Raw genomic sequence first — 57,671 nt, forward strand, 5'->3', positions numbered from 1 at the left:
GACGGGCGCACCAGCTTGCCCAGCCGCTTCTGCTCGAGAATGTGAGCGCACCAGCCGGCGGTGCGTCCGCAGGTGAACATCGCCGGCATCATCTTGGCCGGCACCCGGGCGAAGTCCAGCACCACGGCCGCCCAGAACTCGACGTTGGTTTCGATCGCCCGGTCGGGACGCCGCTCCCGCAGCTCGGTGAGTGCCGCCTGCTCCACGGCCAGCGCCACCTCGTAGCGCGGCGCACCCAACCGTTTAGCGGTGGCCCGCAATACCCGTGCCCTCGGATCCTCGGCGCGATAGACCCGGTGCCCGAACCCCATCAACTTTTCCCCGCGGTCCAGGATTTTCTTGACCAGACCGCGGGCGTCACCGGTCCGTTCGACTTCTTCGAGCATGGGCAGCACCCGGGCCGGCGCACCACCGTGCAGCGGGCCGCTCATCGCGCCGATCGCCCCGGACAGCGCCGCTGCCACGTCCGCTCCGGTCGAGGCGATCACCCGCGCGGTGAACGTCGAGGCGTTCATCCCGTGCTCGGCGGCCGACACCCAGTACGCGTCGACGGCCTCGATATGGCGCGGGTCGGGCTCACCCTGCCAACGCGTCATGAAACGTGCTGTGACGGTTGGGCATTCGTCGATGACTCGTTGCGGAACCGCCGGTTGGTAGATGCCGCGAGCCGACTGTGCCACATACGACAGCGCCATCACCGACGCCCGGGCCAGTTGCTCGCGGGCGGTAGCGTCATCGACGTCCAGCAGCGGTTGATAGCCCCAGATGGGCGCCAGCATCGCCAGCCCGGCCTGGACGTCGACGCGCACGTCACCGCTGTGGATCGGCAGCGGGAACGGCTCGGCGGGGGGCAGCCCGTGACCGAATTTGCCATCCACCAGCAAAGCCCACACATCGCCGAAGGTGACCTGCCGGCTCACCAAATCCTCGATGTCGACGCCGCGGTAGCGCAGCGCGCCGCCGTCCTTATCCGGCTCGGCGATCTCGGTGGTAAAAGCCACCACCCCGTCCAGGCCGGCGACAAAGTTCTCAGGGACAACCGTCATACCCGGATTCTCGCACCCCGCTTTTCGGTCGCCGCCACCGGTTGGCGGTAGCGCCGGCCTAGTAGCGTGGGGGTGGTGGCGGGTCCGGAGAGGGAACATCTGGCGGCTATGCGGGTGGAATACGGGGCGGAAAAGGACGGCTGCGGCGATCTGGACGTCGACTGGCTCGATGACGGCTGGCTTGCGTTGTTCCGCCGATGGCTCGACGACGCCGAACGCGCCGGAGTCGCAGAACCCAACGCGATGGTGCTGGCCACCGTGGCATCGGGCCGGCCGGTCACCCGATCGGTGCTCTGCAAAGACGCGGACGAGAGCGGGATCACCTTCTTCACCAGCTATGAGTCGGCGAAGGCGGCCGAGCTGGCGGCGACGCCGTATGCGTCGGCGACGTTCCCGTGGTACCGGCTGGGCCGGCAGTTCCACATCCGCGGGCGGGTCAGCAAGGTCAGTCGGCAGGCCACCGAGGAGTACTGGTCTCGGCGGCCCCGCGGCTCCCAGCTGGGTGCCTGGGCGTCCCATCAGTCCCAGCCCATCGCGTCCCGCCACGCGCTGCTCGAACGTTTGGCTGAGGTCAGCGCGCGTTTTGCGGGCCAAGAACACATCCCGGCGCCGCCGGATTGGGGTGGTTACCGCATCGCGCCCGACGTGGTCGAATTTTGGCAAGGTCGAGAAAATCGGCTGCACAACCGGATTCGTGTCATCGGGGATCGGGTCGAGCGTCTCCAGCCTTGAGCGCGGCGACGATGCGCGCGGCGAAGCGGCGCGGGCAGGAGCCGGGTGCTCGTCGGCGCGGTGGCCGCCCCGGGCGGGCGCTCCGACGCGACAGCGACTACCTTCGACTATGCGCACCTAGTAAGGCCAGCGTTGTCAGCAGTGAAAAGCGCAAAGGGGTTCTTGTGGCCGCAACCGACGACACCGCCACCCTCCGTTATCCCGGAGGCGAGGTGGACCTGCAGATTGTCCACGCCACCGAGGGGGCCGACGGCATTGCGCTGGGCTCACTGCTGGCCACAACCGGGTACACCACGTTCGACGTCGGCTACGTCAATACCGCCTCCACCAAAAGTGCGATCACCTTCATCGACGGCGACGCGGGTATCCTCCGCTACCGCGGCTATCCGATCGAGCAGCTCGCCGAGAAGTCGACCTTCATCGAAGTCAGCTACCTGCTGATCTACGGCGAGTTGCCGACCAGGGAGCAGCTGGCGGCGTTCACCGGCCAAATCCAGCGGCACACCATGCTGCACGAGGACCTCAAGCGCTTCTTCGACGGTTTTCCCCGCAACGCGCATCCGATGCCGGTGTTGTCCAGCGTGGTCAACGCGCTGTCGGCGTATTACCCCGATTCCCTGGACCCGATGGATAACGGTCAGGTCGAGCTGTCCACGATCCGGTTGCTGGCCAAGCTGCCCACGATCGCCGCCTACGCCTACAAGAAGTCGGTCGGACAGCCCTTCCTCTACCCGGACAACACCCTCACACTGGTGGAAAACTTCCTGCGGATGACGTTCGGGCTGCCCGCGGAGCCCTACCAGGTGGACCCCGAGGTCGCCCGGGCGCTGGACATGTTGTTCATCCTGCACGCCGACCATGAGCAGAACTGCTCGACGTCCACGGTGCGCCTCGTCGGGTCGTCGCGGGCCAACCTGTTCACATCGATCTCGGGCGGAATCAACGCGCTGTGGGGCCCGCTGCACGGCGGCGCCAACCAGGCGGTGCTCGAGATGCTCGAGCAGATCCGCGAAAATGGCGGTGACGTCCGCGAATTCGTCCGCAAGGTGAAAAACCGCGAAGCCGGTGTCAAGTTGATGGGCTTCGGCCACCGCGTCTATAAGAACTATGATCCGCGCGCGCGGATCGTCAAGGAGCAGGCGGACAAGATCCTCGCCAAGGTGGGCGGCGATGACGCCTTGCTGCAGATCGCCAAGGATCTGGAGGAAGTGGCGCTGTCCGATGACTATTTCATCGAGCGCAAGCTCTACCCCAACGTGGACTTTTACACCGGGCTGATCTACCGGGCTCTGGGCTTTCCGACCCGGATGTTCACCGTGTTGTTCGCACTGGGGCGACTGCCGGGCTGGATCGCGCACTGGCGGGAGATGCACGACGAGGGTGACAGCAAGATCGGTCGTCCGCGCCAGATCTACGTCGGGCACCGCAAGCGGGATTACGTCACCATCGATGCGCGCTAGCCGGAGGCGGACGGCGGCGCGTCCGCGGGCACCGCGTTAACCCGAAGCGAGCACCGCCATCGCGGCGTTGTGACCACCGACACCGGAGACCACTCCGCCGCGGCGGGCGGCGGAGCCGCACAGCAGGATGCGCTCATGGGCGGTGGCCACCCCCCATTGCCGCGCCGGGGTATCCAGGGGATCGTCGTCATCAGCGAACGGCCAGCGCAACGCGCCGTGAAAGATGTTGCCGCCGCTCATCATCAGCGTGCGGTCCAGATCTGCGGTGGTCATCGTCTCGACGCAGAGCCGGCTCTGCGCATCGGTCATCAACAGATTCTGAATGGGCTCGGCCAGAACGGAGTTCAGCGAGGCAAATACCGACTCGGTGAGCCGGTGGCGCAACAGGCCGGGGTCGCTGTGGCACAACAACGAATGCGGCGTGTGCAGGCCGAACACGCTCAGCGCCTGAGCACCCAGGTCACGCAGTCCGGGTGACAGGATGCTCGGGTCGGTCAGGGAATGGCAGTAGGCCTCGCACGGCAACGGATCCGGTAGCCGCCCGGCCGTCGCCTGCGAATATGCCCTTTGCAGCTGGGTCCAGGTCTCGTTGACGTGGAAGGTCCCCCCGAATGCCTGCTCCGGGGTCACCCCGTTGTCGCGCAACCGGGGCAGCCGCCGCAGCAGCATGTTCACCTTGACCTGTGACCCCTGGGCCAGCGCCGGCCGGGGTTCGCCCAGCAAGCGTGCCAGCACCACCGGGGTGACACCGGCCAGGACGAAGCGACCCCGGATCAGGTGTTCGTGGCCGCCCTGGCGGTAGCGGACCTCGCCATCCGGGTTCACGTCGTAAACGCTTGCCCCGGTTACGATCTCAGCTCCGTGGCCAACGGCCGCGGTCGCCAGGGCCGTCGTCAGCGAACCCATCCCGCCGACCGGGATATCCCATCTCCCGGTGCCGCCGCCGAGCAGGTGATACAGAAAGCAGATGTTCTGCTGCAGGGACCGGTCGTCGAGGCGAGTGAAGGTGCCGATCAGCGCGTCGGTGGCGATCACGCCGCGGACCAGGTCATTGCCCACCGCGGCGGCGATGGCGTGCCCGATCGGCTGCTCGGTCATGGCGTGCCATGCGTCGGCGGCTTCGGGGCCGGCGCCGTCGAGGACGTGCCGGCGGGCCTCGTCCCGGGTGCGCAGCGGCTCGGTCAGCGTCGGCCACAGCCGCTCGGTCACCAGCCGACAACGCCGGTAAAACCCGGCAAACGCGGCCTGATCGGCGCCGGCGCCGATCGCCGGGAACGTTCCGTGGGCATCCGCTGCGATCAGCAGGCCGGTGTTTCCCCGGGTGGCCGGGTCGGGGGTGTAGGACGAATAGCGCCGCCGGGCCAACCGCACGGGAACGCCCAGATCGTCGACGATGCGTGGCGGCAGCAGGCTAACCAGGTACGCATAGCGCGACAACCGGGCGTCGACACCCGGAAACGCCCGCACCGACACGGCGGCCCCACCGACGTGGTCCAGCCGTTCCAGCAGTCGCACCCGCAGACCCGCGCGGGCCAGATAGCCGGCTGCCACCAGGCCGTTGTGCCCACCGCCCACGACGATGGCGTCGTAATCCCGTGCCGGGCGGCCGGCCATTCGACAGCCGGTCGTCAGCCGGTGTAGCCCTCGACCTGGCCCGGCGGACGCACCGTCGCCGCACCGGGGTCGCGACCGGTTTCGCGCAGCGCCCGACGTTGCCGCAGCAAATCCCAGCACTGGTCGAGTTCGATTTCCACCCGGCGCAGCCGCTCCTGCTCCTCGGACCGGGTGATCTGGTGGTGCTGGAGCTGCTCTCGCAGCGCTTTCTCCTCGGCGACCAGGTCACGGATGCGCGTCAGCGTGTCACCGTCGGTCGGATTCGGTTCGTCACCCACCGCTTCAGTGTGCCCGATGAACTCCGCCGGTGCGGCCCCACCGGCAGCCGTGCGATCGTCGGCGTGAACGATTGACCGAGCGGTGGGCCGCCGAGCCGCTCCGGCGGGTGGGCAAAGCTAACACCAGCCCGCGCGTCGACACCGCGGTAGACCGAAGGGATTGCCGTGCTGGAAGGAATCGCTCGACTGGCTATCCGGGCGCCGCTCCTGGTCGTGGTCGCCGGGCTGCTGGTGATGGTCGGTGCCGCGATGTTCGGTTTCCCGGTCATCGGCAGCCTCTCCGCAGGAGGCTTCCAGGATCCGACGTCTGAGTCTGCGCGCGCCGCCGACCTGTTGTCCGCCAAGTTCGGCCGCGGCGACGTGCAGTTGGTTCTGGTGGTGTCCTCTCCGGACGGTGTGCAAGGTCCCGCCGCCCGCGCGGTCGGCACCGGTATCGTCGGGCAACTGAAGCGCTCCCCTTTCGTCGGTGAGGTGATCTCGGCCTGGACCGTCCCCCCGTCGGCTGCCGCCGGACTGGTGAGCAAAAACGGCACGTCGGGTCTCATCATCGCGGGCATCAGGGGCGGGGGAAGCGGGGGCCAGAAGCATGCGCAGGCTTTGGCCGAACGCCTGGTCGGTGACTATGGCGGGGTAAGCGTCAAGGCGGGCGGCGCGATGGCCTACGTGGAAGTCAACCGTCAATCCGAGCATGACCTGCTGCTGTTCGAGGCCTTCGCCATTCCAGTGAGTTTTCTGGCGTTGGTCTGGGTGTTCGGCGGCCTGCTGGCCGCCGCGCTGCCGATCGTGGTGGGCATCATAGCGGTCGTCGGCGCGGTGGCCTTGCTGCGGGTGATCACCTTCGCGGCACAGGTGTCAACGTTCGCGCTGAATCTGACCGTTGCCATGGGGCTGGCGCTGGCCGTCGACTACACCCTGTTGATCGTCAGCAGATTTCGCGATGAGCGGGCCGAGGGCGCCGCATCACCCGACGCGCTGATCACCGCGATGGCTACCGCCGGGCGCACCGTGCTGTTCTCGGGGATGACGGTGGGCTTCTCCATCATGGCGCTGCTGCTCTTTCCGATGTACTTCCTCAAATCGTTTGCCTTCGCCGGGGTCGCCGCGGTGACCGTCACCGTCGCCGCCGCGCTACTGGTGACGCCGGCGTTGATCGTGCTGCTGGGTGACCGGATCGACGCTTTGGACATGCGCCGGGCGGCCCGGCGGTTGCTGGGCCGGGCTGAACCGGCCCCGCGGCCGGTGAACCGGAGTTTCTGGTATCGCTGGACGAAGTTCGCCATGCGGCACGCGGTGCTTCTCGGACTGCCGGTGCTTGCTCTGCTGACGGTGCTTGGCGCCCCGTTCCTTGGCGTGAAGCTGGGCTATCCCGACGACCGGGTGCTTCCGGCCTCCGCGTCGGCCCGCCGGGTGGGCGATGAGCTGCGCCGTGATTTTGCCGCCGACCTGGACGCTGCGGTTATCGCGGTCATCCCCGACGCTGCCGGTATCACCCCCGGCCAACTGGACGGCTACGCGGCGGCGCTGTCACGGGTGCCCGACGTGGCATCGGTGTCCGCGCCCGGCGGAACATACGTCGGCGGCGCCCGCATGGGACCGCCATCCGCGCCCACCGGAATGTCGGGGGGAAGCGCGTTTGTCACGATCAACAGCACGGCGCCGTTGTTCTCGGCGGCGTCCGATACCCAACTCGAGCGACTGCACGCCATCCCCGGGCCCGCCGGGCGGCGGGTGAACTTGACGGGGACAGCGCAGATCAACCGCGACAGCGCCGCGGCGATCAGCAGCCGCTTGCCCACCGTGCTGACCGTGACCGCGGCCATCACGTTTGTGCTGCTGTTCCTGCTGACCGGCAGCGTGGTCATTCCGATCAAGGCGCTCGTTCTCAATGTGCTGTCGCTGACCGCGACGTTCGGCGCGCTGGTATGGGTGTTCCAAGACGGGCACCTGGGTGGGCTGGGCACGACCAAAACCGGGACGTTGGTGGCCAATGTCCCGGTGTTGTTGTTCTGCATTGCCTTCGGGCTGTCGATGGACTACGAGGTTTTCCTGGTGTCCCGCATCCGGGAACACTGGCTGGCGATACCCGCAACCAGGAGGACATCCGCCGACAATGACGAATGCATCGCCTTGGGTTTGGCGCGTGTCGGCAGGGTGGTCACGGCGGCCGCGCTGCTGATGTCGATTTCATTCGCGGCGCTGAGCCTTTCGAGTGTGTCGATCATGCGGATGTTCGGTGTCGGTCTCACCCTTGCGGTGCTGATGGACGCCACGCTGGTGCGTATGCTGCTGGTGCCCGCGTTCATGCATGTGTTGGGCCGGGCCAACTGGTGGGCGCCCAAACCGCCGGCGGCGCTGCGGCGCACCGCAGGCACTCAGGTGTGAAAACCAGGTGTGAAAACACTGACAAGCCTGTCCGCAGCCCGCTCAACGAGATTGGCTGTTCCGCCCGGCAGGTATCGTGAGTTGTCGCGCCGTCACATGTGGTTGGGGTTGCGCCCCGGGCCGGCGAGACTCGAAGACAGGGTGGACAGTATGCGGGTCGTGGTCACCGGCACGCCGGGCGACGTAGCGTCCTGCGTCGTCAGTGAGTTGGCGCGGCGAGGCAACGAGGTGCGCCATGACCGGCACGGCACCGGAGCGCCCCCCGGCCGGCTTGGATGCGATGCGCTGGTCGTCGTGGCCGCGGCCGCCGGGGGGAACCGTGACCGCGTCGCCTCCGCCCGCGCGGAAGCTGCGCCGGCCCGGGCAGTGCTCGACGCGGCGGAACGCGTCGCGGCACCCCGGATCGTGGTGATCTTGCCGTCCCCGGGGCACCCGCCGATCACCGAAGGTCGCCTGTGCGCGTGGGATCTCTTGCGGCGCATCGAGAAATCGGGCGTCAGTTTGCTGGTGGCTCGGACCGCACCCGCTTTGGGTCGCGATACCACCGGCGCGGTTCAGCGACGCTTCGGCGCCCCCATCGTTGTCGGGATGGCGGGGAGCCGAAACACCGTGCAGTTCATCCATCACGACGATCTCGCCCGCTTCGTTGCCGAGGCGGTGGAACACCCCCGGTGGACCGGCCACCTGGATGTCGCTAACGCGGACGCTCTCGAACTGCGTGAGGTGGCCGACATCCTGGGAAAGCCCTATGTCGAACTGGATGCGGCGCGCTGGACCCGTGGTGCGCGCCGGTGGAAAACGTCGCTGTGGGCGCCCGCCGACCCACCGCTGGACACCACCAGGCTTGCTGAACTTGGCTTCGTTCCGGCCTGGACCAGTCGGGACTGTGTGGCCGACTTTCGGCTTGCCAACCGCGCGCATGTGTTCCTCGGCGCCAGAAAGGTGGCTCTGCCGTGGCGGTTTCCATGGACGAGAACACCGCCGCCGCGCCGTGACGGGTGCTCTCGGCACCCGGCCAACGATAGCGGCGGCGGCGGCGAGTTCGACACCACCGTGGATCCACGGTGGCCGGAGTTCACCTGTGCCAATATCGCCGAAGCGTTCCCCGGGCCAATGACCCCGCTGTCGCTGGAACTGGCGATGGAGGCGATGCGTGCCACCGGGGTCCTGGCCGCCCGAATCATGCAGCTGACAGGAGACATCCGTCGGGCAATGACCGAGGAGCATGTGGGGTGTTTCGGGCACAGCATCTACGTCAACCTCACGGTGTCACGCGTTGTCAGCGCGCTGCTTCCGGGTGCCGAGCCAACGGCCTGGCGGGACCTCCTTTTCGGGGCCGCATCCGGTGTCGACGCTGCTGCGCCCCGCAAGGCCAGGGCATGGGATCTCGCCCGCCGGCTACCGAAAATCGGTGTTCTACTTGGCGTCACCGGCCGGGAAACCCGCCGGATGGAGAGTGAGGCACGCGAGCGGCAACGCGACGGCGGGTACTACTCGTGCCGCACCGATGACGAGCTGTATAGCCAATTACGGTGCATGCGTGACGCGGTCGCCAACTCATGGGCGGTGGCCGCGCTCGGGTCGGCGGGAGTTGTACCGATCATGGCGCTCATCGGAAGGCAGGGCGGAACGCGTGTGGCTTCCCGGCTAAAAGCCGGTGCTGACAATTTGGCCAGCGCCGGGCTGATGCGCGGCGCATACCAGTTGGCCGGACATGCTCGCGCCGATCCGGCTATCGCCGCGATCCTGCGGGAAACCGATTCCGGCAAGGCGTTACATTGCTTGCGCCTTAACCACCCGGAGTATGCGGCTCGGGTGGACGCCGTTATCGCCGAGTATGGCCACCGCGGCCCCAACGAAACCGAGCTGTCAAGCCCGGTGTTCGCTGATACACCAGCCCGGCTGCTCGATGTTGTTGCAAAACTGATCGACTTGCCCGAACGACCCGCGACACCGGCACCGTCGATGGCTCCGAAGATGCGGCTTTTGACCCGATTGGGTGCCGAGTTCCAGCGGTCCCGCGAGCGGGCGCGCGATGCCGCCATGCGATACACGCACAACTACCGGCTGATCGTGCGTGAGCTCGGTGCACGGTTAGCGGCCCGGGGCATCATCGAACAGCCCGATGATGTCTTTTATCTGATTCGTGACGAACTCACACATCCGCCGGCCGATATCCGCTCCCGCATTGCCCGGCGTAAAGCCGAACGGACTCGGCTGGAGCGGCTGCGGCCTCCGGTGTATTTTGTGCAACGCTGGCAACCCCGCTGCGACACCACCGCGGAACTAAAACCCGGGCAGTCATTGACGGGAATCCCGGTGTCGGCCGGCTTAGCCCGGGGACGCGTCAGGGTATTGACGGCGGATTCGATCGAGGACCTACAGCCGGGCGAGGTGCTGGTGGCCGAGGCTACCGACACCGGTTGGACACCGTATTTCAGCTATGCCGCGGCGGTGGTGGTCGACATCGGGGCGGAAATGTCGCACGCGGCGGTGGTGGCGCGCGAATTCAGCATCCCCTGTGTTGTGGGATCGATAACGGCCAGCCGGATGCTGCGCACCGGGCAGCTGATCGAGGTCGACGGCTCAACCGGACGGGTTACCCGGATGAGGTAAGACACCAATGGCCCGCAGGATCGCGGTTACTGGCCCAGTTCCTCGTCGAGGATAGCGAAAAGTTCAGTGTCGCTGGCTGATTCGATATCCCGATCATCGGTTTGCGGAGAGCCGTGACCGTCGGGAGCGGTCAACGACGACGCCAGGTTTTCGAGCTGGGCGGCGAGCTGCGAGCGCTGTGCGGGGCTCCAGTCCGATGTAGCGGCAAGTGTCCGCAGATCGTTGATGATGGTGCCGATCTGCGTCAGGCGGGTTTCGCCGCCGCCGGCGGCGCTCCCGATTCTGCTCCGCAGATGCTCGGCGAGGGTGGCGGGTGTGGGGTAGTCGAAGATGAGGGTGGGGGAGAGGGGCAGCCCGGTGGCGGTTTTGAGCCGGTTGCGAAGTTCGATGGCACTAAGCGAGTCGAATCCGAGGTCTTGGAAGGCCCGGGTGGTGTCGATCTCGCCGGGGTCGGGGCGGCCGAGCACCGCGGCGATGTGTGAGCGCACCAGATCCAGCAGCAGCTGGTGTTGCTGGTCGGCGGGCAGGCCGTGCAGGCGCTGGGCCAGTGTGGATTGCGCCGCCGCGGCATCCTGGGCGAGGACCGCCCGGCGGGGCCGGCGGATTAAGTCGTGAAACAGCGGCGGCAGCAGGGCGCTTAGGGAGGGGTCGGCCAAGACGGTGGTGTCCAGGCGGGCGGCCACCACGGCGGGGTGATCTAAAGCCAGCGCGGTGTCGAACAAGTCCACGGCCTGCCCGCTGCTCATCGGGATCAGCCCGCTGCGGCGCATGCGGGCCAGATCGCGCTCGGCGAGGTGCTCGGTTAGCCCGCTGGGCTGCTCCCACAGCCCCCACGCCAGCGCGAGCCCGGCCAGCCCGCCCGCCCGCCGGTGGGTGGCCAGGGCGTCTAAAAACGTGTTGGCCGCCGCGTAGTTGGCCTGACCGGGGGAGCCGATGGTGCCGGCCATCGACGAGCACAACACAAACATCGCCAGATCCCGGTCTCGGGTCAGCTCATGCAGGTGCCAGGCCCCGTCCACCTTGGCGCGTAGCACCCTCTCCAGCCGCTCGGGGGTCAACGAGGTGACCGGTGCGTCATCGAGCACCCCGGCGGCATGGATCACCCCGGTCAGCTTCGGCAGCCCGGCCAGCACCCGCGCCAGCGCATCCCGATCGGCCACATCGCAGGCCACCACCTGCACCCGGGCACCCGCCTCGGTCAGCCGGGCCACCACCTCGGCCGCGCCCGCGGCGCGCTCCCCCCCACGACTGGCCAACACCACATGACGCACCCCGTAGCGGCTGACCACATGCCGCGCCAACACCGCACCCACCAACCCCGTCCCCCCCGTCACCAACACCGTGCCCGAGGCGAGCGGGGCGGGCATCGTCAACACGACCTTGCCGATGTGGCGCGCTTGGCTGACAAACCGGAACGCCTCCGGGGCGCGCCGCACATCCCAGGTGCTCACCGGCGGCAGATGCAGGGTATGGGTGTCGAACAGTCGCATCAGTTCGGCCAGCATCTGTTCGATGCGTGGCGCGCCGGCCTGCGCCAGATCGAACGCCTGGTAACGCACGCCGGGGTGCCGCCCGGCGATCAGCTCTGCGTCACGGATATCGGTCTTGCCCATGTCGACAAAACGGCCGCCGCGCGGCAGCAGCCGCAGCGAGGCATCCACGAAATCACCGGCCAGCGAGTTCAATACCACGTCCACGCCGTGTCCCCGGCTGGTGGCCAGGAATTTCTTCTCGAACTCCAGCGTGCGTGAATCGGCGATGTGGGCGTCGTCGAAACCCATGTTGCGTAACGTGTCCCACTTACCGACGCTGGCGGTGGCGAAAACCTCTGCGCCCCATAAGCGCGCCAGCTGGACCGCCGCCATACCCACCCCACCGGTGGCGGCGTGCACCAGTATCGACTCACCGGGACGGATCGCCGCCAAATCCCGCAACGCGTAATAGGCGGTCAAGAACGCCACGGGCACGCTGGCCGCTTCGGCAAACGACCACCCCGGTGGAATCGGGACGATCGCACGCTGATCGACCACCGCCATCGAGGCGGCCGGGCTGAGCAACCCCATCACCCGATCACCGACCGCCATCCCACTCACCCCCGGGCCCACCTCGACGACCACCCCAGCGCCCTCTGCGCCCAGTACCGCGGGGCCCGGATATATCCCCAACGCCACCAAGACATCGCGGAAGTTGAGCCCGACCGCCTGGACCGCCACCCGCAGCTGCCCTGCCTGCAGCGGGGCGTCGCCTTGTGGGTGGGCCGTTAGCGTCAACTCCTCGAACGTTCCCGCACCGCTGCTGGCTAGCCGCCATGGCGATTCCCCGGCGGGAAGGCGCAACACGGGTTCGGTCGTGGCCGCTGTGAGCCGAGCGGCGTAGGTGGTGCCGGCGCGGATCAGCAGCTGGGGTTCGCCGGTTGCGACCAGGACGTCCGCATCGATGGGGGTGTCGCTGTCGACGAGCACGATCCGGCCCGGATGCTCGGTTTGCGCCGAGCGCACCAGCCCCCAGACCGCGGCCCCGGCCAGGTCGGTGACGTCGTCACCGGCCAGTGCCACCGCCCCGTGGGTGAGCACCACCAGGGTGCCCGGTCGCTCACCGCTCAGCCAGGAGTGCAGCACCTCGAGGGCGCGGTGGGTGGCCGCATACACCGAAGGCAGCAGGCCTTGCCGGCCGGCGGGTTCGGGTTCCCAGAGCACCACCACGTTCTCCGCGCCGGTGTGTTCGCCGACCCCGGGACGGGCGCGCAGGGCCTCCCAGGAGGTGACCGGGGGACGGTCGATGTCCGGGTCGGGCAGCGTGATCGGTGACCAGGTGACTTCCAGAAGCCCCGGGCCGAGGTTGCCGGCGGCCGAGATCGCCGCCTGCAGGTGTTCGGCCGAGACCGGGCGGACCAGCAATGAGCGCACCGAAAGCACGGGTCGGCCGGTGGTGTCGGCCAGTTCGATCGAGACCGCATCTTCGTCGGTGGCGGCGGCGATGCGCACGCGCACCCGCGACGCGCCGGCGGCGTGCAGTGACACCCCCTGCCAGCAGAACGACAATGCGGTTTGCCGAGCGTCACCGATGCTCAATATGCCCGGGTGCAGCGCCGCGTCCAATAGCACAGGGTGAATTCCCATGCCGCCGGCCTGGACACCTTCGGGAATCGCGGCTTCGGCGAAGATTTCCAGACCGCGCCGCCACATCTGCTGCAGCCCCTGAAACGCCGGGCCGTAGTGGTAGCCCTGCTCGGCCAGGCGCTGGTAGGCATCGGACACGTCCACGGGTACCGCATCGGGCGGGGGCCACACCATCATCTGGGCCGCCGGTTGGGTCACGCCGGTACCGAGCATTCCGTCGGCGTGCAGCATCCAGTGCGCGCCGGGTTGGCAGTCGCGCGAATATATCGCCACTGTCCGCTGGCCGGCTTGGCCGGCGGGGCCCACGATCACCTGAACCTGCACCCCGCCGTCCGCCGAGATGAGCAGCGGGGTCCGCAGCGTCAACTCCTGAACCACCGTGCAGCCCACTTCGTCGCCGGCACGAATCGCCATCTCCACGAAGGCGGCCCCTGGCAACAACGCCACCCCGGCCACCACGTGATCGGTCAGCCATGGCTGCGAGGACACCGAGAGTCGGCCGGTGAGCACCACCGCACCGGAGTCGGGCCGCGGAACCACCGCACCCAGCAGGGCATGGGCGGTTGATTCCAGCCCCAAACCCGTCGCGTCGGTATCCGCATCCTCACCGGACAACCAAAATCGTTTCCGCTCAAAAGGATACGTCGGCAGTTCGACAAACCGTGCCTGCGGAAACAGGCTCCGCCAATCCACTGCCACGCCCGCGACAAAGGCCTGCGCCGCCGAGGTGACAAACCGTTGCATCCCCCCGTCGTTGCGTCCCAGCGACGGCACCGTCACCGGATCGCCCGAGGAATTTCCGGAGTGTGCGGCAAAGGTCATTTCAATATCGGCGAGCAACACCGGATGGGGACTGGATTCGACAAACACCCCGTAGCCCTGCCGGGCGGCGCCACGCACCGCTGCCTCGAACTGCACTGGCTTGCGGAGACTCTGATACCAATAGCCGGCGTCTAAGCCGGCGGTGTCGATCGGACCGCCGGTCAAGGTGGAGAAAAACTCGATCGCCGAGGATCGCGGCTCAATTCCGGCCAGGGCCCTCATCAGGTCGTCACGAATAGCTTCCACCTGCGCCGAGTGCGACGCATAGTCCACGTCGACGCGGCGTGCCCGCAGACCCCGATCGGAGCAGCGCCGGACGAGTTCATCGAGCGCGCTCACCGCACCAGAGACCACCAGCGTCGACGGTCCGTTGATCGCAGCGACGCCGATCTGACCGTCGAACGGCGACAACACCTCTCGGGCGCGCTCGGCGTCACACGCCAGAGAGACCATGCCGCCGTCACCGGCCAGGCCCGACAATAGCTTGCTGCGCATCGTGACAATCCGTGCGGCATCGCGCAACGACACCGCGCCCGCGACATAGGCGGCGGCAATTTCGCCCTGTGAGTGACCGATCACCGCATCCGGGTGCACACCGACGGATTTCCACAGTTCGGCCAGCGACACCATTACCGCGAACAGTGCCGGCTGCACCACGTCGACGCGATCCAAGCCGGGGGCACCCGGCCGGCCGCGGAGCACCTCGATCAGCGACCAGTCAACGAATTCCGAGAAAACCTCGGCGCACGCATCGATTTGCTTGGCGAAAACCGGTAAAGTTTCCAGCAAGTCACATCCCATTCCAGCCCACTGGGAACCTTGTCCGGGAAACACCAGGACGGTCTTGCCTACCGGTTGGGCCCGACCCACTATCGCACCGGGATCCTGCCGGCCGGCCGATAGCTCCGCCAACCCTGCCAGCAGCTGCCGGCGATCAGCGTCAACCACGACCGCCCGGTGCTCCAATGCCGACCGCGTCGCCAGCGACAGCCCCACATCGGCGATATCCAACCGCTCGTGAGCTTGCAGAAAAGCCAACAACTGGTCGGCCTGACGGGCCAGCGCCGTAGCCGTCCTGCCCGATAACACCCACGGGACCACCGCTGGCTTCACAGCGAAATCACTGCCATCACTGGAACTTTCAGGAACGGTCGGGGCCTGCTCTAAAATCACGTGAGCGTTGGTGCCGGAAATGCCGAACGAGGAGACCCCCGCCCGACGCACCCGCCCTTCACCTGACCACGGCTGCGCCCGGGTCAACAGCCGCACCGCGCCTGCCGACCAGTCCACGTGCGGGCTGGGTGTATCGACGTGCAACGTCTTAGGCATCAACCCGTGACGCATCGCCTGCACCATCTTGATCACGCCGGCCACCCCCGCGGCCGCCGAGGTGTGGCCTATGTTCGACTTGATCGAGCCCAACCACAGCGGCTCGGTGCGGTTGCGCCCGTAGGTCGCCAACAGCGCTTGGGCCTCAATCGGGTCGCCCAACGTAGTGCCGGTGCCGTGCCCCTCCACCACGTCCACGTCTGCGGCGCTGAGCCCGGCGTTTGTCAACGCCGCGCGAATCACTCGCTGCTGGGAGGGTCCGTTTGGGGCTGTCAGTCCATTGGAAGCCCCGTCCTGGTTGACCGCTGACCCGCGCACCAGCGCCAACACCGGATGACCTAACCGTTGTGCGTCCGAAAGCCGTTCCACCACAACGATTCCGGCTCCCTCAGAGAATCCGGTGCCGTCGGCGGCCGCTGAAAACGCCTTGCAGCGCCCATCGGCCGCCAGCCCCCGGTGCCGGCTCAACTCGATGAACACCGCCGGGGTCGCCATCACCGTGACTCCGCCGGCGAGCGCCAGGTCGCATTCACCCGAGCGCAGTGATTGCACCGCCAGATGCAGCGCCACCAGCGACGACGAACACGCGGTATCCACCGAGACCGCCGGGCCCTCCAGCCCCAGCAGGTACGCGATCCGGCCAGAAGCCACGCTAGAGGTTGCGCCCGTCAGCCGCAAACCCTCCAGTTCTGTTGCGTTGCGGCCCAAAAACGCGTAATCGGAATCCATGATTCCGACGAACACCCCCGTCGCCGACCCCCGCAACGACATCGGGTCGATCCCGGCCCGCTCCAGCGCCTCCCAGGACACCTCTAATATCAACCGCTGTTGCGGGTCCATCGCCAACGCCTCACGCGGGGTTATGCCGAAAAAACCGGCGTCGAAACCGGTTACATCGTCCAAAAAACCTCCGTGGCGGGTGTAGGACTTACCCGCCGCGTCGGGGTCCGGATCATACAGTGCCTCCACGTCCCAGCCCCGATCACGCGGAAATTCCGACACCCCGTCGAGGCCTTTCGCCACCATGTCCCACAGATCCTCTGGCGAACTCACTCCACCGGGAAATCGGCACCCCATTCCCACGATCGCGATCGGCGCGGACGACCGCGAGATGAGGGCACGATTCTGTTCCTTGAGCCGCTCAAGTTGTGTCAGCGCCTTTTGCAAGGCCTTGGTCGCCATGGCAAGTTGGCTGTTCATTGCGGCGGTGTTTCCCCTCAATCCTCGTTGCCCAGCGCAATGTTCACCAGTTCGTCGAGGCTCATGTCCGAGATAGCGGCGCTGTCTTTTTTCTGCGACGGCCCCGACCCGTCACCGGCCATGCCGAGCAGGATGTCAAGGACACCTTCATCCCGAAGCCGCTGCACCGGAATCGAGGCCACCAGACGCCGGATTTCGGCGTCCCGCGCCTCGTCGGTGTCCCCGACGTGGTCGCCGCCGAGTTGCTGTTCGATGTGCTCGGCGAGGGTGGCGGGTGTGGGGTAGTCGAAGATGAGGGTGGGGGAGAGGGGCAGCCCGGTGGCGGTTTTGAGCCGGTTGCGAAGTTCGATGGCACTAAGCGAGTCGAATCCGAGGTCTTGGAAGGCCCGGGTGGTGTCGATCTCGCCGGGGTCGGGGCGGCCGAGCACCGCGGCGATGTGTGAGCGCACCAGATCCAGCAGCAGCTGGTGTTGCTGGTCGGCGGGCAGGCCGTGCAGGCGCTGGGCCAGTGTGGATTGCGCCGCCGCGGCATCCTGGGCGAGGACCGCCCGGCGGGGCCGGCGGATTAAGTCGTGAAACAGCGGCGGCAGCAGGGCGCTTAGGGAGGGGTCGGCCAAGACGGTGGTGTCCAGGCGGGCGGCCACCACGGCGGGGTGATCTAAAGCCAGCGCGGTGTCGAACAAGTCCACGGCCTGCCCGCTGCTCATCGGGATCAGCCCGCTGCGGCGCATGCGGGCCAGATCGCGCTCGGCGAGGTGCTCGGTTAGCCCGCTGGGCTGCTCCCACAGCCCCCACGCCAGCGCGAGCCCGGCCAGCCCGCCCGCCCGCCGGTGGGTGGCCAGGGCGTCTAAAAACGTGTTGGCCGCCGCGTAGTTGGCCTGACCGGGGGAGCCGATGGTGCCGGCCATCGACGAGCACAACACAAACATCGCCAGATCCCGGTCTCGGGTCAGCTCATGCAGGTGCCAGGCCCCGTCCACCTTGGCGCGTAGCACCCTCTCCAGCCGCTCGGGGGTCAACGAGGTGACCGGTGCGTCATCGAGCACCCCGGCGGCATGGATCACCCCGGTCAGCTTCGGCAGCCCGGCCAGCACCCGCGCCAGCGCATCCCGATCGGCCACATCGCAGGCCACCACCTGCACCCGGGCACCCGCCTCGGTCAGCCGGGCCACCACCTCGGCCGCGCCCGCGGCGCGCTCCCCCCCACGACTGGCCAACACCACATGACGCACCCCGTAGCGGCTGACCACATGCCGCGCCAACACCGCACCCACCAACCCCGTCCCCCCCGTCACCAACACCGTGCCCGAGGCATCTCCTACCGTCACCCCACCGGTCGTGGGATCGTTCGCGACGGACTCCGGGAACCCCGGCGCGGGCCGGGTAATGGCGGGGACCAGCCGAGCGGCGTAGGTGGTGCCGGCGCGGATCAGCAGCTGGGGTTCGCCGGTTGCGACCAGGACGTCCGCATCGATGGGGGTGTCGCTGTCGACGAGCACGATCCGGCCCGGATGCTCGGTTTGCGCCGAGCGCACCAGCCCCCAGACCGCGGCCCCGGCCAGGTCGGTGACGTCGTCACCGGCCAGTGCCACCGCCCCGTGGGTGAGCACCACCAGGGTGCCCGGTCGCTCACCGCTCAGCCAGGAGTGCAGCACCTCGAGTGCGCGGTGGGTGGCCGCATACACCGAAGACAGCGCCGGAGCGTCCTCGGGTGGTAGCTCCCAGATCACGACCGCGCCGGCCTCGCCGGTGTCACGGTTTTCCGGGTGGGCGGAAAACTCATCCCAACAGATCACCGGACGGCGCTCAGTGATGGTGCCGCGAACCGTCATGGGCGACCAGCCCAGTTCAAGGACACCTCGCCCGGGCTCACCCGCGAGGCAGACCGCTGCGCGCAGCTGCTGCTCGGTGACGGGGCGGGCCAGCAGCGCGCCCACCGACAACACCGGCAACCCCAAGGCGTCGGCCAGCTCCAGGGAGACCGCCTGCGGGCCCGCCGGGGCCAGGCGGGCCCGCACCGCGGTGGCGCCCGCAGCGTGCAGGCACACCCCCTGCCAGCAAAACGGCAGCATCACCGGCGCGGCCTCATCGGCCATCAGCAACCCGTGCAGGGCGGCATCCAGCAGCGCCGGATGGATCCCAAACCCCTCGGCCCCCCCGGCCGCCTGCGGCAGGCGCACCTCGGCGAACAGCTCCTGCCCGCGGCGCCACAACGCGCTTAGCCCCTGAAACGCCGGGCCGTACCCATAGCCGCGGCCCGCCAGCCGCCCATAACCCCCGTCGATCCGCACCGGCTCCGCCCCCGGCGGCGGCCACACCGACAACGACACCTCCGGGCGGCGGGCCCGGGGGCTGACCACCCCCTCGGCGTGGCAGACCCACCCCGCCTCGGGGTGCTCCCGGCAAAACACCGCCACCCGCCGCTGACCGGTGCCCTCGGGGGCCCCCACCAGCACCTGCAGCGCCACCGCCCCCGAGTCGGGCACCCGCAGCGGGCGGCGCACCGTCAACTCCTCAAGCACCGGGCAACCCACCTCATCCCCGGCGCGCACCGCCAACTCCACCAACCCCGCCCCGGGAAACACCCCCACACCGAACACCCGGTGATCCCCCAGCCAGGGCTGCGCCCCCAGCGCCAACCGCCCACTCAGCAGCAGCGCCCCACCCTCGGGCACCTCGATCACCGCCCCCAGCAGCGCATGCCCCCCGGCCTTCAACCCCAACCCCGCCGCATCGGTGCCCGAACCGTCGGGGCTCAACCAAAACCGGCGCCGCTCAAAAGCGTAGGTGGGCAACTCCACCCACCCCCCACCGGGCAGCACCGCCCGCCACTTAACCCCCACACCGGCCACAAACCCCTGCGCGGCCGAGGCCACAAACCGCCCCAACCCCCCGTCGTGGCGGCCCAAGGTGGGCAGCACCACCACCGCGTCGGCCCCGCCCAGGCACTCGGCGGCGGTCTCTTCGATCCCGCTGATCAACCCCGGATGCGGGCTGGATTCGATAAACGTGCGATACCCGTGCGTGCACGCGCTGCGCACCGCCGCCTCAAACTGCACGCCCTGACGCAGGTTGGCATACCAGTAGCCGGGGTCTAACCCGGCGGTGTCGACAAGAGCACCGGTGACGGTGGAAAAAAACCCGATCCGCGACGAGCGCGGCCGAATCCCCGCCAGCAGCCGCTCAAGCCGCCCGGCGATGGCCTCCACCGCGGCCGAATGCGCCGCGTAGTCCACCTCGATGCGCCGGGCCCGCAGCTGGCGGGCGGCGCAGTGGTGCAGCAGCTCCTGCAGGGCCTCGGCCTCCCCGGACACCACCACCGCCGAGGGCCCGTTGACCGCGGCGATACCCACCCGCCCCCCCAGCGGGGCCAGCAGCTCGCGGGCCTGCTCGGCGCCGCACCCCAGCGCGGCCATGCCCCCCGGCCCGGAGACTTCCCGCAACAATTGGCTGCGCGCGGTGACCACCCGCGCCGCATCCCGCAGCGACAACGCCCCGGCCACACAGGCGGCGGCGATCTCCCCCTGGGAATGCCCGATCACCGCATCCGGGTGCACCCCGATCGACTCCCACAACCCCGCCAGCGACACCATCACCGCAAACAGCGCCGGCTGCACCACATCGACCCGATCCAGCCCCGGGGCCCCCGGCGCCCCGCGCAGCACCTCCAGCAGCGACCAGTCCACGAACTCTTCCAGCGCCTGCGCGCACTCGTCTAACCGCTCGGCGAACACCGGGGAGCACTCGCGCAACTGCATCCCCATGCCCGGCCACTGGCAGCCCTGGCCGGGAAACACCAGCACCGTCTTGCCCGCGGGCGCGGCGGCGGCGCTGATCACCCCCGGGCCCAGATCCCCCCCAGCCAGCCCCGCCAACCCCGCCAGCAGCTCCTCACGCCGCGCGCCGAGCACCACCGCGCGCCGCTCAAACACCGAGCGCCCCGCCAGCGACCAGCCCACATCCAGCGGATCCAGCTGCGGGTGGGCGGCCACAAACGCCCCCAACCGCCCCGCCTGGGCGCGCAACGCCCCCTCGGTCTTGGCCGAAAGCACCCACGCCAACACCGGGGGACGCCACGGCGCCGGCGGGCGCGGCGGCGCCGGCGGGGCCTCCTGCACGATCACATGCGCATTAGTGCCCGAAATCCCAAACGAGGACACCCCCGCCCGGCGCACCCGCCCCCCCGCCGGCCACGCCCGCCCCCGGGTCAACAACTCCACCCGCCCCGCCGACCACTCCACATGCGGGCTGGGCGCATCCACATGCAACGTCGCCGGCAGCCACTCGTGGCGCAACGCCAACACCATCTTCATCACCCCCGCCACCCCCGCGGCCGCCTGGGTGTGGCCCATATTCGACTTGATCGAGCCCAGCCACAGCGGCTGGGCCCGATCCCGCCCATAGGTCGCCAGCAACGCCTGCGCCTCGATCGGATCCCCCAACGTGGTGCCGGTGCCATGGCCCTCCACCACATCCACATCGGCCGCCGAGAGCCCCGCACTGGCCAACGCCGCGCGCACCACCCGCTGCTGGGAGGGCCCATTGGGGGCGGTCAACCCGTTGGAGGCCCCATCCTGATTGACCGCCGAGCCGGCCACCACCGCCAACACCGGATGCCCCAGCCGCTGCGCATCCGAGAGCCGCTCCACCACCAGCATCCCCCCACCCTCGGAAAACCCGGTGCCGTCGGCGGCCGCGGCGAACGCCTTGCACCGCCCGTCCGGCGCCAACCCGCGCCAGCGGCTGAACTCCACGAAAATATCGGGGGTGGCGTTGACGGTCACCCCGCCCGCCAGGGCGAGATCGCATTCGCCGGAGCGCAGTGAGGCCACCGCCATGTGCAACGCCACCAGCGAGGACGAACACGCGGTATCCACCGACACCGCCGGGCCCTCCAACCCCAGCACATAGGCCACCCGGCCCGAGGCCACGCTGGAGGTCGTGCCGGTCAGGCGATAGCCCTCCAGCCGCGCTGAATCCCGCCCCAGCAGCCCGTAATAGGCGTCCATAATCCCCAGGAACACCCCGGTCGCCGAACCCCGCAACGACGTCGGGTCGATCCCGGCCCGCTCCAAGGCCTCCCACGACAACTCCAACAGCATCCGATGTTGCGGGTCGGTCGCCAGCGCCTCGGCCGGTGACACCCCGAAAAAGCCGGCGTCAAAACCCGCGACGTCATCGACAAAGCCCCCGTGCCGGGTGTAGGTCTTCCCCGGCGCGTCGGGATCCGGATCGAACAATCCCTCCACGTCCCAGCCCCGATCCCGGGGGAAGTCAGAGACCACATCACGACCTTCGGCCAGCATCTCCCAGAGGTCCTCGGGGGAATTCACCCCACCCGGAAACCGGCACGCCATCCCGATGATGGCGATCGGCTGCGAAGCTTTAGCTTCTAACTCGGCCAGGCGTCGTCGTGTCCGGCGCAGATCAAGGGTGAGACGTTTGAGGTAATCGAGGTGCTTGGTGGTCTCTGGCATCGGTAATCCCTGCGGAGGGGCAGCCCCTTCAAGCGGTGTGTCAGTGGCCCAACCTCGTTCCGCTCGCTTGCTTTGGTGATTCTAAACGGCCCACCGGCCGGCACCCGATTCGGCCACGGCACCCGAGACGGCTGCGACCGGCCGGCGGGCAGCCGAAAATTCGGCCCGGTCGGGCGCCAAAGCCTCAGCTCGGGGCGGGAAGCCGCAGCACCAGCCGCACCCCACCGAGCGGGCTGTCCTCCAATGAGGCTGTGCCGCCATGCAATTGAGCCTGTTGAGCCACTAACGCCAGCCCCAGGCCCGAGCCGGAGTGCGAGGCCGTGGATCCCCGGGAGAACCGCTTGAACACCATCTCGCGTTCCTCCTCGGGCACCCCGACACCGTTGTCGTCGACGGCGATCTCCACCCCGGCGCGGGAACTGACCGCCGACAGCTGCACGTGCGTGGCGCCGCCGTGTTTCACGGCGTTGGCGATGGCGTTGTCGACGGCGAGGCGCAATCCCGCAGGCAAGCCCACAATGATGCAGGTCGGCGACGGCACCAGCGAAACGTTGAGTTCGGGATAAACCCGCATCGCGTCGTGAGCGGCGCGGTCCAAAAGCTCGGTGATGTCGACGGGCACATGATCCTCGGATGTCGACAGCTCACCCTGCGCCAGCCGCTCGAGCGCGCTGAGCGTGGCCTCGATCCGCGACTGGGTGCGGATCACGTCGTGCAGCACTTCTTTGCGCTGTTCCTCGGGCAGCTCCAGGGTGGCCAACACCTCCAGATTGGTGCGCATAGCGGTGAGCGGGGTGCGCAGCTCATGCGCGGACACCGAGGCGAAGTCCCGCGCCGAGGCCAGCGCTTCCTTAGTGCGGTTTTGCTCTTTCCAGATGCGCTGCAGCATGCCCCGCATCGCCTCACCGATCTCGACGGCCTCGGTCGCGCCGCGCACCTCGATCTCGGGGGCTTCACCGCCGACTTCGATCGATCGGGTTTGCTGCGCCAGCCGTTTGAGCGGGCGTACCGCGAAGGCGGCCAGCAACCAGCCGAACACCGCGGCCGCGCCGATCGCCAGGCCACAGATCAGGATCACCCGGCGGTGCTGGTCGTTGGTCTCCTTGATGGTCTCGTCATAGGTGGCACCGACTTCCACCGACATCGGTCCCGGCCCGGGAATGTCGACGGTGCGCACCCGGTAACGCTTCCCGTCGACATAGGTATCGGCATAGCCGGGAGGCAGCGGCGGCAGCGTGACCTTCGAATTGGACGTGACCTGGTTGCCCTTGCGCACGGTGATGACCGCGCCCCGGTCGCTGGCGGACTTGGGCACTTCGCCGATGGTGATGAACGGGATTGCGAAACCCGCCGCCTCGTCCAGGCGCCGGTCCAGCCAATACAGCCGGTCCTTGGTGATGCCGAACCAGACGTTGACGCCGACGATGAGCACCGCGATCGCCGTCCCGACGGCCACCGCCAATCCCACCCGGGTGCGCAGCGACGGTGTGCGGGCGAAAATCCGCGACAGCAGGCTCATGGCTCGGCGCTCATCCGTTCCCCGTCACTGCATGCGCAGGACGAACCCCACTCCACGCACGGTGTGCAGCAGCCGTGGCGCGCCTCCGGCCTCCAGCTTGCGGCGCAGGTACCCGATGAATACGTCCACGACATTGGTGTCGGCGGCGAAATCGTAGCCCCACACCAGCTCCAGCAGCTGGGCCCGCGAGAGCACCGCCGCCTTGTGCTCGGCCAGCACCGCCAGCAGGTCGAACTCGCGTTTGGTCAGCTCGACGTCGACCCCGTTGACCCGGGCCCGCCGACCGGGAATGTCCACCTCCAGCGGGCCCACCGTGATGGTCTCCGAGGAGGAGGTTGCCGTCGAGCCGCGGCGGCGCAGCAGGGCGCGCACCCGCGCAACCAGCTCGGCCAGCACGAACGGTTTGACCAGGTAGTCATCGGCGCCGGCTTCCAGGCCCATCACCCGATCGTCGACCGAGCTGCGCGCACTGAGCACGCAGACCGGGACGTCATTGTCCATCGCACGCAGCGCGGTCACCACGCTGACGCCGTCCAGCACCGGCATATTGATGTCGAGCACGATCGCGTCCGGGCGGGTCTCGGTCGCACTGCGCAGGGCCTCGGCGCCGTCGGCCGCGGTCGACACCTCGAATCCGGACAGCCGCAATCCGCGCTCCAGCGACGCCAGCACGTCGGAGTCGTCATCGACAACCAGTACCCGAGGCGAGGTCACACCACTGTCCATGCAGCCTATCTTGCCTGATTGACACGCACGGCTGTGGGAAGACCACCGGCCGGGTCGCCCGGTGGCCGCCGGCCCCAACTGGCGGAAACCCGCTCGAATGACCCATAATTAGCACTCGTTAGTGGAGAGTGCTAACTCGTGTGCGTAAGAGCTCAAGAGAAAGGATGAAATGGCGATGCGCGCCGGCGATTTCATCTCCGTGGTGTGCGACCCGATGCGGATCGTGCTCGTCGTGCCCCCCTATTTCGATGTTCCGCCGAACGGGTACGGCGGCGTCGAAGCGGTGGTGGCCGATCTTGCCGACGCGCTCGTCGCACGCGGCCATCACGTCACCGTGCTCGGCGCGGGCACATCGGGCACCACGGCGCGCTTCATCGCATTGTGGGACCGGACCGTTCCGGAGCGGTTGGGCGAGCCCTACCCCGAGGTCATGCACGCGCTGAAGGTCCGCCGCGCCATCGCCCGAATCACCGAGACCGAGGGGATCGACGTCATCCACGACCACACCTTCGCCGGCGCGCTAAACGCGCCGTTTTATCACAGCCTCGGGTTGCCGACGGTGGTGACCGTGCACGGCCCGATCGACGACGACCTCTACCCGTACTATCGGGAACTCGGCGACGACGTCGGACTGGTCGCCATCAGCGATCGCCAGCAGGAATTGGCCCCGGACCTGAATTGGATTGGCCGCGTGCACAATGCGTTGCGGGTCGAGGAGTGGCCGTTTCAGGCCGAAAAGCGTGATTACGCCTTATTTTTGGGCCGTTTCGCACCCTACAAAGGGGCGCATCTGGCGGTGCAGGCGGCGCACGAGGCCGGTATCCGGCTGGTGTTGGCGGGCAAATGTACCGAGCCGGCGGAGAAAGCGTACTTCGAGGAATGCGTGCGCCCGCTGCTCACCGAAAACGATCACGTGTTCGGGGTTGCGGATGCCGCCAGCAAGCGCAGACTATTGGCGGACGCGCAGTGTCTGCTATTCCCGGTCCAATGGGAGGAGCCGTTCGGGATAGTGATGATTGAGGCGATGGCGTGCGGCACACCCGTAGTGGCACTGCCCGGCGGTGCGGTGCCCGAAGTGGTCGTCGACGGGGTTACCGGGCTGATCTGCGAGGATCCGGCCGAGTTGCCCGCGGCGATCGCGCGGGCCCGCGAGCTTGACCCGGCCGCCTGTCGACGGCATGTTGCGGCGAACTTCGGTGTGGCGCAGCTGGGTTCCGGATACGAGAGGATTTACCAGCAGGTGGTCGGCTGCCGCACCGTGCCCGGTGTGCGCCAGGCGATGGTGCGCGCGGGCTTGTCTGACGACGAGAGCCGGCGAGCCACCGCGTGACCTCTCCGGCGGCGTTCAACATCGGTGTGCCGGCCCGGATCGGGTCGGGCACCGAGACGGTGACGCTGGTGGAGGGTGCGACGTTCTGTCTGTCGGATCTGTACGGCGACATCCACGTCGGCAGATCGCATGGGTTGTTCTTCCGGGACGCCCGGGTGTTGTCACGCTGGGAGCTGCGCGTCGACGGCCAGGTAGCCGAATCGTTGTCGGTGGAGTCCACGGAGGCGTTCGCCGCACAGTTCATCCTGCGCCGGGCACCGCGTCCCGGGCGCATCGACAGCACGCTGCTGGTCGTCCGGGAGCGGCTGATCGCCGACGGGCTGCGCGAAACCATCTCGCTGCACAACCTCGACAAAGAAAGCACCGTGGTCTCCCTCGAACTGCACGTCGACGCCGACTTCGCCGACCTGTTCGCGGTCAAGGAGGGGCGAGCGCCACTGGGCGGAGCGGACATGTCGGTGGCCGACGGGGAACTGGTGCTGGATGAGCGGGGAGAGCGGCTGCGCGGCCTGACGGTGACCGCAACCGGCGATCCGCTGGTGCTGCCGGGGTGGCTGAGGTGGCGGGTGGTGGTTCCTCCCGGAGAGCGCTGGCAGACCGAGATCGTCGCCCAGCCGACGTGGGCGAAAAAGAAGATCAGCACCCGGTTTCGCCGGGGCGAGGAGGTTGGGGCCAGCGCGCCGGCCCGCAAGATCGAGGCGTGGCGCGACACCGCGACCAATGTCGAAACCGACCACCCCCTGCTGGCGCAGGTGCTGCGCCAGACCGAAAGCGACCTGGGGGCGCTGCTCATGCACGACGAGAGCGGTCACGGGAGGCGCTTCGTGGCCGCCGGCGCTCCGTGGTTCATGACGCTTTTCGGCCGCGACAGCCTGCTCACCGCCTGGATGGCGTTGCCGCTGAATGTGGGACTTGCCGTGGGCACCCTGCAGCGGCTGGCGTCCGAGCAGGGACGGCGCGTGGATCCCATCACCGAGGAACAGCCCGGCCGGATCATGCACGAGATTCGCCGCGGCCCGGCCAGCGACGACGTGCTCGGCGGTGGCGGGCGCTACTACGGCTCGGTCGACGCTACGCCGCTGTTCGTGATGCTGCTCGCCGAATGCTGGCGATGGGGGGCCGAGGAAACGGCGGTGCGAGCGCTGTTGCCGGCGGCCGACGCCGCGGTGGCGTGGATGGAACGCTACGGCGACCGCGACGGCGACGGCTTCGTCGAATACCAGCGCGCGACCGACCGGGGTCTGATCAACCAGGGCTGGAAGGACAGCTTCAACGGCATCAACGACGCCTCCGGGCGTTCCGCCGAGCCGCCGATCGCGCTGTGCGAGGTCCAGGGCTACGTGTACGCTGCGCTGCTGTCTCGGGCCGAACTCGCCGACGCCTTCGGCGACGCACCCACGGCGGCACGGCTGCGTGAGCGCGCCGAGGCGCTGCGGGCGCGGTTTCTGGAGGCGTTCTGGCTGCCGAAACAGGGCTGGTACGCGATAGCGCTGGACGGGCACAAGCGTCCGGTGGACGCGCTGACCAGCAATATCGCCCATTGTTTGTGGACCGGCATCGCCGCCGAGGAGCACGCCGCCACCATCGTCGAGCGGTTGTCGGGGCCCGAGATGGACTCCGGATTCGGGCTGCGGACGCTGGCCACCACGATGGGGGCCTACAACCCGATGAGCTACCACAACGGCTCGGTGTGGCCCCACGACACCGCGATTGCCGTGGCGGGGTTGCTGCGCTACCGACAGGTGGCCGGCGCGGTGGCGTTGGCCGAACATCTGGCGACCGGCCTGCTCGACGCGGCCGAGGCATTCGGTGCCCGGCTGCCCGAGCTGTTCTGCGGATTCCCGCGTTCTCAGTTCCGCTTCCCGGTGCCCTTCCCCACCTCGTGCTCACCGCAAGCCTGGGCCAGCGCCGCGCCGCTGCTGTTGGTGCGCTCGTTTTTGGGCCTCGATCCGCATGTGCCCCAACGCACCCTGGCGGTGTCCGCGCGTCTGCCGGCCGGCTGGGGCCGGATCGCCCTGACCGATCTGCGGTTGGGCGGCCTGACCGTGCACCTAGAAGCCGAGGGCACGCAGGTCAAGACCCACGGGTTGCCGGTCGACTGGCAGCTGGTGACGCCGTCGGGCTGAGGCCTGGCCTCGATATGGTGGTGCCATGATTGGTGTCACCCGCGTCGATTCCGTCACCACCATCGAGCTGCAGCGCCCCGAGCGGCGCAACGCGCTGAATTCTGAGCTTGTCGAGGAGCTGCGGGAAGCCGTGGAGAAGGCCACCGCCGAGGCCGTGCGCGCCGTCGTGCTGACCGGGCAGGGCACCGCGTTTTGCGCGGGTGCCGACCTGAGCGGCGACGCCTTCGGCGCCGACTATCCCGAGCGGCTGATGGCGTTGCACCGGGCCATGGACGCCGCACCCATGCCGATAATCGGCGCTATCAACGGACCGGCCGTCGGCGCCGGTCTGCAGCTGGCCATGCAGTGTGACCTGCGGGTGGTATCCCCGGATGCGTTCTTCCAGTTTCCGACATCCAAATATGGTTTAGCCCTTGATAATTGGAGTATCCGGAGGCTGTGCTCGCTGGTCGGTCATGGCCGCGCCCGAGCGATGCTGCTGGCCGCGGAGAAGCTCACCGCCGAGGCGGCGCTGCAGACCGGGATGGCCAACAGGATCGGCACCGTGGCCGACGCGCAGGCTTGGGCCGCCGAAATCGCCGAACTGGCGCCGCTGGCGTTGCGGCACGCCAAACGCGTGCTCAACGACGACGGCGCCATCGAGGAAGCGCTGCCGATCCACAAGGAACTCTTCGACAAGGCCTGGGCCAGCCAGGACGCGATCGAAGCGCAGGTGGCCCGCGTGCAAAACCGGCCACCGAAGTTCCGAGGGGCCTGACCACATGCTCCGCACCGCGGTGCGGCTGGGATTGGGTACCGCCGCCCTGGCAACCGGTGGCTGGGTGTTACGCACGCTGCACGGCACCGCCGCCGCCCTCGGCGCCGGCCCTGCGGAGATTCGCGCGGTCTGCCGACGCTCGCCGAACTATCACGACGGCGTGTTTGTCAACATCGATCCGACGTCGGTGTTCGAGCTGGACCGCGAACAGGGATGGCTGCTGTTTCGCGAGGTGATCGGTGGCCGGGTGGCGAGCCGACCGTCGGCGCCCATCCCGCTGGCGACACCAACCGCGGCCGCCGGGACAGCCGCCGATCTGGCGGTCAGCTGGTTCGGTCACGCGACAACGGTGGTGGAGATCGACGGTTATCGGGTGCTCAGCGACCCGGTGTGGAGCGTTCGCTGCTCGCCGCTGGGGGTCATCGGCCCCCGGCGCACGCACCCGGTCCCGGCACCGCTGGCGGCGTTGCCCGCGATCGACGCGGTGGTGATCAGCCACGACCACTACGATCATCTCGACATCGACACCGTTGTCGCGCTGGCGCGCATCCAGCGGGCGCCGTTCGTCGTGCCGCTGGGGGTGGGGGCGCACCTGCGCACCTGGGGTATCGACGAGGCCCGCATCGTCGAACTGGACTGGGGCGAAAGCTACCGATTGGGGAAGCTGACTTTGACCTGCAGCCCGGCGCGGCATTTCTCCGGACGCTTCCTCAACCGGAACAACACGCTGTGGGCGTCACGGGTGCTACGGGGCCCGGTCCACCGCGTCTACTTCGGCGGTGACACCGGTTACACCAAGGGTTTTGCCCGGATCGGCTCCGAGCACGGACCGTTTGACCTGACGTTGATGCCGATCGGCGCCTACAACTCGGCATGGCCGGACATCCACATGACCCCGGAGGAAGCGGTCCGGGCGCATCTCGATGTCACCGATGGCCGGTCGGGCCTTTTGGTCCCGATCCACTGGTGCACTTTCCGGTTGGCCCCGCATCCCTGGGCCGAGCCGGTCGAGCGTCTGCTGGCCGCCGCCGCCACCGCGCACGTCCCGGTCGCGGTGCCCAAACCGGGTGGGCGGGTGGATCCGGTCCGGCCCGGGGGCTTCGACCCGTGGTGGCGGGTCGCGGCGGGGTCCACGCCGCCCGGTGCGGCCGGCCGGGCCGATGGCGCAGACACCGACCGGTCGCCGTGCGGCGTCGCCCCCGGTGCGCCGCCGCCGCGCACCGCCGTGGAAGAATTTCGCGGTGGTGCTTCGCTCCCGGAGGCGCCCCGCGGGAAGCCGGGGGCCGTGACGGAAGGGGACGAACAGAACTGAGATATGGCGAAACTTTCCGGATCCATCGACGTACCGCTGCCGCCCGAGGTGGCCTGGGCATGTGCCGCCGATCTGTCCCGCTACAACGAGTGGCTGACCATCCATCGGGTGTGGCGCAGCACGCTGCCCGAGGAGTTGCAGAAGGGCACCGTTGTCGAGTCGATCGTCGAGGTCAAGGGCCTGCTCAACCGCATCCGTTGGACGATCGTGCACTACAAACCGCCGGAAGTCATGACCCTCAACGGTGATGGCAAGGGCGGTGTCAAGGTCAAGCTGCTCGCCAGAGTCAAGCCGAAAGGAGCCGGGTCGGTGGTCAGCTTCGACGTGCATCTGGGTGGGCCGGCGTTGTTCGGTCCGATCGGGATGGTGGTTGCGGGCGCTTTGCGAAGCGATATCCGCGAATCGCTGCAGAACTTTGTCACGGCTTTCTCGCCGCTTTGAGACCGGTGCGGGTAGCCCGGCGCGCTACTCTCACAGCCATGACCGGCTCGCGCCCCGGCTGGCTGGTCGCGCTGTTCGCCGTGATCCTCGCGGTCAGTGCCTGGCTACCGTGGCTGAGGACCTCCGTCAACGGCGGGGGCTGGGCGAATGCCGTCGGCGCTAGCATCGGAAGCCTGCAGATTCCGCCGGGATTCGGCGCTGGTCAGCTGATCGTGTTGCTGTCCGCAACGCTGCTGGTCGCCGGTGCGATGGTCGGTCGCGGGTTGTCGGCGAAACTGGCCTCTGTTGCCGCGCTTACCATCTCGCTGATCATCGGTGGACTCACGGTGTGGTACTACAGCCTCAACGTCAGTCCACCGATCTCGGCCGGCTACGGGCTTTATCTCGGGGCCGCGAGCGTGCTGGGCGCGGTGATCTGCTCGCTATGGGCGTTGATCTGCTCATGGCTTGCCGGTCGCCACTGAGGCGAGTCACCGGCTGAGGCGATCGTGCGGGTTCGGCGGCTTCCCGGCGACCGCACCCCCACGCCGTGGCGGGGAACAACACTGTGCTTTGCTCGGGCTATGGCCGATGGCACCGACGCCCCGCGGGTGGTAAGGGCGAGCCGCGAGATCGCCGCTCCGGCGGATCGCATCTTCGAGCTGATCGCCGATCCGTCGCAACAGCCGCGGTGGGACGGCAACGACAACTTGGCCGCGGCTGAACCCGGACAGCGTGTCCGCAGGGTCGGCGACGTGTTCGCCATGAGGATCACTCTCGGCAGCATCCGCGAGAACCACGTGGTGGAGTTCGAGGAGGGGCGTCGCATCGCCTGGCTCCCCGCGGAGCCGGGTCGACGGCCACCGGGACACCTGTGGCGCTGGGAACTCGAACCCGTCGACGACACCCATACCCGGGTGACGCACATCTACGACTGGTCGCAGTTGACCGACGAGAACCGCCTCCCGCGCGCTCGCGCCACGACCCCCGACAAGCTGCGGGCGTCTCTGGACCGGCTGGCCGAGATCGCCGAGCGCAGTTGACCGCACTGGGCCCGGACTCGGCACCCATTTGCTGGCGGCACCGTCGGCGGGCATGCCAGGATGAGACAGGCCGCCGCCGCAACAGCGGCGGGTAACCCGTCGAGTGGTGCGCCGATGCCCGGTATGGACAAGCCCACGTGGCGCGTGATCGCGCTGATCGTGCTGTTGCTCCTCAGCGCTGCCGCGCTGCGCGGATATCTCCCGGCCCCCCAGCACACTTCGCACCTCGCGCCGCCCTGGCATCCGCTGGCACTGGTGATTGTTGCCGTGCTGCTTGGTGTGTCGCTGGTGCTCATGGCGTTGTCGGTGGTGGCGGGGTTGCGCACGCGGCGGGCGGCCGCGAGCATCGGGGCGCTTTCGGAGACCTTTGGTGGTTTTCGCGAGCGACCGAGTTGGCGGGTGCTGCTGATCGGACTCGGGGTGATCCTTGCCTGGCTGGTGATCGTGATGCTATTGACACGTTGGGCAGCCCACTACGGTGTCGTTGAGCCCGGGCCCCCGCCACCACCGAGGACACCGACGCCCGAAACCCCCGGCGTCCCGCCGACACCACCGGGGTATCAGGGCACCGGCGGGAACCCGATCGGCCACCTTGCCGCGAGCACGGCCGTGCTGCTGCTCGTCGCGTCCGCGGTTGTCGGGGCGCGCCGGCACCAGCGCATCCGCCCGCCCGCGATCACCGCCGATTTCGTTGACGCCGTGGCCGGCTCGGAAACGCTTGCGCGAGCGGCAGCACAGGGGCTGGTCGAGATCGGCGACCTGAGCCGCGAACCCCGCGAAGCGATTATCGCGTGCTACACCGCGATGGAACGCGCGCTCGCGCGGGTTCCCGACGCCGGCCCCCGGGACTTCGACACCCCGACCGAGGTGCTGGCCCGGGCCGTCGAACACCATGCGCTGCAAGCACAAAACGCTGCCGCGTTGGTCAGCGTGTTCGAAGAGGCGCGGTTCAGCGCGCACGTGATGGACGAGGGACATCGTGAAACTGCGGTCCGTGCGCTCCGGCAAGTGCTGGCCGAACTGCGGAGCGCCGCATGAATAGACTGCTGGCCTCCGGAGTTTTCCTCGTCACCGGCGGGGAGCTGGTTGCGCTGCTCGTGCCCGATCGCCGGCTGGTGCCATGGGCGTCGGGCGTCGCGGTGGCGGTCGTGCTGTTCGCACTCCGTCGGCACCTGGGGCGCGACCGCGAACCCGTCGCCCAACCGGACTCCGATGCTCTCGGGGAGTCGCTGCGCCGCTGGGTCGCCGCCACCGAGACACTGATCCGGTGGTCGGAATCCACCCGAGCCACCTGGGACCGGCATCTGCGCCCAATGCTGGCACGTCGCTTCGAAATCGTGACCGGCCAGCGGAGGGCGAAAGACCCGGACGCCTATCAAGCCGTGGGCCGAATGCTGTTCGGTCCGCAACTGTGGGGATGGGTAAATCCGGACGACGTTGCCGACAACGGCGGCCACCAGCCGGGTCCGGGCCGGGCGGTGCTCCAGGAAATTCTGGAACGCTTGGAGCAGATATGACGATGCCGGCCGCGGCGACCACCGCCCACTGCGAAGCGGTGCTCGACGAGATCGAACGGGTGGTAGTCGGAAAGCGTTTCGCGCTCACCCTTATTCTCACCGCGGTGCTGGCGCGCGGCCATGTGCTCATCGAGGATCTTCCCGGGCTGGGCAAGACGCTGATCGCGCGGTCTTTCGCCGCGGCGCTGGGGCTGAGATTCACTCGCGTGCAGTTCACCCCCGACCTGCTGCCGGCGGACCTGCTCGGCTCCACCATCTACGACATGCAGTCGGGGCGTTTCGAGTTTCGTCCCGGGCCCATCTTCACCAATCTGCTGCTCGCCGACGAGATCAACCGCACACCGCCTAAAACCCAGGCGGCGCTGCTGGAAGCCATGGCCGAGAACCAGGTGAGTATCGACGGTGAGACCCACAGGCTGCCAACACCATTCATCGTTCTGGCCACAGACAATCCGATCGAGTACGAGGGCACCTACCCGCTGCCCGAGGCCCAGCTGGACCGGTTCGCGATCCGGCTGGAGCTGCGCTACCTCTCGGAGCGCGACGAGGCCTTGATGCTGCGCCGGCGGCTGCAGCGAGGTTCGGCCGTGCCGACGGTGAGCCAGGTGGTGGACGCCGATGATGTGCTGGCGATGCGCGAATCGGTGGAGCAGGTGAGCGTGCATGAGGACATGCTGCGCTATGTGGTGTCGCTGGCCAACGCCACCCGCCACCATCCGCAGGTCGCCGTCGGTGCCAGCCCGCGAGCAGAACTCGACCTGGTCCAGCTCGCCCGGGCGCGTGCCCTGCTGTGCGGGCGGGATTACGTGATCCCCGAGGACATCAAGGCGCTCGCCCCGGCGGCCTTGGCGCACCGGATAACCCTGCGGCCGGAGATGTGGGTCCGAAAGGTTCAAAGCTCCGACGTGGTGGCGGAATTGTTGCGACGAGTGCCGGTGCCCCGGGCACCCCGGGACGCCGGGTAACGGTGCTGTGACCGAATCTCACGACGTCGAATTGCGGTGGCGCGCTTCCCCGCTAACGCTGGCGATCGCCACCTGTGTTGGGGCGGCGCTGGTGGTGGCCGTGATCGCGTCTCGCTGGCAGTTGATCGCATTTGCCGCACCGTTGCTGGGGGTGCTGTGCTCGATCAGCTGGCAGCCGCCGGTGCCCACGGTCAGGGTGCACAGCGAGCCGGGCCTGCAGCGCTGCTTTGAAACCGAGCAGGTGCGGTTGAGCATCTGGGCGACGACGGAATCCGAATCCGCAGTGGTAGCACTCACGGTATCCGCCGTCTCGGGGATGCGGCTCGAGGTTGTGGATTCGGCAGCCGTCCGCCGTCAGACCGTGACCGTGGCGGCCGACCGCTGGGGACGCTACCCCATCCGGGCGCGGATCGACGCCGTCGGGCGGGGCGGATTGCTGGCGGGCACCGCAACGGTGGACGCCGCCGAGGTGATCGTGTTCCCATTGGCGGCGCCGCAGCCGACGCCGACACCGCGGACCGAGTTGCCCGCACGTTTGGGCACCCATCTGACCCGCCACATCGGGCCGGGCGTCGAATACGCCGACATCCGCCCCTACGTGTCCGGTGACCAGCTGCGCGCCATCAATTGGCCGGTGAGCGCGCGTCGCGCCAAATTGCATGTGACGCAACGTCAGAGCGAACGCGCTGCCGACGTGGTAGTGCTGATCGACACCTATCCGCAGGCTCCGGGCCCGGCAACGGCGGCCACCGAACGGGTCGCGCGCGGCGCCGCTCAGGTGGCGCAAACCGCGTTGCGAAACGGTGATCGGGCCGGGATCGTCGTACTGGGAGGCCGCCGTCCCCGATGGCTCGGCCCGGACATCGGGCAACGCCAGTTCTACCGCGTGCTCGACACCGTGCTCGGCGCCGGCGGTGTTTCCGAAACCACCGCCGGGACGCTGGCGCCGCGCGCGGCAGTCCCCTCCGGCGCCATCGTGATCGCATTTTCCACACTGCTGGAAACCGAGTTTGCGCTGGCGCTGATCGACTTGCGCAAACGTGGTCATGTCGTGGTCGCCGTGGACGTTCTCGGGCGGTCCCCATTCGACCAGCAGCAGGATCCGTTGATCGATCGGATGTGGCAGTTGCAGCGGTCGGCCATGTATCGGGACATGACGACGGTCGGCGTGGACGTGGTGGCCTGGGGGGACGATCGCACGCTGGAGCAGGCGATGCGCCTGGTACCCGAGCGCCGCCGGCTGCGGGGGCGGCGATGACGGGGATCGTGCGCGCCTTCTCGACTGCGTCCGGGCTGCTGATGGTGGCGTCGGCGGCAGCCGGATCGCACGGGCAGGCGATCGTGGCGGGAGCGCTCGGGGTGATTGCCGTGCTGGTGGGGGCGGTGTTTCTCCCGGTCGCGACGCTTGGGGTGCTGTTCAGCGTGGCCGCGATGGCGGCGTCCCCCCAACTGTCCCCGGTGCTCTCCGCGGCCTGCGGGTTTTTCGCCGCCAGCTATCTGGCCACGCGGTACGCGGGCCGCGCCCCCGCCGGTGTCGTCACCGCTCCGACGATCGTCGCCGCCGTGGGGTTCGCGTTCGTGGGGGTGGTGGCGGCATCGTTTCCGTTGCGGGTGGCGTGGCTACCGCTGCTGGCGCCGCCGGCGGTGTTAGGGATCTACACCCTGGCCACCCGTGCCTTCCTGAAGTGACGCCGCGGTGCCGGCCGGCCCTCTAACGCCTCGGCGTCGCCGGCGGCTTCAGTACATCAGTGCACCAATTGTGCGGCGTGGTCGGCGAGGTCGAGCACCGGTTGCGGCAGGATGCCCAGGATTATGGTGACGAGGGCGCATATCGCTATGGCCGCCGTGCTCAGCGCGCCGGGTGCGGTGACGCGGGGCACGTCGGCGGATGGCTCGGTGAAGTACATCTGCACGATCACCCGCACGTAGAAGTAGGCCGCCACGCCGCTGGCCACCACCCCGATGATCACCAGCGGCACCGCCCCGCCAGCGGCTGCGGCCTGAAACACCACGAACTTGCTGACGAATCCGCTGGTCAGCGGGATCCCGGCGAACGCTAGCAGGAATAGTGAAAACAGCGCCCCCAGGACCGGTGAGCGTCGCCCCAGCCCGCTCCAGTGGGTCATGTCGGCGTCCTCGCGGCCGTCGGCGTCGCGCACTAGGCCCAAAACGGCGAACGCGCCCACCGTGCTGAAGCTGTAGGCGAGCAGGTAGAACATCGTCGATGACACCCCGGCGGGGTTGTCGGCGATCACCCCGGTGAGGATGAAACCGACGTGCGAGACCGACGAATAGGCCAGCAGCCGTTTGACGTCGGTCTGGTTGAGCGCGGCGACGGTGGCGATCGTCATGGTCAAGATGGCGATCGTCCACAGCACCGGTCGCCACTGATGGTGCAGCGGGGGCAGCGCGACGTAGACCACCCGCACCAGCGCACCGAAGGCGGCAACCTTGGTGGCTGCCGCCATGAACCCGGTGATCGGTGTCGGCGCGCCCTGGTAGACGTCGGGAATCCAGGAATGGAACGGGACCGCACCGACTTTGAACAACAAGCCGACCGACAGCAATGCCACGCCGAGCAACGCCAGCGAGTTGTTCGGGTGCGTTGCCAGCCCGTCGCGGATCCCCGCCAGCGCGAGCGTGCCGGTCGCACCGTAGAGCAAAGCCACCCCGAAGAGGAAGAAAGCGGATGAGAATGAGCCCAGCAGAAAATATTTCAGTGCCGCTTCCTGCGAGAGCAGCCGACGATGGCGGGCCAGGCCGCACAGCAGGTACAGCGGCAGGGACAAGACTTCCAGGGCGACGAACATCGTCAGCAGGTCGTTGCTGGCCGGAAACACCAGCATTCCACCGACCGCCAGCAGTGTCAGGGGGAACACTTCGGTCTGGATCATCCCGGCCTGGATGGCCTGGCGCTCGGCGGCACCGCCGGGGATCGCCGAGGCCTGCGGGGTGAACGCATCCAACCCCGCCGGGGAGGGGAGCACCGGGGCGGCCGCGGCGCCCGGCCCGGCGCCGCCGTCGGCCCGGGCGCGGCGCTGGGCGATGAACACCACCGCCATCATCGCGACCAACAGCACGCTGGCTTGTAGAAACAGGGTGACCGGGTCGACGGCTATGGCCCCCAGCACCGCGGTCCGACCGGGCGGTGCCATCCTGGTGGCCAGTCTGACGACCGCAACGAACGCGGTGAGCAGCCCGCCGAGGGCCAGGGTGAGCTGCGCGGGGTGGCGGAACCGGCGGGGCAGGAACGCCTCCAGCAGCACACCGCTCACCGCGGTGGCGAAGACGATCAGCTGCGGGCTGAGCAGCGAGTACTCGATGCTGGGCGCGGGCATGCTCATCGGTGTGGTCCTTGGGCGCTCCGCGGCGCCGGGTCGTGTTCCCCGAGGGTGCTGAGCGTGTGGCTGACCGCGGGGTTGATGATGTCTAGCGCGGGTTTGGGGTAACACCCGAGGATCAGCAGCAGCGCGATCAGCGGGGTGATCACGATGGCCTCGCGGGGCAGCAGGTCACGGATGCGCTCGTTGCCCGCGGTGACCGGCCCGGTCATCACCCGTTGATACAGCCAGAGCATGTAGATCGACGAGAGCACCAAGGCGCTGGCGGCCACCGCCGCCGCCAGCCAGTAGCGGTTGAATGTGCCCAGCAGCACCAGGAATTCACTGATGAACGGCGCCAGGCCCGGCAGGGAGAGGGTGGCCATCGCCGCCACCAAAAAGGTGCCGGCTAGCACGGGTGCCACCTTTTGCACCCCGCCGTAGTCGGCGATCGCGCGGGTGCGCCGCCGTGCGATCAGGAAGCCCGCGATCAAAAACACCGCCGCGGTGGACAGGCCGTGGTTGACCATATACAGCGTCGAGCCGCTTTGCCCCTGGCTGGTCATCACGAAGATCCCCAGGATGATGAACCCGAAATGCGAGATTGAGGTGTAGGCGATCAGGCGCATCATGTCGGTTTGGCCGATCGCCACGATCGCGCCGTACACCACCCCGATCACCGCCAAAACCACGATCAGCGCACGGAAATACCGTGACGCGTCGGGGAACAACTGCAGGCAGTAGCGCAGCATGCCGAAGGTGCCGACCTTGTCCATCGCCGCCATCATCAACACCGCGGTCGCCGGGGCGGCTTCCACCGCGGCGTCGGGCAGCCAGCGGTGAAACGGCCACAGCGGGGCTTTGATCGCGAACGCGAACATAAACCCGCCGAAGAGCGCCTTGAGCACCAGCGGGTCGACGCCGGTGGGGGACAGGGCGGTGACCAGCCGGCGGACATCGAACGTCCCGCCGCCGTGGCGCGCGCTCACCACATACACCCCGATCACCGCGGCCAGCATGATCAGCCCGCCGAACAGGTTGTACAGCAAGAATTTCAGCGCCGCGCGTGAGCGCCCGTCACCGTGGCCGAAGCCGCCGATCAAAAAGTACATCGGGATCAGCATGGCCTCGAAGAACACGTAAAACAGCAGCACATCCAGGGAGATCAGCGAGATCAGCACCATCGACTCAACGGTCAACGTCAACGCGACGTAGGCGTGCGGGCCGCGCGGGTGATCCCCCCCGTCGTTCCAACCGGCCAGCATCAGCAGCGGCACCAAGACCGCGGTGAGCAGCACCAGCACCACCGCGATCCCGTCCACGCCCAGGGTGTAGCCGGCACCGAACGCCGGGATCCACGGCCGTGATTCGACGAACTGGTAGGGCGCGCCGGCGGTATCGAACCCGGCGGTGATGACGACCGCCACCACCAGGGTGAGCACGCCGGCGATCAGCCCGGTCCCCTTGGCCAGCGGCTGGGCCCGCCCCGGCAGCAGCATGACCACCCCCGCGCCGGCCAGCGGAACCAGCCACAGCGCGCTCAGCCACGGAAAGGTGCTCACCACAGTCGCACCGCCAGGATCACGGCGACCAGCAGGACCGCCCCGGCCAGCATCGTCAGCGCATAGGAGCGCGCGAAACCGGTTTGCACCGCGCGCAGCACGTCTGAGGTGCGCCCGAGCAGTCCGGCTGCCGCGTTGACCGAGCCGTCCACACCGGCGTTGTCGATGGCGACCAGCGCGCGGGTCAGGTGCCAACCGGGGCGCATGAACACCTCCTCGTTGAAGGCATCGCCGTAAAGGTCGTGACGCGCGGCCACCGTCAGCGCCGACACCCGCTGCGGGGCGGTGCGGGGCACCGGGGCGCTGCCATACATCCGGTAAGCCACCGTGATCCCGGCGGCGACAAGGACCAGCGTCGTCGCGCTGCTCACCCACGTCGGGGTGGGGTGGGCGGCTTCGTGCAGTCCCACCAGGGGCTGCAGCCAGTGCACCAGGGTGCCGCCGAGGGCCAGCAGGGCGCCGGAGAACACCGAACCCACCGCCAGCAGGATCATCGGCCAGGTCATCACACCCGGCGCCTCGTGCGGATGCGCGTCAGGCGCCCACCGTTTGTCACCGTAGAACGTCAAAAGCATCACCCGGGTCATGTAAAACGCGGTGATGCCCGCGCCCAGCATCGCCGTACCCCCCAGCAGGACCCCGCGGGCACCGCCCACACCCAGTGCGGCCTCGATGATGGCGTCCTTGGAGAAAAACCCCGCGAACGGCGGTACCCCGATGATCGCCAGGTAGGCCAACCCGAAGGTGGCGAAGGTGATCGGCAGCACGCCACGCAGGCCACCGTAGCGGCGCATGTCCTGCTCGTCGTTCATCGCGTGGATCACCGCACCGGACCCCAAAAACAGCCCGGCCTTGAAAAAGCCGTGGGTGAGCAGGTGCAGGATCGCGAACGCGTAGCCGGCCGGGCCCAGGCCGGCGGCCAGCACCATGTAGCCGATCTGGCTGATCGTCGAGGCGGCCAACGCCCGCTTGATGTCGTCTTTCGCGCAACCGATGATCGCGCCGAACAGCAACGTCACCGCGCCGACACCAGCCACCGCCAGGCGGGCGTCCGGGGACAGGTCAAATATCGGATGAGACCGCACGATCAGATACACCCCGGCGGTCACCATGGTGGCGGCGTGGATCAGCGCCGAGACCGGGGTGGGGCCCTCCATCGCGTCACCCAGCCAGGCCTGCAGCGGCACCTGCGCGGATTTGGCGCAGGCGCCCAAAAGCATCAGCAGCCCGATCGCGGTCAGCATCCCCCGCCCGGCGGTGGGCGCCGCGGCGAACACCCCGGAAAACGACAAGGTCCCGAAGCTGGCGAACATCGCGAACATCGCCAGTGACAGCCCGACGTCGCCGACGCGGTTCATCACGAACGCCTTCTTGGCCGCCGTGGCCGCCGACGGGCGCTGATACCAAAAACCGATCAGCAGATACGACGCCAGGCCCACACCCTCCCAGCCGACGTAGAGCCCCAGGTAGTTGTCGGCGACCACCAGCAGCAGCATCGCGGCCAAAAACAGGTTGAGGTAGGCGAAAAACCGCCGCCGGTCGGGGTCGTCGGCCATATAGCCGATCGAATAAATGTGGATCAGCGAGCCCACACCGGTGATCAACAGCACAAAGCAGATCGACAACTGGTCGATCTGCAGCCCGAAATCGACCCGCAACCCCCCGACCGGCACCCAGCGGAACAGGTTGGGATGGATCCCCCGATCCGGGCCCTGCCGGCCCAGCATCCCGGCGAGCAACATCAGGCCCACGGCGAATGATGCCAGCGCCGCCGCGCAGCCCAGCAGGTGCCCCCACCGGTCGGCGCGCCGACCGGAAAGCAGCAGGATCAGCGCACCCGCCGACGGCACCGCCACCAGCAGCCAACTCAAGGAGCTCATCGCGGCCTCAGCCCTTGAGCAGGTTCACATCATCGGCCGAGGCCGAGCGGCGGGCACGAAAGATCATCACGATGATCGCCAGGCCCACAACGACTTCGCAGGCGGCGACCACCATCGTGAAAAACGCCACCACCTGACCGTCAAGGTGCCCGTATTTGCGCGCGAACGTGACGAACGCCAGGTTGACGGCGTTGAGCATCAGCTCGATGCACATGAACATCACGATCGCGTTGCGCCGCAACAGCACCCCGGCGGCCCCGATGCTAAACAGCAGCGCGGCAAGGTAGAGGTAGTTGGCCGGGTTCATGACGCGCCGTCCGGGTCCGGGCCGTCGGCCGCGGCGGCGCGATGCGCCACCACCTGCGGCACCGACAGTTGCGAATAGGAGCCGTCAGGCAAGCGCGCGGCGACATCGACGGCGTTGTGGCGGGCGTAGACACCGGGGCTGGGCAGCGGCGTGGGGTATCGGCCGAGGCGGAAGCGTTCGATGGCCAACTCCCGCTGGGTTTTGCGGCGCGCGAAGCGTTCCCGGTGCGCCAGCACCATCGCCCCGAGCGCCGCGGTGATCAGCAGCGCGCTGGTCAATTCGAACGCCCACAGGTAGCGGGAGAAGATCAATGCCGCCACGCCCTGCACGTTGCCGCCCGCGTTCGCGACGGCCAGCCCGGCGAAGGTCCCACTGGCCGTGCCCGCGATCCCGGCGATCACCAGCACCCCGAACCCGATGCCGGCCACCACGGCGGCAACCCGCTGGCCGCGGATCGTCTCCACCAGCGACTCCGCCGAGTCCACGCCGATCAGCATCATCACGAACAAAAACAGCATCATCACCGCGCCGGTGTAGACCACGATCTGCACCACACCCAAAAACATCGCGTCCTGAACAAAGTAGAACACCGCCAAAATGATCATCGTGGCCGCCAGGAACATCGCCGAGTACACCGCCTTGGCGGCCATCACCATTCCCAGCGCGGCGATCACCGCCAGCGCACCCAGGGTCCAAAACGCGATCGCCTCACCGGTGGAGGTGCGGGTGAAGGAGTCCGCGGCCAGCAGTGTCGTCACCGGGGCTCACCCGCACTTTGTGTGGTGCGCAATCCCTGCGCGGTGATGTTGCCCAGGTAGTAGTCGAAATGGGTGGCCCCCGGCGCCATCGGGTGCGGTGGTGCCACCATGCCGGGTTCTAGGGGCGCCAGCAGCCGTTGCCGGTCATAGATGAACTCTGCGCGGTTATCCCCGGCCATCTCATACTCGTTGGTCATGGTCAGCGCCCGCGTCGGGCAGGCCTCCACGCAAAAACCACAGCCGATGCAGCGCAGGTAGTTGATCTGATAGACCCGCCCGTAGCGCTCCCCCGGGGAGTAGCGTTCCTCCTCGGTGTTGTCGGCGGCCTCCACATAGATCGCGTCGGCGGGGCAGGCCCAGGCGCACAACTCGCAACCGATGCACTTTTCCAGGCCGTCGGGATAGCGGTTGAGCCGATGACGGCCGTGAAAGCGCGGCGCCACCGGACCGGGCTTTTCCGGGTACTCCTCGGTGACCGGCCGTTTGAACATTGTGGCCAGGGTCACCCCGAATCCGGCCACCGCCTGCACAGACCTTTTCCACAAGCTGGCCACTACGTATCCTTTCTGTCCTTTCTGCCCACGGCGGCCGGGGCGCGCTGCGGGCGCACCGCGGACTGCCCCGGCAGCGGCGGGGTCGGAAACCCCGACTCGGGCACAGCCTCCCGCAAGACCGCCCCCTGCTGCTGGGACGTCAAGGCGCTGAACAGTTTCCGCAGATACCCCAGCAATATCACGGTGACACACACACTGGTGGCCATCGAGACGGCTTCCCAGTGGGGGTAGCCCCCATCGCGCAGGGTGCGGATCCCCGCGACCACCATCACCCACATCAGCGCCACCGGGATGAGAAGTTTCCAGCCCAGCGCCATGAACTGGTCGTAACGCAGCCGCGGCAGGGTGGCGCGCAACCAGATGTAGAAAAACAAAAACCCCCACACCTTGACCGTGAACCAGGCCACCGGCCACCAGCCGTGGTTGGCCCCCGCCCACACGTTGACCGGAAACGGGGCATGCCAGCCGCCGAAGAACAGCGTGGTGGCCAACGCCGAGACGGTGGTCATGTTGACGTATTCGGCCAGATAAAACATCGCGAACTTCAGCGAGGAATACTCGGTGTGAAAACCGGCGACCAGCTCGCCCTCGGCCTCGGGCAGATCAAAGGGCGCCCGGTTGGTTTCCCCCACCATAGACACCAGGTAGATCACAAACGACGGCAGCAGCACAAACACGTACCACACCTTGTCCTGCGCGCAGACGATCCCCGAGGTCGACATGGTGCCCGCGTAGAGGAACACCGCCGCGAACGACAACCCCATCGCGATCTCATAGGAGATCACCTGGGCGGTGGAGCGCACCCCGCCCAAAAGCGGGTAGGTGGAGCCCGAAGACCAGCCGGCCAGCACGATGCCGTACACGCCGATCGATGACATCGCCAGGATGAACAACACCGCGATCGGCAGATCGCTCACCTGCAGCGCGGTGCGATGGCCGAACACGCTCACCTGGGGGCCCAGTGGGATCACCGCGAACGCCGTGATCGCGGGAATCACCGAAATGATCGGCGCCAGTTGGTAAATCGGGCGATCCACACCCGCGGGGGTGATACCCTCCTTGAGCGCCAGCTTGACCCCGTCGGCCAGGCTCTGCAACACCCCGTGCGGACCCACCCGGTTAGGGCCCCACCGCATCTGCATGCGGCCCAACAGTTTACGCTCGACCAGAATCGCCGCCAACACCGTCACCAGCAAAAACACGAAGACGGCGATCGTCTTGGCCGCCACCAACCACCACGTGTCCTGCCCGACGCTCGTCATGGGCGCCGCTCCTCCTCATCGCTGCGCTCTGCATCGTCGCCGACGCTCGTCATGGGCGCCGCTCTCCCCCGCAAGCGGGAGGTGCCCCCACCTCATCGCTGCGCTCTGCATCGTCGCCGGGCACCCCGATGCGCACGAGTGAGCCCACGGTGACGCCCAGCTGCCGGTGCACGTGCGAACCCGGCGAGTTCAGCGGCAACCAGACCACGCGGTCGGGCATGTCGGTGAGGGCCAGCGGCAGGCAGATCGAGCCGCGCGTTGTGCTGACCGTGACCGGTTCACCGTCAGCGGCACCGATCTCGGCCGCGGTGTCGGCCGAAAGCCGCGCCACCGGCGCTCGCGCGGTGCCGGCCAGATAGGGTTCACCGTCTTGCAGACGGCCGTCATCGAGCAGCATCCGCCAGCCCGCCAGCACCGCCTCACCCGGGCCGGGTCGGGGTGGGCCCGCGGCCGGCACGTCGGGGTCCGCGGCGCGCGCGCCGTCCCAGCTGCCCAAGCCCGCCAGTTCCTCGCGGGCGGCGGCGACGGTGGGCAATCCCAACACCACGCCCATTTCCTCGGCCAGCGCGTCGAGCACCCGCAGATCGGGCTGGGGGGCCGACAGCGCGCCGTCGTGCAGGGCGACGCCGAAACCGCGGTGCCGTCCCTCCCAGTTGAGGAAGGTTCCCGATTTTTCGGCCACCGCGGCCACGGGCAGCACCACGTCGGCGCGTTCGGTGACGGCGCTGTGGCGCACCTCCAGGCTGACCACGAAGCCGGCGGCGTCCACGGCGGCCAGCGCCGCGTCGGGGTCGGGCAGGTCCGCCGGCTCCACACCGCCGACCAGCAGGGCGCCCAGCGTCCCCTCGGCGGCGGCCGCCAAAATCGCGGCGGTGTCTCGCCCCACGGCGGACGGCAACGCCTCGACATTCCAGGCCTCGCACAGCTGGGAGCGGGCGGTGTCGTCGACCACCGGGCGCCCACCGGGAAGCAGCGTCGGCAGCGCGCCGGCGTCCACCGCCCCGCGTTCCCCCGCGCGCCGGGGCACCCAGGCCAGCGAGGCTCCGGTGGCCCCGGCCAGCCGGGTGGCCGCCGAGAAGCCGCCGGGCACCGTCGCCAGGCGCTCCCCGAGCATGATCACCGCACCGGGCCGGCGCAGCAGGGCGACGATTTCGCCGGGCAACCCGCCCAGGGCCGCCGCCTCATCGCCGGGTGCGGTGGCGATCAGCCGGCCCCACATTTTCTGCAGCCCGCGGCTGGCCAACGGCGCCAGCGCGTAGATCCGGGTGCCGTGCTTGCGTGCGGCTTTGCGTAACCGCAGGAAGACGATCGGCGACTCGTCTTCGGGTTCGAACGCCACCAGCAACACCACCGGCGCGGATTCCAGGCCGCGGTAGGTCACCCCCAGCGGTGTGGCGGCGACGCGGGCGGCCAGAAACTCCGCCTCCTCGGCCGAGTGCGGGCGGGCCCGAAAGTCGATGTCATTGCTGTTCAGGGCGATCCGCGCGAATTTGCTGTAGGCGTAGGCATCCTCCCAGGTCACTCGCCCGCCCACCAGCACACCCGCGCGCCCCCGCGCCGCCGCCAGCCCCTGGGCAGCGGCCGCCAGCGCGTTCGGCCACGCGGTGGGGACCAGCGTTCCGGTCGCGTCACGGATCAGCGGAGTGGGGATCCGGTCGGGCTGGGTGGCGTAGGTGAACGCCCACCGGCCCTTGTCACAGTTCCACTCCTCGTTGACCTCGGGATCATCGGCGGCCAGGCGCCGCAGCACCGTTCCGCGCCGGTGGTCGGTGCGCTGGGCGCATCCCGACGCGCAGTGCTCGCACACCCCGGGGCTAGAGACCAGGTCAAAGGGGCGGGCGCGGAAGCGGTAGGCGGCGCCGGTGAGCGCACCGACCGGGCAGATCTGCACGGTATTGCCCGAAAAATAGGACTGAAACGGCTCGTCGGCACCGATACCGATCTGTTGGCGCCAACCCCGCTCGAGCACGTCGATGAATTTATCGCCGGCGATCTGGTCGGAAAACCGGGTGCAGCGCACACAAGAGATGCAGCGCTCGCGGTCCAACAGCACCTGCGAGGAGATGTGGATCGGCTTGGGGAACCGTCGCTTGTGGTCCCGGAAACGGCTCTCCGGGCGGCCGTTGGTCATGGCCTGGTTTTGCAGCGGGCATTCCCCGCCCTTGTCGCATACCGGGCAATCCAGCGGATGGTTGATCAGCAGCAGCTCCATCACCAGGTGCTGAGCGGTGTCAGCGGTTGGTGAGGTCACCTGGGTGCGCACCACCATCCCCTCGGTTGCCACCACGGTGCACGAGGTCATCGGCTTGCGTTGGCCCTCGATCTCGACCAGGCATTGCCGGCAGGCACCCGCCGGGTCCAGCAGCGGATGATCGCAAAACCGGGGTATCTCCACACCGATCAGCTCCGCGGCGCGAATCACCAACGTGCCCTTGGGAACCGTGAGCTTGTGGTCGTCGATGGTGAACGTCACCAGCTGCGGCTCAGCGACACCGCCGTCGATGCGAGAATTCGCCGCCGCCGTCACGGCTGGCCTCCCTTCGGGTTGAAGATGCTCGCGTGCGGGTCAAACGGGCAGCGGCCCTGCTCGATGTGCGCGACGTACTCGTCGCGAAAGTATTTCAGCGAAGACACCACCGGCATGGCCGCACCATCGCCTAACGCGCAAAACGATTTTCCGAACAAGACATCGGCGATGTCGAGCAGGGTGTCCAGATCCTCATAGGTGCCCCTGCCGGTTTCCAGGCGCTCATAGATCGGGGACAGCCAGTAGGTGCCCTCGCGGCAGGGGGTGCATTTGCCGCAGGACTCGTGTTTGTAGAACTCCGACCAGCGGCGGGCCGCGCGCACCACGCAGGTCGTCTCGTCGAAAACCTGCAGGGCTTTGGTTCCCAGCATCGAGCCGGCAGCCGCGACGTTCTCGTAATCCAGCGGCACATCGAGGTGCTCTTCGGTGAGGATCGGCGTCGACGAGCCACCCGGTGTCCAAAACTTCAATCGGTGCCCGCTGCGCACCCCACCGGCGTAGTCCAAAAGCTCCCGCAAGGTGATGCCCAACGGGGCCTCGTACTGGCCGGGACGGGTGACATGCCCGGACAGCGAATACAACGTGAAACCCGGGGACTTCTCACTGCCCATCGACCGGAACCAGTCCACCCCCCCCAAGATGATCGGCGGCACACTGGCGATGGACTCGACGTTGTTGACCACCGTGGGGCAACCATAGAGCCCGGACACCGCCGGGAACGGGGGGCGCAGCCGCGGCTGACCGCGAAAGCCTTCCAGCGAGTCAAGCAGCGCGGTCTCCTCACCGCAGATGTACGCACCGGCGCCGGCGTGCACCACAACATCCAGATCGAAGCCGGAGCCGCAAATGTTGCGCCCCAAAAACCCCGCCGCGTAGGCCTCGGCCACGGCGGTGTGCAGCCGGCGCAACACCGGCAGCACCTCACCACGGATATAGATGAAGGCGTGGTTGGCCCGGATCGCATAGCAGCAGATGATGATGCCTTCGATCAGCACGTGCGGGGTCGCCAGCAGCAACGGCATGTCCTTGCACGTTCCGGGCTCGGATTCGTCGGCGTTGACGACGAGGTAGTGGGGTTTAGCGCCCGCCCCGGCGGAATCTTGGGGGATAAACGACCACTTGGTGCCGGTGGAAAACCCGGCGCCGCCCCGGCCGCGCAGCCCGGCATCCTTGACCAGCGCGATGACCGCGTCGGGATCCATGTCGAGGGCCCTCTGCAGCGCCACATACCCGTCGTGGCGCCGGTAGGTCTGCATCGTCCACGACTGCGGATCGTCCCAGTAGCGGCTCAACACCGGGGTCAGCGGTGTCGCCCGGGCGGTCGGGGCGGCCATCACCGGCCGTCCTCCCCCGCCGGGGCGGGCGGGGTCGGCGCCTGCATACCGTAACGGCGGGCCACCCGCAGGCCGGCCAGCGTGGCGTCCCCCGGGCCGCCCTGGCCGTCGTCGGGCCGATCGTCGGGAAAACCGGCCAGGATGCGCTGGGCCTGGCGGAAGGGGCACAGCGGCGCTCCGCGGGTGGGCCGGGGCGGCGTGCCCGCGCGCAGCAAATCAACGAGTTCACGCGCGGATTCCGGTGTCTGGTTGTCGAAGAATTCCCAGTTGACCATCACCACCGGCGCGTAGTCGCAGGCGGCGTTGCACTCCAGGTGCTGCAAGGTGATCTTGCCGTCGGGGGTGGTTTCCTCGTTGCGCACCCCCAGGTGGTTGACCAGCGCCTCGAAGATGGCGTCACCGCCCATGATCGCGCACAGCGTGTTGGTGCACACCCCCACCAGGTAGTCCCCGGTGGGTTCGCGACGGTACATGGTGTAAAAGCTGGCCACCGCGGCCACCTCGGCCGCGGTCAACCCCAGCTGCTCGGCGCAAAACGCTAAACCCGCCGGCGTCAGGTAGGAGTCCTCGGCTTGCACCAGGTGCAGCAGCGGCAAGATCGCCGAGCGGGCCCGCGGGTAGCGCCCGATGATCTCTTTGGCGTCGGTCTGCAGCCGGGCGTGAACCTCCGGCGGATACGCCCGGGGGGCGCCGGCAGCAGTGAATTGGCCGGGCTCCTCGGGCGGGCGGCCGAGCCGAATGAGGACCCGTTGCTCACCGGCGCCGGTGTTGGGGGCGCTCACCGGTCCACCCCACCCATCACCGGGTCGATGCTGGCCACCGCGGTGATGACGTCGGCGACCATGCCGCCCTCGCACATCGCGGCGACCGCCTGCAGATTGGTGAACGACGGATCCCGGAAGTGCACCCGGTAAGGTCGGGTGCCGCCATCGGAGACCATGTGCACGCCGAGTTCACCCCGGGGCGACTCCACAGTGACATAGACCTCCCCGGCGGGCACCCGCATCCCCTCGGTGACCAGCTTGAAGTGGTGAATCAAGCCCTCCATCGAGTGGCCCATGATGTGGGCGATGTGTTGCGGCGAATTGCCCAGGCCGTCCGGCCCCAGCGCCAGATCCGCGGGCCAACCGACTTTGCGGTCTTCGATCATCACGGGGCCGGGCCGCAGCTTGTCCAGGCACTGCTCGATGATCTTCAACGACTCCTTCATCTCTTTGATACGAATCATGTAGCGGCCGTAGGCATCACAACCGTCATCGGTGATCACGTCGAATTCGTAGTTCTGGTACCCGCAGTAAGGATCGGCGCGGCGCACATCGTAGGGCAGCCCGGTGGAGCGCAAAATGGGGCCGGTGATACCCAACGCCATGCACCCGGTTAAATCCAGATAGCCAACGCCGCGGGTGCGGGCCTTCCAGATGTCATTTTCGTTGAGCAGCTCGTCGATGTCGCGCAGCCGGTGCGGCAGGAGCTTGAGCAGGTCACGGATTTGGGGGATCGCGTCGGGCGGCAAATCCTGCGCCACACCGCCGGGCCGGATGAAGTTGTGGTTCATCCGCAGGCCGGTGATCGACTCGAAGATGTTCAGGATCAGCTCACGTTCCCGAAATCCATAGAACATCGCCGACATGGCGCCCAGCTCCATGCCGCCGGTGGCGATCGCGACCAGGTGCGAGGAGATCCGGTTGAGCTCCATGAGCAGCACCCGGATGACGTTGGCCCGCTCAGGAATCTGATCGGTAATGCCCAGTAGTTTCTCCACACCCAGGCAGTAGGCGGTTTCGTTGAAAAACGGCGACAAGTAATCCATCCGCGTCACGAAGGTCACGCCATGGGCCCAGTAGCGGTATTCGAGGTTTTTCTCGATCCCGGTGTGCAGGTATCCGATACCGCATCGGGCCTGGGTGACCGTCTCGCCTTCGAGCTCGAGGATCAGCCGCAGCACCCCGTGGGTGGACGGGTGCTGCGGCCCCATGTTGACCACGATGCGCTCACCCGGATCCACTCCGCGGGCCGCTTCGATGACCTGGTCCCAGTCTTGGCCGCCGACGTTTAGCACGGTGTCGGCGGTGTCCTGCCCGCTGTGCTGGCCGCTGGTGGGTTGGTCCATCAGCTGTAGGCCCTTCGCTGGTCGGGCGGGGGAACCTGGGCACCCTTGTACTGCACCGGAATACCACCGAGCGGGTAATCCTTGCGCTGTGGGTGCCCCTCCCAGTCATCGGGCATCTCGATGCGGGTCAAAGACGGGTGGCCGTCAAAGATGATGCCGAAAAAGTCGTAGGTCTCCCGCTCGTGCCAGTCATTGGTGGGATAAATCGAAAACAGTGACGGGATATGCGGATCGCTGTCGGGCACAGACACTTCCAGCCGGATGCGGCGGTTGTGTGTGATCGATTTGAAAGGATACACGGCGTGCAATTCGCGGCCGGTCTCGTGCGGATAATGCACCCCGCTCACACCCAGGCACAGTTCAAAGCGCAGCCCCGGCTCGTCGCGCAGCAGCCGGGCGACCTGCGGCAGAAACTCGCGGCGGACATGTACCGTTAGTTCCTCCCGGTACACCACGACTTTCTCGATGGCGTCGGCGAATTCCACACCACATTGCTTGAGTGCCTGGGCCAGCAGGTCGACCACCTCGTCGAAGTAACCGCCGTAGGGTCGCGGGCTGCTGCCGGGAAGCGCGACCTGACGGATCAGCCGCCCGTAGCCCGACGTGTCACCGCTGTCGGTGACCCCGAACATGCCACGCCGGACGTCGATCACTTCCTGCCCTTCGTGGTCCAACGGGCTGGTTGCCGGCCGTGGGGTGTGCTCCGCCGCGCTCATCGCAACAATCCGTGCATCTCGATGGTCGGCCTGGCCGCCAGCGCCGCCTGCTCGGCCTCGGCAATAGCCCGCTCCCGGTCGACACCGAGGGGCATTTCGGCAATCTTCTCGTGCAGCTTGAGGATCGCATACAGCAGCATTTCCGGCCGCGGTGGGCATCCGGGCAGGTAAATGTCCACCGGAACCACATGGTCGACCCCCTGCACGATCGCGTAGTTGTTGAACATTCCGCCCGAGGACGCGCACACCCCCATCGCCAGCACCCATTTAGGCTCGGCCATCTGGTCGTAGATTTGCCGCAGCACCGGTGCCATCTTCTGGCTGACCCGCCCGGCCACGATCATCAGGTCCGCCTGCCGGGGGGAGGCCGAGAAACGTTCCATGCCAAACCGTGCGATATCAAAGCGGGGCGCGGCGGTGGACATCATCTCGATCGCGCAACAAGCCAGCCCGAACGTCGCCGGCCACAACGAGTTCTTACGGAAATACCCGGCCAGCGTTTCAACGGTGGAAAGCAGGAAACCGCTTGGCAGTTTCTCTTCCAAACCCACGTCCTACCTCAATCCCACGTCAGGCCGCCGCGGCGCCACACGTATGCGTAGGCCACGAACACAGTGAGCAGGAACACCGCCATCTCCCCGAGCGCGAACACGCCTAACGCGTCGTAGCTGACCGCCCATGGATACAGGAACACGATTTCAATGTCGAAGATAATGAACAACATCGCGGTCAGGTAATACTTCACCGGAAAACGCTGACCCGCCGCGTGCGCGCCGCTGACCGACCGGTCGACGGGCTCGATCCCGCACTCGTAGGCTTCCAGCTTCGACCGGTTATACCGGGACGGGCCCACCACGGTGGCCACGATCACCGAGAACACCGCGAACACCGCAGCGATCCCCCCCAGCACCAGGATGGGTGTGTAGGCGTTCATCCTGTGCAGCCGCTCCCTCGACGTCGTTCTTTGCCGCTTTAAGGTCAAGCACAGCCTAGCGATGGTGGATATCGCTCTGCTCACGGGCCCGGCTATGAGCTCGGCCACACATCGGCGAAGGCGGAGCGCCGGGTGCTCGGGTTGCTCGCCGGGACTAAAACCGGGGCAGCAGCCGACCACCGACCACGGCTCGAAGGACCGCGAACGATCGGGGGGCAGGGAAATTCGCTGCCTACCGCACCGGGGTGCGCAGCAATCCGAGCACCGTGCGGCTCAGCACGAGGGGGTCGACGGGGTGCGGGACGGCGGCCTCCGCCCGCGACCAGCTGGCCAGCCACGCATCGTCTTTGCGCCCGATGAGCAGCACGATCGGCGGACACTCCGCGATCTCGTCTTTGAGCTGCTTGGCAAGTCCTATCCCCCCGGTCGGTGTCGCCTCCCCGTCGAGGATGGCCAGGTCGATCCCGCCGCTGTCCATGTGCCGTAACACCATCGGCGCTGTTGCTACTTCGACGTAGCTCAACTCTGGCAGGTCCGGGTGCAGGTGTTTGCCCAGCGCGAGGATCACCTGTTCGCGTGTTCTGGCGTTGTCGCTGTAGACGAGGATCCTCAAGCTACCGGTGGAAGCGGGCACCCTGCAGATGCTACTGCCCGACGATCGCCCGACGATGGTTCGGGCCGCGTCGAGGATCGCGGCAGGGTGGCGGTCCTCGTCACAAGCCGCCGGCAACCCGCACCACCGCACGACCCGAGAAGGCCCCGGCACGCACCTGATCGACCACGCTCACCACGTCTTTGAGGTCGACATCGGTGGTGATCGCCGCGAGATGACGCGGTCGCAGGGAATCGCCGAGGCGTTGCCATAGGTCCCGGCGCGGGCCGATGGGCATATTGACCGAGTCCATACCCAGCAGCGCGATGCCGCGCAGGATGAACGGCATCACGGTGGTGTGCAGTGCTGCACCGCCGGTGAGGCCGCTGCAGGCCACTGCGCCACGGTAGTTGACGGAGCTGAGCACATCGGCCAGCGTCGCACCGCCGACACAGTCCACCGCTCCCGCCCAGCGGGCCTTGGCCAGCGGGCGCGGTTTGGCGGTAGGGTCGGCCGGCAACCGACCGATAACCTCTGTGGCGCCAAGCTGTTTCAGTCGTTCCGCGAACCCGGGCTTGCCGGTGGACGCCACTACCTGATAGCCGGCGGCGGCGAGCAGATCGACGCTGATAGAGCCTACGCCGCCGCTGGCACCCGTCACCACGACCGGGCCGGCACCCGGCGTGACCCCCCAGTCGATGAGCGCCTGTACGCTCATCGCGGCGGTAAAACCCGCGGTGCCGATGGCCGCACCGTCGTGAGCACTGAGAGCGCCCAGCGGGACCACCTGGTCGGCCGGCAGCCGGGCGTACTCGGCGTAGCCGCCGTGGCGAGCGGTGCCGATGTCGTATCCATGGGCGAGAACGGTGTCGCCGACGGCAAAGTCGGGTGACTGCGACTCCACGACCTCACCGGTGAGGTCGATTCCCGGCACAACCGGGTAGTTGCGTACCACCCCGCCCCCCGGCGTCAGGGCCAGCGCGTCTTTGAAGTTGACGCTGGAATAAAGCACCCGGACCGTCACCTCGCCCGGCGGCAGGTCGGCGGGTGTCAGCGTCTCGACCGCGGTGGTAATCCGGTCGTCTTCTTGGCGTGCCATCAGTGCCTGAAAGTTCTCCATGAGTGGACCCTAGCCGCCCGGGATGCACCCGCAGGGGTGGCGGGTGCGCCGCAAGCTACTTCAACTCGGAGGACGACAGGCCTAGCAGTCGGCGGGCGACCACCAGCTGCTGGATCTGCTGGGTCCCCTCGAAGATGTCCATGATCTTGGAGTCGCGCGCCCATTTCTCCAACAGCGTCTGCTCCGAATAACCTGTGCTGCCGGCCAGTTCGACAGCTTTCAGGGTGATATCGCTGGCCACCCGGCCGGCCTTGGCCTTGCTCATCGAGGCTTCTTTAGAGTTGGGAATGTTGTTGTCGGCCTGCCACGCTGCGCGCAACGTCAGCAGGTAACTGGCCTCCCAGTCGGCTTCCATGCGCAAGAACTCGGCCGCTGCGGCGCTTTGGGCGTACCAGGGCTTGTCGTAGGAAATCTCCACCCCGGCACCGGTCAGAATCTTCCGCAGTTCCTCCAGCGCGGCGCGTGCGACGCCGATCGCCATAGCCGCGACGATTGGGCGGGTGTTGTCGAAGGTTTCCATCACCCCGGCAAACCCTTTACCCGGCTCGATTTCGGGGTTGCCGAGCAGGTTGTCTTTGGGGATGCGGACGTTGTCGAAGCGGATGGCCGCGGTGTCGGAGCCCCTGATGCCGAGCTTCTTCTCGAGGCGCTCGACGGTGACACCGGGATGCTGGCGGGGCACGATGAACGGCTTGATCGCCGGGCGGCCCTTGGATTTGTCCAGTGTCGCCCATACCACGATGTGGCTAGCCCGCGAACCCGCAGTAACGAAGATCTTTTCACCGTTGATCACGTATTCGTCACCGTCGAGCGTGGCGGTGGTGGACACAGCGGCAGAATCGGACCCGAAGCCTGGCTCGGTGATGGCCATGGCCGCCCAAACTCTGCCCAGCCGTTTCTGCTGCTCCTCGGTGGCCACCGCGGAGATCGCCGCGTTGCCCAGACCCTGATAGGGCATCGACAGCATCATCGCGGCGTCACCCCAGCTGGCCTCGATGGTCTGCAACACCGCTGCCATATTGGCACCGTTGCGGTTTCCGTCCTTGCCCTCACCGTTGCGAAACGCCTCGGCGCCGGTGAGCCCCAACGCATTGGACTCGGCGGCGCCCATGAACAGGTTGGCCAGGGTGTCTAGCTCAACCGGGTAGGCGTGCTCGTTTAGGTCATATTTGCGGGCGATCGGCCGCATCATCTCCGCCGCACCTTGATGGGCTTTATCGATCACCGCCAAAAGCTTGCGGGGTAGTTCCAGATTGATTGCCATAGTTAGTCTTTCGGTTGCGAAGCACGGTAATTAGATCACCAGTACGCCCTCGGCGACCCCAATGGCCCGCAGATCGCGATACCAGCGTTCGACCGGGTGCTCTTTGGTGTAGCCGTGCCCGCCCAGCAGTTGCACACCATCCAGGCCGATTTGCATGCCCTTGTCGGCGCCGAGCCGTTTGGCCAGTGCCGCCTCCCGGCCGAACGGCAGCCCCTGCTCGGCCCGGGCCGCGCCGCGCCACGTGACCAGCCGCAGCCCGTCGAGCTCGATGGCGATGTTGGCGCACATGAATGCCACGGACTGCCGGTGGGCGATTGGTTCCCCGAAGGCCTCGCGTTCCTTCACATAGGGCACGACATAATCGAGCACCGCATGCGAGGTGCCGACCGCGAGAGCGGCCCAGCCCAATCGGCATAACGCGATCGCCTCGGAATAACTGCGGGCGGAATCCGCGGGCGCAATATCGTCTCCGCCCAGGCGGGCGCTCAGCGGGACCGACACCTTGTCCAACTCGATCCGACCCAGCGCCGCGGCGCGGAGGCCCATGCTCGGATCGGGCTTGACGGTCAGGCCCGCGGCCGAGGATTCGACGATAAACAGTGTCGGTTTCCCGTGGAATTGCGCGCCGACGATGAACAGCTCGGCGTCGGCGGCCGCCGGCACCAAGGACTTGACCCCTTCCAGCCGATAGCCGCTGGGCGTGCGCACCGCGATGGTCCGCAGAGTGGTCGGGTCGAACAGCGGGTGCGGTTCCGCGATGGCCACGCAGGCCGGCGGCACGTTCTTCCCGGTGAACTCTTTCAGATAGGTGGCCTGCTGGTCGGCGCTGCCCCAATAGGTGAGTGCCGCCGCGACACCCCCGGGGGCCAGGATCGGCAACGCCAGGCCCATGTCGCCGTACGCCAGCGCCTCGGCCACCAGCACGTTGGTCACGTTGCAACGCTGCGCCGCGATGCCGTCGAGGTCTTCGGGGACGTTGAGCGCGGTGATGCCGAGCTCGGCTGCCTTGGCGGTCAGATCGCGAGGATAGGCCGCGGCCTCGTCGGCGTCGTGGGCCGCCGGGCGCACGACCTCCCGAGCGAATTGCTCGACGGTTTCCAGGATGAGTTTCTGGTCGTCGTCGGGGGTCAGGTCGAAGTAATCGGTGCCCCTAGCACCGCGGGCGCCCAGCCGGGAGGGGCCGCGCAGGCCCTGGACCCGCTTGAACTGACGGGTGGTGGCACCGGCGACGGAAAAGCCGGTTTTGACCCCGTAGCGCAGGGTCCGGTTCAGCGGATCGCGCAGGTGGTATTTGTCGAGGAACTCCTGGCCGACGATCGGGGTCAGCAGTCCGAGCGCGACGTCGATCCCGGTCCGTTTGTGTTTCTGCTCCCCGATGGCGGTTTCGCGGCCGGTGGGCTTGCGCCGGGCGCGGGAGCCGTTGGTAGCGGGGACGGTGTTGGTCATGGTGTGCCGCCTCTTGTTGCAGCGCGGTTGTGGTGGCTATCCGGACAACGCTATCTTACTCTGGAGTAAGATAGTGCGGTCGAGTTATTTACTTCACATGGCCGACAGGCTGGTCAGCAGCGGCACTCGTCGCCGGCCCCACTGCCCGGCCGGCCCGTCGTAGATGCCCGCTAGCCGCCAGCCGCAAGCCTGGCAGTGGCCGTCATCGGTCAAGGCGTAGCGGCGCATCGCGTACCAGTCGCGAACCACAACCGCCGCTCCGCATCCCGGGCATGTCGTCGTGCCGCCCTCGGTGTCGTGGACGTTACCGGTGTAGACGAAGCGCAGGCCTTCGCCGATGCCGATGCTGCGGGCGCGAGTCAGCGTCCCCGGGGGAGTGGGTGGGGTGTCCCTCATCTTGTAATCGGGATGGAAGGCGGTGAAGTGCAGCGGCACGTCGACGCCCAGGTGTTCCCGGATCCAGCGGCATTCGGCGGCAATCTCGGCGTCGCTGTCGTTGTGGCCCGGGATCAGCAGCGTGGTGATTTCGAACCACACCTCGGTTTCGTGGCGGAGATACACCAGGGTGTCCAGGACGTCGTTCAGGTGTCCGGCACAGAACCGCCGGTAGAAGTCTTCGGTGAACGCCTTGAGATCGATGTTGGCGGCGTCGATATGCCGGTAGAATTCCGCGCGCGGTTGCGGACACATATAGCCCGCGGTCACCGCCACCGCCCTGATGCCCCGCTGATGGCAGGCATCCGCGACGTCGGCTGCGTATTCCCAAAAGATCGTCGGATCGTTATAGGTGAAAGCAACACTGCGACAACCCAATTCGTCCGCCGCTGCGGCGATGTCCGCGGGTGTGGCCCGGCTGGCAAGGGTATCGACTTCGCGGGATTTGGAGATGTCCCAGTTCTGACAGAACCGGCATGCCAAATTGCAGCCCGCGGTACCAAACGACAGCACCGCCGAGCCCGGCAGGAAGTGATTGAGCGGTTTTTTCTCGATCGGGTCGACGCATAACCCGCTGGAGCGCCCGTAGCTGGTGAGCACAATCTGATCGTCGATGCGGGCGCGCACGAAACACAGGCCGCGCTGGCCCTCGTGCAGCTTACACGCCCGCGGGCACACGTCGCACTGAATGCGGCCGTCGTCGAGGCGGTGCCAGTGCTTGGTGACGATGGTAAACGGATCGTCGCGGCTCATGACGTGCTTCCCGGGCCCAGGCTACCCGGCGGCCAGCCTGGCCAGCACCCGGTCGTGCAAGAGACCGTTGGTGGCCACAGCGCTGCCGCCGTGCGGCCCGGGGGCGCCGTCCAAGCTGGTGAACCTCCCGCCCGCCTCGCGCACCAGGATGTCCAGCGCCGCCAGGTCCCACACCGACACCTCGGGCTCGGCGGCGATGTCGACAGCTCCCTCGGCCACTAGGCAGTAAGACCAGAAGTCACCGTAGCCGCGCACCCGCCAGACCGCCTCGGTGAGATCGATAAACGCGTCGCCCAGACCGCGCCGCATCCATCCGGACAGGCTGGAGAATGACAGGCTCGCCGAATCCAGCTCGGCTACCGCGGACACCGACAGTCGACGGGGCGGCGAGCCGCCGACCGTCGCGAACGCACCCAGGCCGCGCGCCGCCCACCAGCGTCGTTGCAACGCGGGTGCGCTGACGACACCAACGCACGGCACACCGTCGTCGAGCAACGCGATCAAACTGGCCCACACCGGCACTCCCCGCACGAAATTCTTCGTGCCGTCAATCGGGTCGATGATCCACTGCCGTCCGGTCAACTTCGTCACCCCGCCGAACTCTTCGCCGACCACGTGATCGCCGGCACGATGCTGGCCAAGGCGCGCGCGCAGCTCGGATTCGACCGCCTGATCGGCGTCGGTGACCGGCGTCAGGTCCGGTTTGGTGTCGACATGCAGGTCAACCGCGCCGAACCGGCTAAGGGTCACCGCGTCCGCATGGTTGGCCAGGGTCAACGCGAGCGCCAGATCGGCTGCTGGGGTCATGTGCGCCACTCCTCAATGCCGGCTGCGCGGCATTATCGTCGGCGGTCGTCGGCGGCGGGAGTCAAGCGCGCCGTCCTACCATGGCAGCATGTGGGAAGTCGGCGTGCTGCTGCTGCTCATCGCGACAATGGCGGTGTTACTGGCGCCGCGGTTCATCCGCCGCGGCCCGCGCGCCGATGCCGTGCCTGGCACGCTGCTGG

42 protein-coding genes and 2 pseudogenes (2 of these 44 cut by a window edge) are annotated in these 57,671 nt (G+C 67.9%); 17 read left to right on the forward strand and 27 right to left on the reverse strand.

The window, feature by feature from the left end; translation table 11 throughout:
- Positions 1-1,046, reverse strand: partial view of a citrate synthase 2 gene (locus QJR12_RS14475; protein WP_300583610.1) — the 5' portion only. 73 nt of this gene lie to the left of the window's left edge; 1,046 of the gene's 1,119 nt are visible here — the first part of the coding sequence; the start codon lies at positions 1,044-1,046; the stop codon falls past the left edge of the window.
- Between the two features lie 75 nt (positions 1,047-1,121).
- On the opposite strand from QJR12_RS14475, the gene pdxH reads away from it, so the two are divergent.
- Complete coding sequence (pdxH, locus tag QJR12_RS14480; protein WP_300583613.1) at positions 1,122-1,778, forward strand: pyridoxamine 5'-phosphate oxidase; 657 nt, start codon at positions 1,122-1,124, stop codon at positions 1,776-1,778.
- Between the two features lie 164 nt (positions 1,779-1,942).
- On the forward strand, positions 1,943-3,238 hold the full coding sequence (locus QJR12_RS14485) for a citrate synthase (RefSeq protein ID WP_300583615.1): 1,296 nt from the start codon (positions 1,943-1,945) through the stop codon (positions 3,236-3,238).
- A 36-nt stretch (positions 3,239-3,274) separates the two neighbouring features.
- Here QJR12_RS14485 and QJR12_RS14490 read toward each other — a convergent pair whose 3' ends face one another.
- Both QJR12_RS14490 and QJR12_RS14495 read right to left on the reverse strand, forming a co-directional pair.
- Positions 3,275-4,852, reverse strand: coding sequence for an NAD(P)/FAD-dependent oxidoreductase (locus QJR12_RS14490; protein ID WP_300583618.1), 1,578 nt, complete (start codon positions 4,850-4,852; stop codon positions 3,275-3,277).
- A gap of 14 nt (positions 4,853-4,866) precedes the next feature.
- Positions 4,867-5,130: a DUF2630 family protein gene (locus QJR12_RS14495; protein WP_300583620.1), complete on the reverse strand. Its 264-nt coding sequence runs from the start codon at positions 5,128-5,130 to the stop codon at positions 4,867-4,869.
- 165 nt (positions 5,131-5,295) lie between these two features.
- On the opposite strand from QJR12_RS14495, the gene QJR12_RS14500 reads away from it, so the two are divergent.
- Together QJR12_RS14500 and QJR12_RS14505 are read left to right on the forward strand one after the other, a co-directional pair.
- Positions 5,296-7,512 (forward strand): MMPL family transporter, encoded by a 2,217-nt coding sequence (locus QJR12_RS14500; protein WP_300583623.1) that lies wholly within the window; start codon positions 5,296-5,298, stop codon positions 7,510-7,512.
- Between the two features lie 150 nt (positions 7,513-7,662).
- A complete protein-coding gene (locus tag QJR12_RS14505) occupies positions 7,663-10,128 on the forward strand; it encodes a PEP-utilizing enzyme (RefSeq protein WP_300583626.1) in 2,466 nt (821 codons plus the stop codon).
- Positions 10,129-10,154: 26 nt separating this feature from the next.
- Here QJR12_RS14505 and QJR12_RS14510 read toward each other — a convergent pair whose 3' ends face one another.
- The 4 genes from QJR12_RS14510 to prrA all read right to left on the reverse strand — a co-directional run bounded on the left by QJR12_RS14510 (position 10,155) and on the right by prrA (position 24,329).
- Complete coding sequence (locus QJR12_RS14510) at positions 10,155-16,580, reverse strand: SDR family NAD(P)-dependent oxidoreductase (protein ID WP_366526315.1); 6,426 nt, start codon at positions 16,578-16,580, stop codon at positions 10,155-10,157.
- Positions 16,581-16,615: 35 nt separating this feature from the next.
- Positions 16,616-22,075, reverse strand: a complete 5,460-nt coding sequence (locus QJR12_RS14515) for a type I polyketide synthase (RefSeq protein ID WP_300583632.1) — start codon at positions 22,073-22,075, stop codon at positions 16,616-16,618.
- A 184-nt stretch (positions 22,076-22,259) separates the two neighbouring features.
- Positions 22,260-23,594 carry a HAMP domain-containing sensor histidine kinase gene (locus tag QJR12_RS14520; protein WP_300583635.1) on the reverse strand — a complete coding sequence of 445 codons (1,335 nt, stop codon included), beginning with the start codon at positions 23,592-23,594 and terminating at the stop codon, positions 22,260-22,262.
- 24 nt (positions 23,595-23,618) lie between these two features.
- Positions 23,619-24,329, reverse strand: coding sequence for a two-component system response regulator PrrA (gene prrA / locus QJR12_RS14525; RefSeq protein ID WP_300583778.1), 711 nt, complete (start codon positions 24,327-24,329; stop codon positions 23,619-23,621).
- Between the two features lie 160 nt (positions 24,330-24,489).
- On the opposite strand from prrA, the gene QJR12_RS14530 reads away from it, so the two are divergent.
- From QJR12_RS14530 to QJR12_RS14585, 12 genes and pseudogenes are all read left to right on the forward strand, one after another.
- Positions 24,490-25,650: a glycosyltransferase family 4 protein gene (locus QJR12_RS14530; RefSeq protein WP_300583638.1), complete on the forward strand. Its 1,161-nt coding sequence runs from the start codon at positions 24,490-24,492 to the stop codon at positions 25,648-25,650.
- Positions 25,647-27,776 carry a glycogen debranching N-terminal domain-containing protein gene (locus QJR12_RS14535; protein WP_300583640.1) on the forward strand — a complete coding sequence of 710 codons (2,130 nt, stop codon included), beginning with the start codon at positions 25,647-25,649 and terminating at the stop codon, positions 27,774-27,776. The genes QJR12_RS14530 and QJR12_RS14535 overlap by 4 nt, the downstream gene beginning before the upstream one ends.
- A 25-nt stretch (positions 27,777-27,801) precedes the next feature.
- Positions 27,802-28,533: an enoyl-CoA hydratase gene (locus tag QJR12_RS14540; protein WP_300583643.1), complete on the forward strand. Its 732-nt coding sequence runs from the start codon at positions 27,802-27,804 to the stop codon at positions 28,531-28,533.
- 4 nt (positions 28,534-28,537) lie between these two features.
- Positions 28,538-29,653, forward strand: a pseudogene (locus QJR12_RS14545) (MBL fold metallo-hydrolase); the annotation flags it as partial.
- A gap of 195 nt (positions 29,654-29,848) precedes the next feature.
- The gene (locus QJR12_RS14550; protein WP_300583646.1) at positions 29,849-30,286 is read left to right on the forward strand and encodes an SRPBCC family protein; all 438 of its coding nucleotides are present in this window, start codon (positions 29,849-29,851) and stop codon (positions 30,284-30,286) included.
- A 38-nt stretch (positions 30,287-30,324) separates the two neighbouring features.
- Entirely contained in the window at positions 30,325-30,750 is a 426-nt protein-coding gene (locus QJR12_RS14555) for a hypothetical protein (protein ID WP_300583648.1), read from the forward strand.
- Between the two features lie 99 nt (positions 30,751-30,849).
- On the forward strand, positions 30,850-31,308 hold the full coding sequence (locus QJR12_RS14560) for an SRPBCC family protein (RefSeq protein ID WP_300583651.1): 459 nt from the start codon (positions 30,850-30,852) through the stop codon (positions 31,306-31,308).
- A 114-nt stretch (positions 31,309-31,422) separates the two neighbouring features.
- Positions 31,423-32,346 carry a DUF4129 domain-containing protein gene (locus QJR12_RS14565; RefSeq protein WP_300583780.1) on the forward strand — a complete coding sequence of 308 codons (924 nt, stop codon included), beginning with the start codon at positions 31,423-31,425 and terminating at the stop codon, positions 32,344-32,346.
- On the forward strand, positions 32,343-32,825 hold the full coding sequence (locus tag QJR12_RS14570; protein WP_300583654.1) for a hypothetical protein: 483 nt from the start codon (positions 32,343-32,345) through the stop codon (positions 32,823-32,825). The genes QJR12_RS14565 and QJR12_RS14570 overlap by 4 nt, the downstream gene beginning before the upstream one ends.
- A complete protein-coding gene (locus tag QJR12_RS14575; protein WP_300583657.1) occupies positions 32,822-33,790 on the forward strand; it encodes a MoxR family ATPase in 969 nt (322 codons plus the stop codon). Before QJR12_RS14570 ends, QJR12_RS14575 begins: the two co-directional genes overlap by 4 nt.
- Positions 33,791-33,797: 7 nt before the next feature.
- Positions 33,798-35,048: a DUF58 domain-containing protein gene (locus QJR12_RS14580; RefSeq protein ID WP_300583660.1), complete on the forward strand. Its 1,251-nt coding sequence runs from the start codon at positions 33,798-33,800 to the stop codon at positions 35,046-35,048.
- On the forward strand, positions 35,045-35,479 hold the full coding sequence (locus QJR12_RS14585) for a hypothetical protein (protein ID WP_300583663.1): 435 nt from the start codon (positions 35,045-35,047) through the stop codon (positions 35,477-35,479). Before QJR12_RS14580 ends, QJR12_RS14585 begins: the two co-directional genes overlap by 4 nt.
- 56 nt (positions 35,480-35,535) lie before the next feature.
- Here the strand turns inward: QJR12_RS14585 and nuoN are convergent, their stop codons facing one another.
- The 20 genes and pseudogenes from nuoN to hisN form a co-directional block, all read right to left on the reverse strand.
- On the reverse strand, positions 35,536-37,134 hold the full coding sequence (gene nuoN / locus QJR12_RS14590) for an NADH-quinone oxidoreductase subunit NuoN (RefSeq protein ID WP_300583666.1): 1,599 nt from the start codon (positions 37,132-37,134) through the stop codon (positions 35,536-35,538).
- Complete coding sequence (locus QJR12_RS14595; RefSeq protein ID WP_300583668.1) at positions 37,131-38,672, reverse strand: NADH-quinone oxidoreductase subunit M; 1,542 nt, start codon at positions 38,670-38,672, stop codon at positions 37,131-37,133. Before QJR12_RS14595 ends, nuoN begins: the two co-directional genes overlap by 4 nt.
- Positions 38,669-40,552, reverse strand: a complete 1,884-nt coding sequence (gene nuoL / locus QJR12_RS14600; RefSeq protein WP_300583671.1) for an NADH-quinone oxidoreductase subunit L — start codon at positions 40,550-40,552, stop codon at positions 38,669-38,671. The genes QJR12_RS14595 and nuoL overlap by 4 nt, the downstream gene beginning before the upstream one ends.
- A gap of 7 nt (positions 40,553-40,559) precedes the next feature.
- Positions 40,560-40,859 carry an NADH-quinone oxidoreductase subunit NuoK gene (gene nuoK / locus QJR12_RS14605; RefSeq protein ID WP_300583674.1) on the reverse strand — a complete coding sequence of 100 codons (300 nt, stop codon included), beginning with the start codon at positions 40,857-40,859 and terminating at the stop codon, positions 40,560-40,562.
- Complete coding sequence (locus QJR12_RS14610; protein WP_300583677.1) at positions 40,856-41,617, reverse strand: NADH-quinone oxidoreductase subunit J; 762 nt, start codon at positions 41,615-41,617, stop codon at positions 40,856-40,858. Before QJR12_RS14610 ends, nuoK begins: the two co-directional genes overlap by 4 nt.
- Positions 41,614-42,108 (reverse strand): NADH-quinone oxidoreductase subunit NuoI, encoded by a 495-nt coding sequence (gene nuoI, locus QJR12_RS14615; protein WP_300583782.1) that lies wholly within the window; start codon positions 42,106-42,108, stop codon positions 41,614-41,616. Before nuoI ends, QJR12_RS14610 begins: the two co-directional genes overlap by 4 nt.
- Before the next feature lie 62 nt (positions 42,109-42,170).
- Positions 42,171-43,433 carry an NADH-quinone oxidoreductase subunit NuoH gene (gene nuoH, locus QJR12_RS14620; protein ID WP_300583680.1) on the reverse strand — a complete coding sequence of 421 codons (1,263 nt, stop codon included), beginning with the start codon at positions 43,431-43,433 and terminating at the stop codon, positions 42,171-42,173.
- Positions 43,434-43,557: 124 nt separating this feature from the next.
- A pseudogene (locus QJR12_RS14625) lies at positions 43,558-45,960 on the reverse strand (NADH-quinone oxidoreductase subunit G); the annotation flags it as partial.
- Entirely contained in the window at positions 45,957-47,294 is a 1,338-nt protein-coding gene (nuoF, locus tag QJR12_RS14630; protein WP_300583683.1) for an NADH-quinone oxidoreductase subunit NuoF, read from the reverse strand. The pseudogene QJR12_RS14625 and the gene nuoF, both read right to left, overlap by 4 nt.
- Complete coding sequence (gene nuoE, locus QJR12_RS14635; protein ID WP_300583686.1) at positions 47,294-48,076, reverse strand: NADH-quinone oxidoreductase subunit NuoE; 783 nt, start codon at positions 48,074-48,076, stop codon at positions 47,294-47,296. The genes nuoF and nuoE overlap by 1 nt, the downstream gene beginning before the upstream one ends.
- Entirely contained in the window at positions 48,073-49,404 is a 1,332-nt protein-coding gene (gene nuoD, locus QJR12_RS14640; RefSeq protein ID WP_300583689.1) for an NADH dehydrogenase (quinone) subunit D, read from the reverse strand. Before nuoD ends, nuoE begins: the two co-directional genes overlap by 4 nt.
- Positions 49,404-50,120: an NADH-quinone oxidoreductase subunit C gene (locus QJR12_RS14645; protein ID WP_300583693.1), complete on the reverse strand. Its 717-nt coding sequence runs from the start codon at positions 50,118-50,120 to the stop codon at positions 49,404-49,406. Before QJR12_RS14645 ends, nuoD begins: the two co-directional genes overlap by 1 nt.
- Positions 50,117-50,671 carry an NADH-quinone oxidoreductase subunit B gene (locus tag QJR12_RS14650; protein ID WP_300583696.1) on the reverse strand — a complete coding sequence of 185 codons (555 nt, stop codon included), beginning with the start codon at positions 50,669-50,671 and terminating at the stop codon, positions 50,117-50,119. The genes QJR12_RS14645 and QJR12_RS14650 overlap by 4 nt, the downstream gene beginning before the upstream one ends.
- An 8-nt stretch (positions 50,672-50,679) precedes the next feature.
- Positions 50,680-51,054 carry an NADH-quinone oxidoreductase subunit A gene (locus QJR12_RS14655; RefSeq protein WP_300583699.1) on the reverse strand — a complete coding sequence of 125 codons (375 nt, stop codon included), beginning with the start codon at positions 51,052-51,054 and terminating at the stop codon, positions 50,680-50,682.
- A 232-nt stretch (positions 51,055-51,286) separates the two neighbouring features.
- The gene (locus QJR12_RS14660; protein ID WP_300583700.1) at positions 51,287-51,688 is read right to left on the reverse strand and encodes a hypothetical protein; all 402 of its coding nucleotides are present in this window, start codon (positions 51,686-51,688) and stop codon (positions 51,287-51,289) included.
- A 79-nt stretch (positions 51,689-51,767) separates the two neighbouring features.
- Positions 51,768-52,766 carry an oxidoreductase gene (locus QJR12_RS14665; protein ID WP_300583702.1) on the reverse strand — a complete coding sequence of 333 codons (999 nt, stop codon included), beginning with the start codon at positions 52,764-52,766 and terminating at the stop codon, positions 51,768-51,770.
- Between the two features lie 55 nt (positions 52,767-52,821).
- The gene (locus QJR12_RS14670; protein WP_300583705.1) at positions 52,822-54,030 is read right to left on the reverse strand and encodes an acyl-CoA dehydrogenase family protein; all 1,209 of its coding nucleotides are present in this window, start codon (positions 54,028-54,030) and stop codon (positions 52,822-52,824) included.
- A 30-nt stretch (positions 54,031-54,060) separates the two neighbouring features.
- Positions 54,061-55,476, reverse strand: coding sequence for an acyl-CoA dehydrogenase family protein (locus QJR12_RS14675; RefSeq protein ID WP_300583708.1), 1,416 nt, complete (start codon positions 55,474-55,476; stop codon positions 54,061-54,063).
- Positions 55,477-55,569: 93 nt separating this feature from the next.
- Positions 55,570-56,664, reverse strand: coding sequence for an AmmeMemoRadiSam system radical SAM enzyme (gene amrS / locus QJR12_RS14680; RefSeq protein ID WP_300583710.1), 1,095 nt, complete (start codon positions 56,662-56,664; stop codon positions 55,570-55,572).
- Between the two features lie 21 nt (positions 56,665-56,685).
- Positions 56,686-57,471, reverse strand: coding sequence for a histidinol-phosphatase (hisN, locus tag QJR12_RS14685; protein WP_300583712.1), 786 nt, complete (start codon positions 57,469-57,471; stop codon positions 56,686-56,688).
- Positions 57,472-57,559: 88 nt separating this feature from the next.
- Here hisN and QJR12_RS14690 point away from each other — a divergent pair, with 88 nt between their 5' ends.
- Positions 57,560-57,671 carry the 5' end (the start) of a hypothetical protein gene (locus QJR12_RS14690; protein WP_300583715.1) on the forward strand. The gene runs 236 nt beyond the window's last position, so only the first 112 of its 348 coding nucleotides appear in the window; the start codon lies at positions 57,560-57,562; its stop codon lies beyond the right edge, outside the window.

This window comes from Mycobacterium sp. (genome assembly GCF_029961025.1).
Lineage (GTDB): Bacteria > Actinomycetota > Actinomycetes > Mycobacteriales > Mycobacteriaceae > Mycobacterium.

Excerpts from the sequence above, each read along its gene's own strand:
- QJR12_RS14490 (WP_300583618.1), bottom strand. The coding sequence starts at position 4,852 with ATGGCCGGCCGCCCGGCACGGGATTACGACGCCATCGTCGTGGGCGGT.
- QJR12_RS14505 (WP_300583626.1), top strand. The coding sequence starts at position 7,663 with ATGCGGGTCGTGGTCACCGGCACGCCGGGCGACGTAGCGTCCTGCGTC.
- QJR12_RS14510 (WP_366526315.1), bottom strand. The coding sequence starts at position 16,580 with ATGGCGACCAAGGCCTTGCAAAAGGCGCTGACACAACTTGAGCGGCTC.
- QJR12_RS14515 (WP_300583632.1), bottom strand. The coding sequence starts at position 22,075 with ATGCCAGAGACCACCAAGCACCTCGATTACCTCAAACGTCTCACCCTT.
- QJR12_RS14520 (WP_300583635.1), bottom strand. The coding sequence starts at position 23,594 with ATGAGCCTGCTGTCGCGGATTTTCGCCCGCACACCGTCGCTGCGCACC.
- QJR12_RS14530 (WP_300583638.1), top strand. The coding sequence starts at position 24,490 with ATGGCGATGCGCGCCGGCGATTTCATCTCCGTGGTGTGCGACCCGATG.
- QJR12_RS14540 (WP_300583643.1), top strand. The coding sequence starts at position 27,802 with ATGATTGGTGTCACCCGCGTCGATTCCGTCACCACCATCGAGCTGCAG.
- QJR12_RS14550 (WP_300583646.1), top strand. The coding sequence starts at position 29,849 with ATGGCGAAACTTTCCGGATCCATCGACGTACCGCTGCCGCCCGAGGTG.
- QJR12_RS14555 (WP_300583648.1), top strand. The coding sequence starts at position 30,325 with ATGACCGGCTCGCGCCCCGGCTGGCTGGTCGCGCTGTTCGCCGTGATC.
- QJR12_RS14560 (WP_300583651.1), top strand. The coding sequence starts at position 30,850 with ATGGCCGATGGCACCGACGCCCCGCGGGTGGTAAGGGCGAGCCGCGAG.
- QJR12_RS14565 (WP_300583780.1), top strand. The coding sequence starts at position 31,423 with ATGCCCGGTATGGACAAGCCCACGTGGCGCGTGATCGCGCTGATCGTG.
- QJR12_RS14570 (WP_300583654.1), top strand. The coding sequence starts at position 32,343 with ATGAATAGACTGCTGGCCTCCGGAGTTTTCCTCGTCACCGGCGGGGAG.
- QJR12_RS14575 (WP_300583657.1), top strand. The coding sequence starts at position 32,822 with ATGACGATGCCGGCCGCGGCGACCACCGCCCACTGCGAAGCGGTGCTC.
- QJR12_RS14585 (WP_300583663.1), top strand. The coding sequence starts at position 35,045 with ATGACGGGGATCGTGCGCGCCTTCTCGACTGCGTCCGGGCTGCTGATG.
- nuoN (WP_300583666.1), bottom strand. The coding sequence starts at position 37,134 with ATGAGCATGCCCGCGCCCAGCATCGAGTACTCGCTGCTCAGCCCGCAG.
- nuoL (WP_300583671.1), bottom strand. The coding sequence starts at position 40,552 with ATGAGCTCCTTGAGTTGGCTGCTGGTGGCGGTGCCGTCGGCGGGTGCG.
- nuoK (WP_300583674.1), bottom strand. The coding sequence starts at position 40,859 with ATGAACCCGGCCAACTACCTCTACCTTGCCGCGCTGCTGTTTAGCATC.
- nuoI (WP_300583782.1), bottom strand. The coding sequence starts at position 42,108 with ATGTTCAAACGGCCGGTCACCGAGGAGTACCCGGAAAAGCCCGGTCCG.
- nuoH (WP_300583680.1), bottom strand. The coding sequence starts at position 43,433 with ATGACGAGCGTCGGGCAGGACACGTGGTGGTTGGTGGCGGCCAAGACG.
- nuoF (WP_300583683.1), bottom strand. The coding sequence starts at position 47,294 with ATGGCCGCCCCGACCGCCCGGGCGACACCGCTGACCCCGGTGTTGAGC.
- nuoD (WP_300583689.1), bottom strand. The coding sequence starts at position 49,404 with ATGGACCAACCCACCAGCGGCCAGCACAGCGGGCAGGACACCGCCGAC.
- QJR12_RS14645 (WP_300583693.1), bottom strand. The coding sequence starts at position 50,120 with ATGAGCGCGGCGGAGCACACCCCACGGCCGGCAACCAGCCCGTTGGAC.
- QJR12_RS14655 (WP_300583699.1), bottom strand. The coding sequence starts at position 51,054 with ATGAACGCCTACACACCCATCCTGGTGCTGGGGGGGATCGCTGCGGTG.
- QJR12_RS14665 (WP_300583702.1), bottom strand. The coding sequence starts at position 52,766 with ATGGAGAACTTTCAGGCACTGATGGCACGCCAAGAAGACGACCGGATT.
- QJR12_RS14670 (WP_300583705.1), bottom strand. The coding sequence starts at position 54,030 with ATGGCAATCAATCTGGAACTACCCCGCAAGCTTTTGGCGGTGATCGAT.
- QJR12_RS14675 (WP_300583708.1), bottom strand. The coding sequence starts at position 55,476 with ATGACCAACACCGTCCCCGCTACCAACGGCTCCCGCGCCCGGCGCAAG.
- amrS (WP_300583710.1), bottom strand. The coding sequence starts at position 56,664 with ATGAGCCGCGACGATCCGTTTACCATCGTCACCAAGCACTGGCACCGC.
- hisN (WP_300583712.1), bottom strand. The coding sequence starts at position 57,471 with ATGACCCCAGCAGCCGATCTGGCGCTCGCGTTGACCCTGGCCAACCAT.